Below are 46,774 nucleotides of genomic sequence, written 5' to 3' on the forward strand. Positions count from 1 at the left end.
CACGTTGTAGCGATGGGTTTCGGGCTCTCCCTCGTGCCCCATCACGCTGATGTGGTGGTAGGCACCGTAGACGGCAGGTCGCATGAGGTTGGAGGCGCAGGCGTCAACGCCCAGGTAGTCGCGGTAGGTGACCTTCTCGTGCATCACGCGGGCCACAAGCCCTCCCGCAGGAGCCAGCATCCAGCGGCCAAGCTCGGCCGCAAGCGACACGTCACCCAGGCCCGCGGGGGCAAGGACCCCCTCGTACACGTCGCGCACGCCAGCACCAACCGCAGCGATATCCACGGGGACGTCTTCCGGCCGGTAGTCCACGCCGATGCCTCCGGAGAGGTCCACGAGCCCCACGCGCACCCCAACCTCGCGCGAGAGTCGCACGGCAAGCTTGAAAAGCACGCGCGCAAGGCGTGGGTAGTAGTCCTCCACCTGCGTGTTCGAGGCGAGAAACGCGTGAAGCCCAAACTCGGTCACGCCCATGGCAGAAAGCCTGCGCGCGGCCTCCATGACCTGCTCGACCGTCATCCCAAACTTCGAGTCCTCGGGCTCGCCAATGATGCCGTTGGAGGCCTCGAAGCTCCCGCCTGGGTTCACGCGCAGGCAGACCATGGAGGGAAGCTTGCCGTCCAGCGCCCGCACCAGGCAACCCACCATGTCAAGCGAGTCGAGGTTGATGATGGCACCCAGCTCGTGGGCTCGGCGGTAGTCCACGTCGGGCGTGTCGTTCGAGGAGAGCATGATGCGCTCGCCTCGCACGCCGCAGGCATCGGCGAGCGCAAGCTCTGTGCCGGTCGCGCAGTCGCAGCCACAGCCCTCTTCGGCGAGAATCGAGATGACCGTGGGATTTGGGGTGGCCTTTACGGCAAAGTACTCACAGAAGCCCGGATTCCACGAGAAGGCAGCCTTGAGGGCCCGTGCTCGCTCGCGGATGACCTTCTCGCTGTAGACGTAGAAGGGCGTGGGCCATTGCGCAGCGGCACGCTCGAGCTGGTCCTTTGTGGCAAACGGTTGCTTCTCCCCCATGGCTCCCCCAGACGCGTCTGCAGGGGCGCCGCCGGGACCCACGCAGTCGCATGGCCGGGGATAGCGCTCCCGCAGATCTTCTCTACGGACAGTCCCAGCAGTATTCCCGCCGAGCCCACCGCCACGCCACGCCTGGCGCGGAAGTTCGGCGGGCATCGCCTCTCCTGGAATCCTTGCCCGCCGGCTCCACCAGGACCATCGTGCCCGCTCCTCTATCGTGGGGATAACGCTAGCATCCATGGCATGCCGGCGCAAGATGCGGCAACACAATGGTCACGCTTTGAGTATGCTTAGGGTCACGCGCTTGCTACGCGGCCACATGCCACGCTCGGGAGGTCCACATGGACGTGAGGGAGACCTGCACAGCACTGGAGTTTGCGCGAGGGGTGCGCGAGGAGGCGCTCGACCTTCTGCGTGCGATCGGCCGCATCGGGGCACCCACGGGCGACGAGGGACGCCGCGCGGCGTTCGTGGCCGCATGGCTACGAGAGCAGGGCGCAGCCGACGTCGCCATCGACGAGGCGAGAAACGTCGTGTGTGTCCTGGGTGACCGTTCGGCACCCGGACGCGCGGTCTTCTCGGCCCACACCGACATAGTGTTTCCCGACACGGGCGAGCTGCCGCTCACTGAGGACGAGGAGAACATGTACGCCCCGGGCATCGGAGACGACACCGCCTGCCTGGTGACGCTCCTCATGGCCACCAAGTGGTTCCTCATGAACCGCCCACAGCTCGACACCTGCGTCGTGGTGGTTGCCAACTCTGGCGAAGAGGGCCTGGGCAACCTCAAGGGCACCAAGCAGCTTATGCGAGAGGCCACGGCGCCCGTAACAGAGCTCACGGCGCTCGACGCCCACTTTCCCGAGGTGGTCACCGAGGCCGTAGGGTCGCTTCGCTACCGCATCAGCGTCCACACGCAGGGCGGGCACAGCTGGAAGGACTGGGGCGTCCCCAACGCCATCGAGCGCCTCTCGCGCATTGTGTGCGCCCTCTACGACCTGCCGCGTCCCACGGACGCCCGCACCACCTGCAACATTGGCCTCATCGAGGGCGGTACCACAGTCAACAGCATCGCAAGCGAGGCCTCGTGCCTGTGCGAGTTTCGCTCCACGAGCGAGGCGTGCCTCCAAGAGATGGACGAGAAGCTACGCGGCCTCGTGGCCCAGGCGGACGCCCGCGACGACATGGAGGTCCACCTTGGCGTCATTGGGCGTCGCCCTGCCGCAGGCGATGTGAGCGAGAGCGCCGAGCGCCGGCTCACGCGCCGCTGCGACCAGGCGATCCAGGCGGTCCTTGGCATGCGCGCCCGCCACGTGAGCTCGTCGACCGACGCAAACGTGCCGCTTTCGCTGGGCGTCCCTGCCGTATGCGTGGGGACCATTGACGGCGGACTTCCCCACACGCGCGAGGAGTGGATCCGCAAGGCTTCGCTCGAGCAGGGCGTGGCCGTCGCGCTCCTGCTCATGATGGCGCACGTGGTGAAGGACGCCTAGCCTCTGAGGGCCCCACAAACCCGGCGAGACGCTCGAGCCCCTCGACGCTGGGAAACGCGTAGAACGCTCCCTGGGGCGTGACAATGGGCAGCCCCATGCGCTCGAGCGCTGCTACCGTGATGTCACGCCTTACCTGATAGGACGCGCGCATCGGCACCGTGTTGGTTGCCAGCGCCTCGACGGTAGCATGCTGCAGAAAAGCAGACACCGACGAGACGACGTGCTGGTGCACTTTGGCCATGGCGGCTGCGGCCTTCTCGCCAGCACCCACCCAGCCAAGCCGCAGCCAGTCATGGCCCAGGGCTTCGAGAAGCTGTTGGCCACGATCGTCCTGTCTGCCAGCTCGGGATAGAGTGCCTCCGTCGCGCCATCGGTCACAATCACGTTGCCAGGCGAGAGAACCACACCTCGCTCGGCTTCCCACGCGCATATCGCCTCGCGGAGCCAAGCGAAGCCATTGTTGGGCGGGTAGTGCGTGAGACCGTGGTCAAGATCTATCCCCACCTGCGCGCACGGCTGCGGGGGGCCTCCCCGGGCTCGCCCAGTGTGAGCGAGACGCAACCAGGGGTTTGCGCGGTCAGCGCCGAGAAGCGCCTGATGCCCAAGAGCCTGAGGTCATCAGATGCGGAGTTGAGCGAGAGGGGCATGGGTGTCTCCTTGGGATTCCACGCTGTCCCATATGTGGCTCTAGGGCGGCGCGCGGGCACAGCTTCTCGAAGCCTAACAAAAAAGACCCCGCAGGGTCCCACTTGCCGAAAATGTGATGATTGCCGCCTCGTGATGGCACCGAGGGTGCCGGGGCGCATGGCCCCTAACCGACCCTGGTGCACTTGACGAGCAGGTGAGAATCCCCGTGGTTTGCAGCATGGCTCTCGTACCAGCGTTCTATGTCGCGGTAGAGCCACAGGGGGCTGTCAGCCTCGAAGCTGCGACGATGGTCGTCAAACATTGCGGTGTACTCGCCGCTCATGAACCAGCCGTTCATGCAGGCGTCGAGAACCTTCTTCTGAAGCCTGCTCAGGTCCCTGATCTTCATAGTGCCTCCTCTCCTGGTAATGGCAGCATTGCCGGTGATTATGATACCCATCACATGGGGGTGACATGTTGCGGCCCAGCAAATGCACAGAATGCCTACAACTTGTTTGAACAAGTAGTAAGCCCAGCGTAAGTGGTTCGTTTGGAAACCATGGGGTCCCGCTAGCGGAATTTCTCCAGGCGCGCGAGAGCATCTTGTACGGTGTCGCGCACATGGTCGACACGATTGCGCGCGTCCTCGATCTTGCTCTGGACCACGATGTCGGAGATGGCCCCGTCAAAGAAGAAGTCCGCAAACGTCCAGCCCCGGCTGATGTCCACCTTGAGTCCAGAGATCTCGTGCACGTCCGAGAGTTCGCGCGAGAAGGCCTCGAGAGACGACTGCGCATCACGTAGCGCGTCCTGCGCCTCGTCGATACGGTGGTGCTTCACCAGCCCAGAGATGAGGCCCCCACCAAAGATGTCGAGCATGCCCCATCCGGAAGCGCTGTCCAGGCACTTGGCCGCCCGGTCAAGGCATGAGAGAGCCTCCTTGCCTGCGGCGATTGCCTCCTCAATCTCTCGCTTTGGGTTGAAGTCCTCTCCGGGAACCTCGTAGATTGGGCTGCTGTCGCTGTTGCGGGCCATGTGATCCTCGCCCCTCGTGTGTGTTGACATGTGCTTCCGACGGTCCTCTTGCCCACATTCTACCCGGGAGCGTCTGCCGTGGTCACAGGCATCCATCTTGTGCATGCATGGGACGGAGAGTCGCCATACAATTCTCGTATGAATTGACCATGCAGGTCGCCATGCCAACCGGCAGGCCGACGCGCAGGCATCGCAGGGGAGGCACGTGTGAACCTCAAGCAGCTGGAGTACTTCGTCGCCATCGCCGAGGAGCACCAGATCACGGCGGCAGCACGGCGCCTGCACATCTCGCAGCCGCCGCTCTCCTACGAGCTCGCCCAGCTCGAGCGCGAGTTGGGGACCACGTTCGTACGCAGGGGCCCGCGCTCGGCCACGCTCACGGATGCCGGCAAGCTCCTCTACGAGCGAGCCCTACGCATCCTTGCGCTTGCGCAGGCTACCAAGCGCGACGTCGAGGGCGTGGGCAAGGGCATGGCGGGGGTGCTCACGCTTGGGGTCGACGCCTCGTGCGTGGGCTCGGTCCCCGGGTCGAGGCTCGCCGAGCTCGCGACGGTGCCAGATGTCTCGGTGGAGCTTCGTGAGGGCGACACGCCGCAGGTGCTCGAGATGCTCGAGGGAGGCGTGGTGGACATTGGGGTCGTGCGCACGCCCTTCCCAAGCGACGGCCTGCGCTGTCGCTATGCTAAGGCGGAACGCATGCTTGCCATCATGCCACCCGCGCTCGAGGTGGGGACGGAGATGGACGTCACCTGCGCGCAGCTCTCGGATGTGCCCGTAATACTCACGCGACGCCTCGAGGCACAGGTACGAGACGCCTTTGCCGATGCCAAGGCCAACCTTCTCGCAAGCTGCACGGTCGATGACCCCCGCACGGCCTGCACGTGGGCGCGCAATGGGATGGGGGTCGCCCTCGTTCCCGAGACGCTCCTGCCCGTGACGGACACGGGCGAGTGCTTCATAAAGGTGATTGCCGAGAAGGGCTTGTCCACGCGGCAAGCGGTGGTCTGGAAGGCAGACCGGTACATGTCACCGCTTGCGCAGAGGTGCTTGGCTCTTCTCGGCGACCTGGGATAGGGACCAGCCGGACTAAGGAAGGGGCGCCCGGCCGGGGAACCAACTGGCAGCGCTACTTGTCGCTTGTGGCACCCTCGACATCAGCGTCATCGGGATCGGCGACGACCTCCTCGACGTTCCCGGATTCGCCGGGCTTCTCGGCCTTGGAGACGGCCCTGCCGCCATCGCCCTCCTCCATGCCCTCGCGCACGTTCTTGACGGTCTTGCCGATGGCAGAGCCGAGCTTGGGAAGGTTCTTGGGCCCAAAGATGACAAGGGCAATCACGAGGATGACGAGAAGTTCGGGGACTCCCAGTCCGAGAATCATTGCGTGCCTCCTTGGACGACATACGTTTGGACGGCAACGCCTTGTTGCGGCCCCTTGCAGCACGTCATGGGACGTGCCGCCTTTCAGTCCTGATGGTAGGGCGACAGTATGGATAGGTAAAATACATTTTGATGGGCTGTGACATACAGAGTTTATATCGATTGCCCAGTACGGGCGCTCGGACTGCTGACAGGGAGGCACGTGACGCGGCGGCACGGCCACCTTACAATGATCGAGGGCACATGAACCCCATTCGAAAGGAGCCACACATGGCAGAGCTTCCGCAGGCAGAGATTGGCATCTTTGGCGGGTCCGGTTTCTACAGCCTCTTCGAGGGCGACCGCGAGGAGGTCTCCCTCGACACGCGCTGGGGTCAGCCCTCCGATGTCTACACCGTGGGAACCATCGGCGGACGCAAGGTTGCGTTTCTCCCCCGCCATGGTCACAAGCACACCTTTGCACCCGGCGAGGTCAACTACCGAGCCAACCTCTGGGGCATGCGCGAGCTTGGCGTGAAGCAGGTCATTGGACCCTGCTCGGTAGGGTCCCTCTCGCTTGACATCCACCCCGGCGACTTTGTGATCTGCGACCAGTTCGTCGACAGGACCAGGTGCCGTGCCGACACCTTCTTCACACATGAGCTTGGCCTTGGCGTGCAGCACCTCTCCGCCGCTCGCCCCTACTGCGAGACCATGCGCAAGATTGCCGTCGAGAAGTGTCGCGAGCTTGGCATTCCCGTGCACGACGGAGGCGCTGTGGTCACCATCCAGGGCCCGCGCTTCTCGACCACGGCAGAGAGCGAGTGGTTCCAGAAGATGGGCTGGTCTGTGGTGAACATGACACAGTACCCCGAGGCGTGGCTCGCGCGCGAGCTTGGCATGCACTACGTGAACATTAGCCTGGTTACCGACTACGATTCGGGCCTGGGCAAGTACGCGGCCGTCACCAACGACGACGTGCTGCGCGTCTTTAGCGAGAACCTCCACCTGCTGCGCAAGCTCATCGAGGCCATGGTCCCCGCTCTTCCCGAGAATATCGACGACGACTGCACCGGAAGCGCAGCGCTCTTCGAGCGACTCTAGGGTGACAGTTGGGGTGCGCCGCCCGGTGGCGACGCCGCGCGGCGCACCCAGCAAGTCTCGAAACCGACCCTCCGACGCCGCGCGGCAACCCAGCCTAGTCCAGCTCGCCCTCCTCCAGAATCTGGAAGCCAGCCCGCTCGATGGCAAAGACGGCCTCGGCGGCCTGCGCGGGATCGGTCACCTTTAGGGCAAAGATGGCATTGCCGTCCTGGTGAGAGAAGCAATACCCATATTCCACCGAGATGTCCGCCTCGTCGAGCGTCTCAAGAAGCTCCGCCAGCCCACCAGGCCGGTTGGGCACAGCCACGGCCGTGACCTTGGTCAAGCGGGCACGGTATCCCGCTGCGTCAAGCGCTGCCTTGGCCTTGTCGGCCTCATTGCACACAATGCGCACCAAGCCGTACTCGGGGGTATCGGCAATCGAGAGGGCACTCATGTTGACGCCCGCGTCCGCGAGAGAGCGGCAGAGTGCCGCCAGACGCCCCTTGTCGTTCTCGAGAAAGACTGAGATTTGCTTGATCATCACTTAATCCCCTTCCTCATGTCGATGACGCGCTTGGCCTTGCCTGTGCTGCGCGAGATGGACTTGGGTTCGACGATGCGAACCTTGACGCCAACGGAGAGGTCGGTTTTGAGGCGAGCAGAGATTTGACGCTGCAGGGCCTCAATGGCGCCGGTCTGGTCAAAGTCGAAGTCGGGATTGGCTTCCGCCTTGAGCGTGACCACGTCCAGCGATCGCTCGTCGGTGCCAACCTCAATCTGGTACCAGCTCGAGACATGGTCGAAGGTCTTCATGACGTCCTCGATCTGCGATGGGAAGACGTTCACACCACGGATGATGAGCATGTCGTCGGTGCGGCCGTGCAGGCGGTCGATGCGCTTGTGCGTGCAGCCGCAGGGGCACTCACCAGGCAGGATGCGCGTGATGTCGCGTGTGCGGTAGCGCACGACGGGCGATGCCTCGCGGTCGAGCGTGGTGAGGACAAGCTCGCCCCACTCGCCATCGGGCAGGCGCCTGCCCGTAGCAGGATCGATGATCTCGGCGAAGAAGTGGTCCTCGGCAAGGTGCAGGCCGTCCTGCTCGAGGCACTCGCAGGCCACACCCGGACCCATGGTCTCGGTGAGGCCATAGATGTCGAGAGCCCTGTAGTTGAGCTTGCGCTCCAGCTCGATGCGGAAGTTGTCCGAGAAGGGCTCGGCGCCGTGGATGCCTGCCTTGAGGTGGAAGTCGCGAGTGGGATCGAGCCCCATCTCGAGCGCCGTGTCAGCGATGTGCATCGCGTAGCTGGGCGTGCAGCAGAGGATTGTGGTGCCCATCTCGCGCAAGATGCGAATCTGACGCTCGGTGTTGCCGGCCGAGGCGGGGATGACCGTGGCGCCCGAGGCAAGCGCGCCGTAGTGGGCGCCCAAGCCACCCGTGAAGAGGCCATAGCCATAGGCAACCTGTACCACGTCTGTGGCACCGCCGTCCGCAAAGCGGATGCTGCGGGCGAAGCAGTCTGACCAGAAGTCAAGGTCATGCTGGGTATAGGCACCAAGCGTCGCCACACCGGTGGTGCCCGAGGACATGTGGATCTCTCGCACGTCCGAGAGGGGCACGGCAAGCATGCCATAGGGTGCGGCGTCGCGAAGGTCCTGTTTGGTCACAAAGGGCGCATGTGCGAGGTCATCGAGAGAGACAAGGCGATAGGGGTCGAAGCCTGCCTCGTCGAAGGAGCGCTTGTAGAACGGGATGTGCTCGTAGCAGTTGACCAGCGTGCGTCGAACGGCCTCGAGCTGCATCTCCTCGAGCTTCTCGTGCGAAAGCCGCGTAGGGTCTGCCGCCTCCGCATCTCCAGCCACCGTCGTGCCATCGTGCTCGCTTGCCATGCCAAGCCGCCTTTCGAGCCAACCGCGCGTCGAAATCCGGGACGTCCGACGCGTGCACCCATTGTCATCCAGGAGCCGCTTCCACAGGAATCTGAATCCGTGAGCGCACTTTATCATAGGAGAGCGTCGACGAGGGTCGGCCAGTAGCATGAGATTTGGGTTCGGGGCCAACGGTGCGCGTCGCAGCGGCATGTGGCGCGTACGGCTATAGTTGGCTCCGGTAACAACGGGGAGGACTCATGAGCGAGCTGCGCATCACGGCGGCTAGCCGCACAGACGCAGAAGACCTGGCAGCCATCTACGCACCCTACGTGCAAGACACCGCAATCACCTTTGAATACGATGCCCCCGATGCGCAGGAGATGGCAGTGCGCATCGGGGGCATCACCCTTACCCACCCCTGGTTGGTGGCTCGTGACGGGGCGGGCGGCGTGCTGGGCTACGCCTACGCAAGTCCCTACTATGGGCGCGCGGCATACGGCTGGTGCGTGGAGACCTCCGTCTACGTGGCACGCGAGGAGCGCGGGCACGGCGTTGGCTCGGCCCTCTACCGGGCACTCGAGCGGGCGCTTTCGGCACAGGGCATCCTCAACCTCTACGCCTGCATCGCCACGACCGACGAGCCGGATGCCCACCTCGGCAACGCAAGCGTGGCGTTTCACGAGCGACTTGGCTACCGCGAGATAGGCCACTTCCCCAAGTGCGGCTACAAGTTTGGTCGTTGGTACGACACCGTATGGATGGAGCGCGACCTCGGAGAGCACGTCGCCGCCCAGCCCATCTGGCGGACGTTTCCCCAGGTGAAAGCCGAGCTGGGACTGTAGGTGAAGCCTCCTCGGGACCCTCTCCAAAGCTCGGCTTACCTGCACGAGGCCAGAGAGACCTGGAGTGGCGTGCAGGCCGACTGGCAAGCAGCCGTCCCAATGGCAGAAGTCCGGCATCGTGCGTACGCACGACCGAGACTTGCTGCCAATTTCGCCCTCCAAGAGCCCCATGCTGGCAGAAATCCGCCATCATGCGTACGCACAACCCCGGCCCGTTGCCATGGCTCTCTCGTCCAACTGGGCAAACGTCGCCGCCCTGGCAGCTCTCCCTGGTCGTGCGTACGCACGATGCGGCTTTCTAGCCAGCCCGCCCAACTACGGCCTGGTTGCATGCACGGAGAAGGGCGCAATTGGGTCGCAGGCCTTTGGCTTGGGAACGGCCGCCTCTCCAAGCGTCCCTACAGCACAGGCCCAAGCGCATTGGCCGCAGCCTGCGCATCCTCCACGGAGAGGCCATCGTACTGCACCACGAACCGCGCCCATCCGTCTCTCCCCTTCGCATGCTCGGGGACCCGCGCGAACGAAGAGAGCGGCGCCAACGAGACCCCCACTCCGCGAGCGGCCGACACAATGCCGCGCTCCCCGCGACCGTCGTCTTCCACGGCAAGCACGAAGTGGATGCCAGAGTCCGCCTCCTCGATGCGCAGGCGGCTGCCCGCCGGTCCACCGAGAAGCCCCTCCACCAGCGCATCTCTCGTCTCGCGCATCTCACGGCGATAGCGAGCCACATGCCTCCCGTACGCACCGGACTCAAGCGCGTGTGCCAGCGCCACCTGGTCGATTGCGGGCACGGTTGTCGAGAGGAACCCCAGGCGGTCGTCAAAGGCGGCATCGAGTGCGGACGGCAGCACCAGATAGGCGATGCGCAGCGCCGACGAGAGGCTCTTCGAGAACGTGTTGAGGTAGATGACGCCGCCTGTGGCATCGATGCTTGCAAGCGACGGAATGGGCCGACCGGCAAGTCGCAGCTCGCAGTCGTAGTCGTCCTCGACAACGTATCGCCCGGCCTTCTCGGCAGCCCATCCCAAAAGCTCGTAGCGGCGAGCAATGCTCGTCACACACCCCGTGGGGAACTGGTGCGAGGGCATCACATGTGCCACGGCAACCCCAGACGCCCGCAGCGCACGCGACGAGAGTCCCTCCGCATCAAGCGGCAGGTAGGATACGTCAAGACCGTGGGCTCTATAGGACTCGCTCGCCCGCGCGTAGCCCGGATCCTCCACGCCAACGGTATGCGACTCACGCAGGAGCTGTGCGACAAGCCCGTAGAGCGTCTGTGCGCCAGCCCCCACAACGACCAGCTTGGGATCCACCGACATACCGCGCGAGCGCGCCAGGTGGGCGGCGATCGCCTCCCGAAGACGCATCACGCCGCGAGCGGGCGGCGTGCGATACAAGACGTCATCCGGCTCGTGAGCCAACGCGTCGCGAAGGGCTCGCTCCCACAGGCGCGCAGCCCCAGGCGCAGCAACTCCGGCGCCGTGAGCGAGGTCATATGCCGGTCTGCCTGTGGTTTGCTGGTCTTTGCATGAGCACGTCGGCACCTGACGCATGGGGATGGGCGCCGACGCGGGAGCAGCCAAGTCCGGCAACGTAGGCAGGCTCGCGGCATAGTAGCCCCGCCGGGGGCGAGAAACCACGTATCCCTCGGCAACAAGCTGCGCATAGGCACCTTCCACCGTGACCACGCTCACTCCCAGCCCCTCCGCAAGCGCGCGCCGCGACGGCAGGCGCTCGCCCGCGGCAATTCCTCCGGTTACCACCTGGTCTCGGATACACCGGTAGAGATGCTCGTAGAGGGGAAGCCCTCCTCGCCCCGTAAGGTCGATGCCCTGCATGCAGCGTTCCTCTCATCCGTGGCCTTATCAATACGGTAACACTGGTCTTAATCTGGTCCTATCAATTTATCTCATTCTGGACATTCAAATATGACCATGATGCGTCTAGTCTTCAGAGCCACACGAATACGCCAACGACAAGGGGGCCATCGCATGGCACAGGACGAGAATGCGACGCAGAAGGCAGCACCAACGCCGGGACCAGAGCGATCAAAGCTCAACCGCGAGCTCGCACAGATGCTCAAGGGCGGTGTCATCATGGACGTCACAACCCCTGAGCAGGCGCGCGTTGCCGAGGAGGCGGGCGCCTGCGCCGTCATGGCGCTCGAGCGTATCCCGGCCGACATTCGCGCCGCAGGTGGCGTGAGCCGCATGAGCGACCCGCACATGATCAAGGGCATCCAGGCGGCAGTCTCCATCCCCGTTATGGCCAAGTGCCGCATTGGCCACTTTGTGGAGGCGCAGGTACTCCAGGCCATCAACATCGACTACATCGACGAGTCGGAGGTCCTCTCCCCCGCCGACGATGCCTACCACATCGACAAGACGCGGTTCGCGGTGCCCTTCGTCTGCGGGGCGCGCGACCTGGGCGAGGCCCTGCGTCGCATTGCCGAGGGCGCGTCGATGATCCGCACCAAGGGCGAACCCGGCACCGGCGACGTGGTGCAGGCGGTGAGCCACATGCGCCTCATCAACGCGCAGATGCGCCACGTGGCGAGCCTGCGCGAGGACGAGCTCTTCGAGGAGGCCAAGCGCCTGGCGGTGCCCCTTGAGCTTGTGCGCTTTGTGCATGAGAGCGGCCGCCTGCCAGTGGTCAACTTTGCTGCAGGCGGCGTGGCCACACCGGCGGACGCAGCGCTCATGATACAGCTGGGCGCCGAGGGAGTGTTCGTGGGGTCGGGCATCTTCAAGAGCGGCGACCCCGCCGAGCGTGCCCGCGCCATCGTGGGTGCAGTCACCAGCTTCGACGACCCCGAGAAGATTGCGGCGCTCTCCGAGGGCCTTGGAGAAGCCATGGTTGGCATCAACAAGGATGAGATAGACCTGCTCATGGCCGAGAGGGGCAAGTGATGGCAACGGCGGTCCTCGCCCTGCAAGGGGCCTTCGTCGAACACGAGGCCCACCTTGCGGAGCTGGGCGAGAGGTCCTTCGAGCTACGCGACGCAGATGACCTCTCACGCCCGTTTGACCGTCTGGTCCTTCCCGGCGGCGAGTCCACGGTCCAGGGACGCCTTCTCGAGGAGCGGGACATGCTCGAACCCCTGCGCAAGCGGATCGCAGACGGCATGCCGGTGCTTGCCACCTGCGCCGGGCTCATCCTGTTGGCACAACGGCTTGCCGCGCACGACGACAAGGGCACGCCGCGCCTGTCCACGATGGACGTGACCGTCGAGCGCAATGCGTATGGCCGCCAGCTAGGAAGCTTCCGCACGGCGGCAAGGGTCGCCGGAGTTGGGCAAAACGTGCCGATGACCTTCATCCGAGCTCCACGCGTGGTAGAGGTGGGCGCAGGCGTCCAGGTGCTTGCTCGGATTGACGGAAGTGTGGTGGCGGTTCGCCAGGGGTCACAGCTGGGGCTTTCCTTTCATCCCGAGCTCGACCGCGACCTCAGGCTGCACCAGCTGTTCCTCTCGCTGTAGGGTCACCACCCCACCCCTGACATCCGCCGGCTGCCGTGAAGGGAGGAAAGGGACGCCGAGGAGAGAGGGCCACGGTCGCACCGGACCTGCGCCCGTTGGCGGATGGCCCCGCCTGCCGTTCCAACTTGTGCGAAACTTTCCTCAGGCGTCCGTCAGGGACGACGAACCACAGGAGAGGATGAATCATGCTGAGGATCGGCCTTCTCACCAGCGGCGGCGACTGCCAGGCGCTCAACGCAACCATGCGAGCCATCGTCAAGACAATCATGCACAACGCCAAGCAGGACGTCGAGATCTATGGCTTCCTCGATGGCTACCAGGGTCTCATCCGCAATCGCTACATCCAGATGACCCCAGGCGACTTCTCCGGTCTCCTCTCGCTGGGCGGCACGGTGCTGGGCACCAGCCGCACGCCGTTCAAGCTCCTGGACGTCCCCGAGGCAGACGGAACCGTGAAGGTTCCCGCCATGAAGCGCACCTACAAGAACCTCAAGCTCGACTGTCTCTTTGTGCTGGGCGGCAACGGCTCCACCAAGACGGCCAACCGCCTCTACCAGGAGGGGCTACACGTAATCGCACTGCCCAAGACCATCGACAACGACACCTGGGGGACCGACCTCACCTTTGGCTTCACCTCGGCCACCGACGTCGCCACCCGTTGCATTGACGACATCCACACAACGGCAAGCTCCCACGGTCGCGTCTTCGTTATCGAGATCATGGGCCACAAGGTGGGCTGGATTCCCCTCTACGCGGGTGTCGCCGGCGGTGCCGACGTCATTCTCATCCCCGAAATCCCCTACGACATGGATAACGTAGTCGAGGCCATCGACCGTCGAGAGGAGAACGGCGGCCGCTTTGCGATCATCGTCTGCGCTGAGGGTGCCATCTCAAAGGAACAGGCGGCGATGAAGAAGAAGGACTACAAGAGGCTTGTGGCCGAGCGCGTCAAGCCCTCCGTTGCCTATGACATCGCCGAGGAGATTGCCCGCAGGACCGACCGCGAGGTCCGCGTGGCCGTACCGGGCCACACGCAGCGCGGCGGCCAGCCGGACTCCCAAGACAGGATCTTTGCCACCCAGTGCGGCGTGGAGGCGGCGCGCGGCTGCCTCGAGGGCAAGTACGGCTACATGATCGCCAAGGTAGGTGGCAGGATGCGCCGTGTGCCGCTCGAGGACGTGGCAGGCAAGCTCAAGTACGTCGACCCCAACTGCGACCTGGTGCGCGAGGCAAGGCTTCTCGGCATCAGCTTTGGCGACGAGTAGACGCGAGGGCGAATGATTGGTGGGGCCTGGCAGAGCCTTGTGACGGAGACGGCGGCATGGGGGGCCCGTGCCGTCTTCCTTCGTCTGCTTCTCGCCACCCTCGTGGGCACGGCAATCGGCATCGACCGCGAGTTCCACAACAAGGGTGCGGGCGTCAAGACCCACGTCCTTGTGTGCATCGGCGCGGCCATGGCGATGATCGTAAGCGAGTATGTGCTCCACCAGTTCCCCGACGCCAGGGGCGACATCAACCGCATTGGCGCGCAGGTCATCTCGGGCGTGGGGTTTCTCGGCGTGGGCACCATCCTCGTGACCGGAAGAAACGAGGTCCGCGGCCTCACGACAGCCGCTGGACTTTGGGCCTGCGCGTGCATCGGCCTGGCGGCGGGCATTGGCTTTGCGGAGGGCGCGCTTATCGGTCTCTTCTTCGTGCTTCTCGCCTTCGAGGGCCTGAACCGCCTCGACCACGTGATTCGCCAGGCCTCCAAGACCTTCGACGTCTACGTGGAGTTCGATGAGCCCTCGGGTGTGCGCGAGCTTCTCCGCAAGCTTCACTCCTGGGACTGCACATACGAGAACTTTGAGGTCATCCGTGGTCAGGACGGCAGGAAGGGCACGGCGGCGACCTTCTCGGTCGAGCTCTCGACGATGGGACGCAAGAGCCTCTTTATCGAGTCCATCGGAAACCTTGACTTCGTCACCTTTGCCGACGAAATCTAGGCCGGAAGGCTAGCGCCGTGTCAACGTTTCTCAACAAGAGCCCCGTCTTTGGTCCCGTCACAAGCAGGCGCTTTGGGGTCTCGCTCGGGGTGAACCTCATGCCTGCCACGGGCAAGATCTGCACTTTCGACTGCCTGTACTGCGAGAACGGCCTTGATGCGCAGCGCCGCACGCACGACGGCTACACTGGCCTTGGCCAGGTCACAGACGCCCTCGAGAGGACCCTCGCAGACATGGCCGAGAGGGGCGAGCACCTCGACGACATCTGCTTTGCCGGGAACGGCGAGCCCACCGCGAGCCCCACCTTTCCCCAGGCCGTCGACGTGGCGCTGGCCCTGCGCGACCGCTACGCCCCAGACGCACACGTGACCGTGCTCTCAAGCGGCACACAGGCTGGGCGGCCGGCCGTCCACGCCGCGCTCATGCGCGTGGACAGAAACGTCCTCAAGCTGGACACCGTAGACCCCGCCTATGTCGCGGCGCTCGACCGCCCCAAGGTGCCGTATGACGTGGAGCGCCAGATCGAGACGCTTGCGTCCTTCTCGGGCCACGTGATTGTCCAGACGATCTTCCTGCGGGGCAGCTACGAGGGTCGCTCGTTTGACAACACGGACGAGGGGCACGTGGGTGCGTGGCTCTCGGCGCTCGTGCGCATCCAGCCTAGGGGCGTGACCATCTACACCGTGGACCGAGATACGCCAGCGGCAGGTCTCACAAAAGCGCCAAGAGACGCCCTCGACACCATTGCGCGGCGCGTGCGCGAGCTTGGGTTCCCTTGCGCCGTTGGGTACTGAGACGCAACGCCACTCCCGCGGCGCACAGACACGCACACGTCTCCCCTCTACGCGCTATCATCGTCCGCGTACCCGAAAAGTCACGAAAGATCGGACGCCCAGCATGTGCGAGCTCTTCGCGATCAACTCGAGCAGGCCGGTCTTGGCCAATGCCTACCTGAGAGAGTTCTACACCCACAGCCATGACCATCCCCACGGCTGGGGTCTCTCGTGGCGAGATGACAACGGCAGGCCCGGAGACCCTGAGGCAGACGTGGTGCTCTGGCGCGAGCCCATCCCCGCCTACAGGTCCACGCTCCTGCCTAAGATTCTGGCGCACCCTGTCGAGGCCTGCCGCCTGGAAGCGCACATCCGCTTCTCCACCTGCGGCGAGCAATGCGTCGAGAACTGCCATCCCTTCCTTGGCTCGGACATATCCGGACACGAGTGGACCCTCATCCACAACGGCATCCTCTTCAACGAGGAGCTGCTCGCAGGCTATGACCGTCGTGAGCGGGGCGAGACGGACAGCGAGCGCACGATGCTCTTCCTGCTCGACGTCCTCGACGAGGCTGCCCTGCGTGCGGGTGGCGCGCTTGACTTCGAGGGCACCTTCAATGCACTTGCGGGCGCCTTGTCGCAGATCTCGAACCTCAACCGCCTGAACCTCATCATGGACGATGGCACCTACACCTACGTGCACACCAACACGTCCGAGGACACGCTCAACTTTCGCCAGCTGTCGGATGATGCCATCGTCTTCTCGACCAAGCCGCTTGGGGGAGAGGCCGAGAGAGACCTCTGGAAGCCGGTTCCCAGAAACCGCCTTATCGCCTACCGCGACGGACGCCTGGTGCGCACCTCTGCGCCGCACGGCTACACGTTCTGCGAGGCGATACTGGACCTGCGTAGGAAGTTTGGCGACGCGTGGCCCGAAGTCATCACGTCGTAGGCAGAGGCAGCGCACGCGGAGCCTGCGACAAGGGTGACGAGGGTTCGCGCTCCCCCCCTGCTCCCCTGGGACATCCTTCGGGCAGAAAAGTGTAGCCGTGTGTACGCACGACCCGGAGGTTCTGACATGGCCCCAACGTTTGCCCAGTTGGGCAAGGAGACCCTGGCAGCGGACGGGGCTTGTGCGTACGCACGAGAAGGACTTCTCGCCACCGCTTCCTAGCCCTGCTGGGGAAATGCGGCCCTCGTGGCAGAAAGGCCCGATGGTGCGTACGCACGAGAGAACTTTCTCGCCCGCGACCAGGGACAATGGCCTGGTCCCCCACACCATCAGCCTCGCGTTGGGCGGAGAAATGCCCTTGCGCCACATTCGTGACACGCGCCTCTGCTAGGCTAGGTTGTTCTCAACCATCAGGCAGACGGCGCGGGGGCCACCCCGCCAAGAGCGAAAGCGACAAGCATGGATCTCTCCCAGGCAATCGAACAGGCAAACGCCTTCGTCTTCCCTGGCTTTCTCACCGACGACGACTCTCTCACCCAGGAGCGCTCCAAAAACGAGGAGGCCATCAAGGTTCTTACCGACGCCTGGAAGGCGGCACCCGATGGTCGCGAGCCATTCTCGTTTGACCTGGTAAGGGGCCTTGCCGGCAGAAACCGTGACATCTGTGACCGCTACGGCATCGAGCGCCTGCGCAACACGCAGGGCCTCAACCTCGCGCGGCGTCTCTCGGACGCAGACCTCATCCATGGCGTGGCTGCGCTCCAGCACCGCTCGGACGAGGAGATTGCACGCGTCGCGGGCCCAAGCGTCACGGACTTGGGCATTGCCTACATCGACGCACCGGTATGGGGCGCCGTGGTGGGCATCGACATCGAGACCTCAGACCGCGAGCCAGACCGCGGCTATGTAATCAACGTTGGTCTCGAGTTCATGAATCTCACGCCCACGGCAAAGCCCACCAATCCCTACTCTGCCTACTGCGGCATGCCCGAGATGTATGCCGAGAGGGGCGTGCCTCTTACGGAGATCCACCACATCACGTGGAAGGACCTTGAGGGAAAGCCGTCCCTGCGACAGAACCCCAAGATGCAGAAGGCGATTCTCGCAGCGCTCACGACGTTCCCGTACATGGCCCACAATGCCGCCTTCGAGGACTCCTGGTTCATGCTCAACGTCGACGGCTACGCCGAGGCGCGCAAGGCCGGAAGGATTGTGCCCATCGACACGCGCGACATCTGCCGTCGCGTGGACCCGGAGGTGCGCCTACTCCCCCGCGAGTCCCATCCCGCTACGCTCGAGAACTGGGCGCGTCGGCGCGGCACCCTAGGCAAGAACGAGAAGGAGCGCCACCTCGGCCTTGAGGACGTGGACCTCATGCTTGCGACCGTGCAGGCCGAGTTCTCGGAGCGCAAGATGTTCCCCGGCCAGCGCGAGGAGGACTAGCATGCGCCTGCAGCAGCTCCGCTACCTCATTGCCGTCGCAGAGAGCGGTTCGATCAACTCGGTGGCGCACAGCCACTACATCTCGCAGTCGGCGCTCTCGACCTCCATCCGCGAGCTCGAGGAGGAGATGGGCGTCAAGGTCTTCAACCGCACGAACAAGGGCATTACGCTCACCTCGGAGGGCGTCGAGCTTCTCGCCTACGCACGCCAGGTGGTCGAGCAGGCCGACCTCATGATCCGCCACTACGCGAGCGACCGCGAGGATTCCTACCACAAGCTCTCCGTTTCTTCTCAGCACTATGCCTTTGTGGTCAATGCGTTCACCGAGTTTGTGACCAAGCGCAATGACGAGTCCTGCGACTTCACGCTGCGCGAGACCCGCACGGCCGATGTGATTGATGACGTACGCACCTTTAGAAGCGACATTGGGGTGCTCTACCTCTCCACCTACAACGAGCGGGTCTTGAGACGCCGTCTCGACGAGGCCAACCTGCGCTTTGTCTCGCTCTTCCGTGCACGACCCCATGTCTTTGTCCGTGAGGGCCACCCTTTGGCCAGACTCTCTCGTGTGGGCATGCAGGACCTTGAGGGCTACCCGCGCTATACCTTTGAGCAGGGCCCCGAGGGCTCGCTCTACTATTCCGAGGAGCCCCTCTCGTCGCTTCCCCATAGGCAGCGCATCACCGTGAGCGACCGCGCGACCATGACGAGCCTCTTGCGCTGCTACGACGGCTTTCTTGTCTCGACGGGCGTCCGCTCGGACGAGATGCTCGACGGCATCGTGGCAATCCCGCTCGACGTGGACGAGGTCATGAACGTGGGCTACGTGGTGCACCGCGAGCGCAAGCTCTCGAGTCTTGCGCAGGCATACATCACCGAGCTCAATCAGCTCATCCTTGACTGCGTTGACAAGAACGCCCTCGTTCCCTCCAAGGAGGTCACGAGGGCGATTGCCGATGCTTCTGCAAGAGATGCGATGGACACGCCGGGGTGCACGGCTCCCACCGAGTAGAGCCGCTGCAGCCACACAGCTACATGAGCTCGGCCACGTTCTTGGCAAACTCCACCGGGTCGTCAATGGGAAGGCCCTCGACGAGCAGCGCCTGGTCGTAGAGGATGGATCCCATGAGCTTGAGGCGGTCCTTCTCGCCTGCCTCCTGGGCGGCCACAAGCTTCCCAAAGACGGGGTGTGCGGCGTTGAGCTTGAGCACGCGCTGGGCCTTGGGCGCCGACGCTGCCTCGGGTCCCTGGCTGATCACGCGTTCCATCTCGAGCGACACCGGACCCTCGGAGGCAATCGTCGCGGGGGCATCGCCCAGACCCGCGGCCACGCGTACGTCGGTGATCTTGTCGCCAAGGTCGCCCTTGAGTTCGTCGATGAGGTCTTTGTGCTCGGTGGTTGCCTCGTCGGCCGCCTTCTTTTCGTCCTCGGTCGCAAGGTTGAGATCTGCGGAGGAGACGTTGGCAAACTCGAGGTCGCGAGCCTCGGTTCCCGTATGCTCGGAGTCACCGGCCACGGCGTCAACATGGTAGGTCCGCATGAACTGGAACATGAACTCGTCAACGTCCTGGGTACAGAGAAGCACGTCAAAACCGTGGCTCACAGCCGCGCTCACCACGGGCATCTTCTCCAGGCGCTCACGGGAGTCGCCGGCCGCATAGTAGATCTTGTCCTGCTCGGCGGGCATGGCAGCCACATACTCCTTGAGTGTGACCTGTTTGCCTTCCTTGGCAGACCAGAACAGCAGGAGATCGGCGAGGTCCGCTGCCTTGGAGCCATAGGAGTTGTAGATGCCAAACTTGAGGCCACGGCCAAAGTTCTCAAAGAACTTCTCGTAGGTCTCGCGGTCGTTGTCACGCATGCCCTCGAGTTCGGAGCGAATCTTCTTCTCGATGCGGCGTGCAATGGCCCTGAGCTGCGAGTTCTGCTGCAGGGTCTCACGGGAGATGTTGAGCGTCACGTCGGGCGAGTCCACAATGCCGCGCACGAAGTTGTAATAGTCGGGCAGGAGGTCGGCGCACTTCTCCTGGATGAGGACGTTTGACGAGTAGAGTGCCAGTCCCTTCTCGTAGTCCTTGCTGTAGAGGTCAAAGGGCCGCTCGGAGGGGATGAAGAGCAGCGCGTCATATGAGAGCGCACCCTCGGCGTGGAAGCTTATCGTGCGCTGCGGCTTCTCCCAGTCGTGGAAGGTCGACTTGTAGAACTCGTCGTAGTCCTCCTGCTTGACCTCGCTTGCACGCTTCTTCCAGATGGGCGTCATGGAGTTCAAGGTCTCCAGCTCCCGGTAGTCCTCGTACTCGGGCTTGTAGTCGTCGCCGGCATCCTCGGGCTTTGGCTTCTCGCGGCTCTTGGTGACCATCATCTGGATGGGGTGGCGCACGTAGTTCGAGTAGCGCGTCACAAGGTCGCGCAGGCCCCACTCAGAGAGGAAGCGGTCGGTGTTCTCCTCCTCGGTGGAGGGGCGAAGGAAGAGCGTCACGTCAGTACCGTGGTCGTTCTCGCCCGAGCGCTCACCCTCGGCGGCGGGCTCAATCGTGTAGCCGCTCCTGCCGTCAGACTGCCAGGCAAAGGCCTCGTCTGCACCATAGGCTCGGCTCACGACGCGGACCTTGTCAGCAACCATGAAGGTCGAGTAGAAGCCCACGCCAAACTGGCCGATGATGTCCACGTCCTGGCCCTGGTGCTCGGCGTTCGCCTCCTTGAAGGCCTCGGAACCCGAGTGGGCGATGGTGCCAAGGTTCTTGTCCAGCTCGTCTTTGGTCATGCCGATACCGTTATCGCTTACCGTGATAGTGTGGGCGTCCTTATCGAACGAGAGGCGAATGGCAAGCGAGTCCTGATCGACGTGGACGTCCGGGTTGGTGAGACCCTCGAAGCTGATCTTGTCGATGGCATCCGAGGCGTTGGAGATGAGCTCGCGGAGGAAGATCTCCTTGTTGGTGTAAATCGAGTTGATCATGAGGTCCAAGAGCTTCTTGGACTCTGTCTTGAACTGCTTCATGCGCGCTTCCTTCGTTTGGGACATGGCTAACGTCTATCTAGTTACCCAGCCAGGGAAGTGATAAACCCATGGGCGAGAAGAATCTGCTTTATACGCGCTGAGATTTTCTCCCTCATTGCACTGGGGATACAGAGCCGTGGTGGTGACGGTGGTGCGCCACCACGGCCTCATCACGCCACTCGGCGGGAGCAAATGCCTCGATGATGGGCCAGCATGCCTCTGGCACGGCTCGCGTGGCCAAACACGCCGTCCTTGAAGTTGGATCTCGGCAAGGGAGTGATGCTGTGCGTACGCATAACGCGCGCGTTCTGCCCGAACGCCCTTCTTGGCGAGGCCTAGTGGCAGCAACCCGCCATCGTGCGTACGCACAAGAGTGACTTTCTGACATGGTGCCTCACGCTACCTGCAGAAACGCCACGGCAGTGGCAAGGGGATGTCTTCGTGCGTACGCATGACCCTACTTTTCTGCCCAGAGAGCCCCCCGAGTGGCGCAACTGGCAACAACCCGCAATCGTGCGTACGCAGGACCCCTGAAATTTGCCAAATCGCCTCCGCGCCCCCCGGCCATACACTTTGGCAGCCTTGTTTCGCATCACCACACGCACCAACTACGTGCAACCCCACCGCGTACCATGGATGAGAACACCAACCTAAGGAGATGCAGCATGAAGCTCTTTGCTTATGCCCTGCGCAAGTACGACGAGCTGGGCTATCTTGACGCGTGTGCACGCGAAATGGGATTCGAGTACGGCTGGACATCCGAGTACCCCAGTCTCGATAACGCTAAGCTGGCCAGGGGCTACGACGCGCTCTGCATCATCACCAACCCCATGCCAGCGGAGCTTCTCGATGCATTCCATGAGGAGGGCGTGAAAAACCTCGCCACCAGGACCATCGGCTACGAGCACATCGATGTCACCCACGCCTACGAACTGGGCATGCGGGTGGCAAACGCGCCCTACCCTCCCGAGGGCGTTGCCAACTACGCCATCATGCTGCTGCTCATGGCACAGCGAAAGGTCAAGCTTCTCTCGCGCCAGTCCCTGGCACAGGATTTTAGCCTTCGCGGCAAGCTGGGGAAGGACGTCTCGACTTCCACGGTGGGCATCGTGGGGACAGGTCGGATTGGCGCCACCGTCGTCAAGCACCTTGCGGGCTTTGGCTGCAAGCTCCTCGCCTACGACCCCCACCCAAACCCCGAGGTCGCGAAGCTCGCGACCTACGTCGACCTTGACACCCTCTACGCCGAGTCGGACGCAATCACACTCCATGCGCCGGGACTGCCCGAGAACCACCATATGGTCGATGCGGCCTCGTTTGCCAAGATGAAGCGCGGCGTGACCATCGTGAACGCGGCGCGCGGCATGCTCGTCGACACCCAGGCGCTCATCGAGGCCATAGAGTCCGGGCAGGTTGGCGCGGCCGCACTCGACACCATTGAGCGCGAGGAAGACCTCTGCTACCTCGATCGCAGCAGGGACGTGCTTCCCAACCGCGACCGTGCGGTCCTCATGGCGTTCCCCAACGTGATTGTCTCGCCGCACATGGCCTTCTACACTGCAGAGGACGTGGAGGCCATGATTTGCAATGCAGCCAGCGCACTTCTCGCCTTTGAGCGCGGAGAGAAGACCCCCTTCGAGGTACGACGCTAGCCGAGCACGAAAGGCGCAGAGGCACAAGGCAGGGAGGCGATGCCGTCTTGGACCGCCCCCGTGCTACAAAAATTGATACAGCTCACATTCAAAAGCTGATGGTTGAGACGTACGCCATGGACCCGTTGGGCGCCATTGGTACGGCATCCGGAGCATCCGCCTTTGGGCCGTCAGACGACCGCGTGCCATGCACGCCATGCCGTGCGAGACCTGCCTCGAGATGGAGCATGGCAATCCCCGTGTCGACGAGCTGGACGTCTCCGATGGCACGTGGCGGCAGCGTACGATGCTCGTAGAGGCCGATGTGCCCTTCCGGGTAGACCAGCCTCCATGGCTGGAGGTTCTGCGCCGAGGGTGCCAGGCGCACGCAGCCGAGCGCAGACGCCCTGACAGGGTCGCACTCGGCGGACGACGCAATAGGATGCGCAAGGCCACCCTGCGAGAGGACCAGGCGTTCGACCACATAACAAGGCGCAGGTCCACGGGAATGTGTAGCCTTTCTCAGGCTAGCGCACTCACGAGGCGTGGAAGGCCGTCAACCCGCCAATCTGGCGGGCGGTCTACACACACCCGCGCCGAACTGCTGTTTGTTTGGAGAATTCATCGCTTGCCGACGAGAACGGGACATTCTCCAAACGCGGGACTAACTCTCCTCAAACCAGGATATAGTCAAAGCATGTAGGTCATGGTCGTTCGGCGAAAGGACATGCCATGGGAAAGAAAGCGGCAGAGGCGCTCGACATCAGCTACAACGATTTGGCCGACTACCTTCATCGAAACCATTCGGTGTACATGAAGGTCGGGTCGGCCGTCTACTACCTCACAGATGTTAACTATGAGGCATGGCGCGCGCAGGACACATCACGGCGCAACTCGAAGAACCACTTCGTGGACTGCAGCGAGCTTGTTAGCACCGTTGACGAGTTCCTCATGCTCCCCTTCGTCCATGGCAAGACCATTAAGGACGTGTTTGACCAGGCAACCTTCTATGCCTCGGTCAAGGACGAGAAGACTGTGTAGCCTGCATGAGACAAGAGACAAGGGGACAGTCCCCTTGTCTCACTCAGGGAGGCCCCGCCGAAGTATGTAGCTCCGGCGGGGCCGTTTCTGTGGGGGGCGGAATGCGGCAAGGCCCGTGGGCCCAGAGACGCAAACGTGCGTACGCACGACCGTCATGAGACAAAGGGGCTGTCCCTTTGTCTCACACTTGTCTCACTTCTCGACGGGACGCTGGGCCTCAAAGGTCTCCTCGACCTCGGTGTCAACGCCCCCCTCTTCGGCAAGCGCGGGGATGAGCACGCGGTATGCGTTCTCGGTGGCGTTCTCGTGCGGTGAGCGCTTGGCGTAGCGCTTGACGGCAGCGGCAGACTTGTTGATTGCCTGCAGCGTACCTGCGCCGGCCACGCAACCGCCCGGGCACGCCATGCCCTCGAGCAGGTAGCCGGGGTACTTCCCACGCACGGCGTCCTTCATCATCTTACGGCAGTCCTCAAGACCCTCGGCGTTAGCGACGTTGACCTCGCAATCGGGATAGCGACGGTGGATGGCGTTGACCACAGCCGAAGCGACGCCACCTGCCACGGCAAAACCGCGGCCATCTGCGGAGGCGACGTCAAAGTCACTCTTGTTGTCATCGGCAAGGGAGAGGTAGTCGATCTTTTTGGCCTCCATCATGCCCGCCATCTCCTCGAAGGTAAGCACGAAGTCCACTTCGCTCTTGATGGACTTGCGCATGGCCTCGAGCTTCTTGGCGGCGCAGGGTCCCACGAAGACGATCTTGGCGCTGGGGTGCTGGGTGCGAATCATCCTCGCCGTAAGCGTCATGGGCGTGAGGGCCATGGAGATGCAGTTTGCGTACTTGGGGAACTCCTTCTTTGCCATGACCGACCACGCCGGGCAGCAGGAGGTACCCATGAAGGGAAGTTCCTCAGGGACCTCGTTCATGAAGTCCTCGGCCTCCTGGATGGTGCAGAGGTCAGCACCGAGCGCCACCTCCTCAACGCCCGAGAAACCCAGCTGGTGGAAGGCCTCGCGAAGCTTGCCTACGTTGCCCTTGCCGCCAAACTGACCGACAAAGGCCGGCGCCACGGCAGCAATGACCTCGTCGCCTGCATTGATGGCCTGGATGACCTGGAAGATCTGGCTCTTGTCGGCAATGGCGCCAAAGGGGCAGTTGATGAGGCACTGCCCGCAGGAGACACACTTGTTGTAGTCAATCTGTGCGCGACCATGCTCGTCGGAGCCAATGGCGTGCATGCCGCAGGCAGAGGCGCAGGGGCGCTCCTTGTGAAGGATTGCGTGGTAGGGACAGACCTTGGCGCACATGCCGCAGTGGATGCACTTCTCCTGGTCGATGTGGGCCTTCTTGTCCACAAAGGAAATGGCGCCCTTGGGGCAAATCTCACGGCAGGGGTGGGCGAGGCAGCCCTGGCACATGTTGGTCACGCGATAGACGTTGTCCTCGCAGGCATTGCATGCAAACTTGATGATGTTGATGAGAGGCGGCTGATAGTAGGTCTCGGGCTTGGCCGCCTCGGCAAGGCCGTCGGAGAGCTGCTCGGGACGGTCTACGCCCTGCAGCGGAAGGCCCAGCGTCAGACGGATGCGCTCGCCCACGATGGCACGCTCGAGAAACACGCTCTCGCGATAGGTGGCAACGTCACCGGGGATGATCTTGTACGGCAGCTCGTCGAGCCTCTTTGCCTCTTCGTCACCGCCCTCGTAGGCGATCTTCGCTACCTCGCAGAAGACCTTGCGCCTGATCTCGGTAAGGTTGGTGTATACGCCACGCATGGTGTCGGCCATAAGTGGATCCTCTCGCTTGTCCCTCTCCTTGCGATGCCGCACGCGGCACCGGCGCCGGCAATCTACGCCGACGCCCCTCTTGGATAGTATCGCGCAACCTCGGCGGCATCGCACCCCCAGGCCGAGAAACGCTCGGGAACTGACGAGCTGAGAAGGACGTGATGCCGCGTGATGGGATGCTCGAACTCCTCCTGGAGGGCGTGGAGCATGAGGCCGCACGCGTCCCGCGGGCCTCCGTAGAGCGCATCCCCCACGATGGGAAAGCCCGCGGACGAGAGGTGCACGCGAATCTGGTGGCGACGACCCGTGCCCAGCTCGACGAGAAGAAGCGTGCGGCCGCGGCGCCGCGCGAGCACGCGCACCCGCGTGAGAGCGGGCTGACCATGGCCGGAACGGCACACGCGCATGCGGCGCGCGTCGTGACGGTCACGGCTGATGGGCGTGTCGATGGTGGTCACGTCATCCGGGAAGGAGCCGCTTACCTCGGCGAGGTAGCGCTTGCGCATCGCATGGCCGGCTACGAGGGCGTCGAACGCCGGCTGGAACTCCTCGGTAAGCGAGAAGAGCACGATGCCCGTGGTGTCGACGTCCAGGCGCTGCACCGCCTGGGGGTGGGCCGCGAGGCCCTGCTGCGCAAGCGAGACACTCACGCGGTCTGTGAACGTGGGCGCACCCGTGCCGTCGCCGTGCACCAAAATGCCCGCAGGCTTCTCGGCAGCAAGACAAACGGAGTCCTGGTAGATGATGGTGGCAGGAGACGCGGCCGGCAGCGCGGGCACGGGCGCCGAGCATGCGAGGGCAACGCTTGCCACATCCCCAGCCAAGAGGCGCGACGACGGCTCAAGCACCTCCCCGCCGCACGCAAGCTCGCCACGCTGGAACGCACGCGAGGCGGAGCGGCGCGACATACCCATCGCAAGGGCAAGGTCGAGCGACACGCAGTCCTCAAGCGCGCGAAACTCAAGCCGCGACGCGCCATCCTTCTCGCCGAGAAACTCGTAGCGCACGAACTTCCTCCAACCTCAGCGCACCCGCACACTGCTCACGCAAAGCGGCAGCGCGGGTCGCCCGCACTCCACTCGATATCAAAGACCGTCACAACTCCAAACTCATCATCAAAGAGATAGCAGAGCGTGAACGGTGTGTCGGAGACCTGGAGAAACCTGCATGAAAAGGGAGTGCATGCGGCAGGATACGACGGGTCGTACGCTCTGCCAACCAAGGGATAGGCGCCGAGAAGCTCGACGGTCTCCTCGATCCTTCTCATAACGCGCTCGAGGGTCGCGTTTTCGAGAAGAAAGACCTCGGCGTGCTGCGTGAGTAGAACCCCGCTCGGCATGATGCTACCAGCCGCGCTCGGAACGAATGCGGGCAAAGGCGTCCTGCGCGCGAACCGTCTTTCCATCAAGAACGTCCTGGTATCCCTGCATGAGGCCATCATACACCGCCATCTCGCGAGTGCGAAGCTCTTCCTTGGCAGAGACCATGCAGTCGAAGGCATCCGCGTCCATAACCACCACGGCAGACTTCCCGTTTCTGGTGAGGTACAGGGGCTCCCCCGTCTTCTCAAGCTCGGATATCGTCTCGCCCTGATGCCTACTGAACTCGCTGAGCGACGTCATTGCCGGCATGCCGAGCCTCCTCTCGCTGGGTTCACAGGCATTTTACTGCAAATATCATGTGAGCCGGCAGACAGAGGAGGCTCAAACAGGAATCAACTGGCGCGACCCTACCCGCGAACCATGGCAGCCGCCTCGCGCGAGAGCTCGCAGATGCGGTCGAACTCGCCCGCGCGAATCATCGCCGGCTTGCACATCCAGGTTCCGCCGCAGGCAATGATGGCGGGGTCGGCAAGGAAGTCCTTGAGGTTCTCGGCGTTCACGCCGCCCGTGGGCATGAAGCGGTGCCCCACGAAGACCGATGCCAGCGCGCGGATGGTTGAAAGGCCGCCATACTGCGCCGCCGGGAAGAACTTCGTGACCTCAACGCCCTCGTTGACCAACGCCGTGACCTCGGTGGGCGTGACGCCAGCCGGAATCACGGGCACCTCGTGCGAGAGGCACCAGCGAACGACGCCCAGGTCGTAGCCGGGAGAGACCACAAAGCGAGCGCCAGCATCGACGGCACGCTTGGCCTGGGCCTCGTTGAGGACCGTGCCCGCACCGACCAGAACGTCTGGGCACTCCTTCGAGATGGCGTGAATCGAGTCCGCTGCCGCAGCTGTGCGGAAGGTCACCTCTGCAGCCGAAAGCCCGCCCTCGGCGAGCGCCTTCCCCAGCGGGGCCGCGCTCTCAGCACGGTCGAGCACGACCACGGGCACCACGCCAACCTGCTCGACGCTCTTGTAGAAACCATCCATGTAACCCATGAGATCCCCCTTTGACAACTGTCCTAGCGACTCACGCGCAGGGCGGCACCGCTCTTTGCAACGGACTCGATTTCGCCAACGCTCACCAGGTTGGAGTCCCCACGCACGGTGAGCTTGAGGACGCTCGCGGCAATGGCGTACTCACCCGCACGGTCAAGGTCAAAGCCGTGGAGCAGCGCGTGAATGAGACCCGCGCCATACGCGTCGCCTGCCGCGACGCCCTCGAGCACGTGGACATGGTGGACGGGCGAGAAGTGCGCCTGGCCGTCGGCGTAGATGAGCGACATCCAGTCCGAGTCCTCGACGGAGCGGATGTCTCGGACAATTGAGGCAACCATCTTGCAGCCGTAGCGCTCGCAGACGTCGGCGGCGATCTGCACGTAGGCGTCGCGCTCCTCGATGCCGGTGGCAAGCGAGCCAGAGCCATGGGAGATGCCCAGACAGGCCTCGGCATCCTCGTCGTTCGAGATGCAGATGTCAACAAGGGGCAGGAGACGCCTCATGACCTCGCGCGCACGCTCGGGCGACCACAGGCGACCACGGTAGTTGAGGTCGCAGATCGTGGTGATGCCGCGCTCGCGGCAGGCCGTGAGGGCCTCCTCGCAGGCAGCGGCCATCTCGGGCGAGACCGCAGGAGTCACGCCGGAGACATAGAACACCTCGATGCCGTCGAGAATTGCATCCCAATCAAAGACGGTGCGGGGAGCCAGGTTCATGGCGGAGTACTTGCGGTCATAGATGCAGCCGTTGGACCTGACCGAGGCACCCAGCTCAAAGTAGTAGGTGCCCAGTCGGTCGCCCGTGCGAACGACACGACTCACGTCCACGCCATAGGCCGCAAGGCTACGCAGCGCGCAGTTGCCAATGCGGTTTTCCGGCACGACGGAGACGTATGCTGCGTTGTCACCCTGGTATGCCAGAGAGAGCGCGACGTTCGCCTCGGCGCCGCCGTAGCGCACGTCCATGCTCGTGGCCTGCTCAAGACGCAGGTAATCGGGAGGCGAGAGCCGCATCATGATCTCGCCAAACGTCAGGACCTTTGATGCCGCATCCATATGTGCTCCTCCTTGGAGTTATCTAGCATGCTAGTTATGCCTGAGATGTTCTCGCCTTGCGTAAGCGAAGTCAAGGTGCTGCATGGTGTTTTCGCAAGTGGATGCAAAATATCGACAAACGAGTAGACAGCCACGTGACAGTAGCCTAACGTAACTCACGTTCCAGTTTATGAGTAGCATGTTAGCCGTCATCATCGAGTCCAAGGAGGAACGGATGCCGGACAGCACCGACCAGGACCAACGGGCTGAGCTTGCCTACAGTGCGCTGAGACGTGGCATCATGGAGTTCCGCTTTGCCCCCGGGGAGCGCCTCTCCCCCACGGCGCTTCGCGAGCGTTTGGGCGTTGGTCGCACTCCGGTCCGGGAGGCAATCGTGCGCCTGCGACAGGAGGGCCTAGTCGTAACCCGCCCAAAGAGCGGCTCGTACGTCGCCCTGGTCGACCTCGGGGCCGCCGAGTGCGCGCGCTTCCTTCGGTCGAACACCGAGCGCGTCGTTGTCGTGGAGTGCTGCTCGCGTGCTGGCGAGAAAGACATCGCCTCCCTGCGGGGACTTCTCGACGACCAGGCGCGTGCCATGGACGTTCGTGACCAGCGGTCCTTCTTCGGTGCCGACAACCGCATGCACGAGATGCTCTACCGCATTGCGGGGAGGCAGCGGGCCTGGGCATGGCTCGAGGGGACCAACATCGACCTCGAGCGTTACCGCTGGCTGCACGTACAGGCGCGCGGCATGGGGTGGAACTCGATTCTTGCCGAACACCAGGAGCTGATTGAGGCCATCGCCAGGAGGGACCCCGAGGAGGCGGCCTATGTCACGGTCCACCACCTCCACGTGATGCTCGACGAGCGGGACGAGGTCATCGCTGCCTTCCCAGGCTACTTCGCGCAAGGCACACGCTCATAAACCAGGTTTCTCACGCCATTCTCGATAAAAAGCGATACTTATCCGTGGGCTAGGGGCGTTGCTCTTCCATGTTGACAAAACCGGTTTACTATACTTCAATAGTGTTGAGAGTATCCCTATGCAAACGATAGGAGCACGCATGGACGAGAAGACCGCAGGCGTTCTCTCCAGTTTCTCGCTCGAGGGCAAGGTCGCCCTCGTGACGGGCGCCACCTACGGCATTGGATTCGCGATTGCCACCGCCCTTGCTCAGGCCGGCGCCAAGATCGCGTTCAACGACCGTCGACAGGAGCGCATCGACAGCGCCACCGCTGAGTACGCAAGGCTCGGCATCGAAGCCCACGGCTTTGTGGCCGACGTCACCGTTGAGGAGCAGGTCGCAGGCCTTATCGAGAAGATCCGCGAGGTTTATGGCACCACACCCGATATCCTGGTGAACAACGCCGGCATCATCAAGCGCATCCCCATGCTCGAGATGAGCGCCGCGGACTATCGCCAAGTGGTTGACATCGACCTTGTTGGCCCCTTCATCTGCGCCAAGGCGACAATCCCAGGCATGGTCGAGAAGGGCCATGGCAAGATCATCAACATTTGCTCGATGATGAGCGAGCTTGGGCGCGAGACCGTCGCGGGCTACGCTGCGGCAAAGGGCGGCCTCAAGATGCTCACCAAGAACATCTGCTCCGAGTTTGGCAGCGCGAACATCCAGTGCAACGGCATCGGGCCGGGCTACATTGCCACCCCGCAGACCGCTCCCCTGCGCGAGCGGCAGGCAGATGGCTCTCGCCACCCCTTCGACCAGTTCATCTGCGCAAAGACCCCTGCCGGGCGCTGGGGCACGCCCGAGGACCTCATGGGCCCGGCGGTCTTTCTCGCCTCTGATGCCTCCAACTTTGTGAACGGCCACATCCTCTACGTCGACGGCGGCATCCTCGCCTACATTGGCAAGCAGCCGGAGTAGGCTATGGCCGCATCAGATGACATCGCCGTCAGACTTCAGGACGCCTCGGGGGGCATCGTCTCTGAGGCGTCCTCCCCTTCCCTTGCAATGCTCGACGTTCGCTATGGGCCCCTACCAGCCCGGCGACCTCATCATCGTCGACTGCCCACCAGGCCGTGATATAGGGTTGATGCTCGATGAGGCTCTTGCACCAAGCATCGTTCGTATCCCAGCAGGACACATGGATTTCCGCAACGAACCCCCGGTCTCTTGCGCGAGACGCCATCGATGGCGTCTTCCAGACCTGCCATCACAGTTGCTACCCCTATGAGTCGTGGGGGATAAACGATAGGGACGATGCCTGGCTTCGCGCGGAGTTTGGCCGCCTTGTTTGCGCGGATATGATACTTCTCTTCCTTCACGTCGACTTTCCACACGATACTTGGTGGAAGAGTGCACGCATGTGCCGGCGTAATCAATGTCTACCCTCTCAGCACGTCCAGCCTCACGCCTCTTGTGTCACGCGTGACCACGGCAACCCCGGCATGAAACGACACCCCGTCACACAGAAAGGCCTTGACGCCATTGAAGACCTCGCCAAAGGTGACCGCAAGCGTCTTTGTGACGCCCTCGGGAAAGCCAAGCCGAATGCAACGAGCGAGGGAGGCATCGAGTTCTGTGCCGTCGGCCCGCATGAGTGGCCCCTCCTCCACCACCACATCTTGCATGGCAAGAACTGCAATCTGTACCCCACGGTCCTCAGGGGAAGCATGCGTCACAATAACGTCTTGGTCGGACATCTGGTTATATGACATCGAACAGCCTTCGTGCACAACCTCGGAACCCTCCCCCACATGAAGCATGAGCGAAGTGTCACCGAGGAGCCAGCCTCCTTCTGCAGGCTGAGCACGAAGAGAGGGGTCTAGATGGAAGCGCGCCTGCAGGTCATGCGCGCCATCGCACCAAGCTTGATCGACAATGACCCAAGCGCACCCGCTTACGCACACGACACGACGAAGCAGAACCGACGTAGGTTTATGCCCCACAACAGCACCTTCCCAATAATCTAATCCGGCAGTGTGACGCACATACGGCTTGAGCGGATACGAGAAGTCCCTGTATTCCCAGCTGCCAAGCGGTTCGCTGTTTGAGCGTCCATCTATGCTCGGGACATTGTGAGCGGAGACGCCCTTTAGTCTCGGCCTATCCGAAGAATCCTCCCGGTAGGTATATCTACCTGAATCGACTAGAATCGCCCTGTCCTTTGACCATACGGAAAGATGCAACTCGTCGCAGTGGCCATGACCGCTTCCTAAAGGTCCATCGAGAAACACGGTAACGTTCGCATCGTTGTTCCACGAGGACCTCGATACGAACAATCCCGAGTCGTAGGCATCAAGTGTGAGAGAATGCGGCTGCTGGGGAACGAGTGCCTCGTAGGGTTTCTCAATTCCGATCCCGTAGGAGTACACATCAAGGGGGTCGAGCGAAGAGACTTTTGCTACCCACTTAAGCTCCGAGTCCCTGAGAGAGGCAGAAGCCAGAGCAAGCAGCGGCCGCACATCTGACCTGTCGCTATCCCCCAGTGCTTCAGTTGTTCCGTCTGGCATAACCTGCATCGCAAGCGTTTGTGCAAGCCCTCGACAGGCATTGCTGAGCCCCCTCGGAATAGGGAGACCCTTCTTCCCCAGCACCCATTGCGCCTGAAGCGCATAGAGGAAGACCTCCGCCTGGTACATGGTCGAAAGCTCCCAATCGGTGCCGTCGGGATACACCTGTGCGGCAAGCTGAGCTTCCGCTCGGTTGAAAGCCCACTTCCACCAGCGCTCATTCTCGGGGTCCATCGAAAGGCGCCCGTACACTGCAAGAACCGAAAGCGTCTGGATGCTGCCCCAATTGCTCGTCTCGTACTTGGGAAGATAATGGTCATGGATGAAGCTAATTTGCTCAGATATGCTTTCGCGGATGATCTGAGCGTGTTGAGACCTTAGAAAGTCAGTGTTTTCAAGAGTGGACAAGGCGCGAGCCATTGCCGAGATGCGCACCCCTGAATCGAGCGTACGCGTGCTTAAGCCTGGGATGAGTTCGGAATGGGCGGAAACCCAAGACAGCATGAGGGATACCGCCTTCTCGGCGTAGCGCTCCTCGCGTGTCGCCAGCCAAGCCAGGCAAAGATCGTCGAGATAATCCATGCGATTGAGCATGAAGCACCACTCCTGATCTCCATTTGGAGCTGCCTCCCATTCCTCAAGCGTGCACTTTGAAAGATCCACCTCGTAGGGAGTCTCGCAGCGCTCCATGTCCCAAATCTTGGTGAAGTAGAAGCGGCTTTCCAGCACATCATCAGCACGCCTGATGACCTCGCCCATACCCGGAGCGTCCATGTCGAAGCGAATCCCCATATATGCCTCCATATAAAAATGGGAGGGTCCAACCGGACCCTCCCAACTGCTTTTCTATCTAGACCCTAGACCAGGATGCCACACACCGAGAGGACAATCCCCAGCACGACGGTGAGGATAACAAGCTTGTAGGTGTCCCAGCCCTTCTTCTTGATGAGCCAGTACATAAGTGCGGTATACAGCACCGGCAGGAGCGCGGGTGCGATGCCATCAAGCATCGACTGAATGTTGACGGTGGACTGCTTGACGCCTTCCTCCGCAGCTCCAGCTGCAAAGGTAATTCCTACGTTCATCTTCACGTAGGCTGCAACGAGGCCCGAAATAACCGTTACACCAATCATGCTCGCAGTCTCGGAGATGGTGCTCAGCTCGGAACTGAGTTTGTCGATAATTGTGGTACCGAGCTTCCTGCCCTGAGCCGCTACGGCAAACTTAATTGAGATGAGCACGCCGTTCATAGCCACAAGAAAGAGGAGGGGCGCAGCAGCGACGCCGCTCATGGCAAGCGACGCGAAGATCGTCGAGAAGAGCGGCGCGATGCAGAACTGAGAAAGCGAGTCGCCAATGCCTGCGAGAGGCCCCATGAGCGCCATCTTTATGCCGCGAATGTCCTCGTAATCCGCTCCCTCGTCTGCCATGGCGAGATGCAGCGAAGTAACAAACGGAAGGAAGTTGGGGTTGGTGTTGTAGAACTCGGAGTTCTGCTCGAGTTCCTTCGCAAGCCTGCCGGTGTTCTCCCCATAGATCTTCTTGAAGGCAGGGTAAAGCACCAGGCCGTAGCCGAGGCCCTGGTAGTTGCTGTAGTTAAAGCCGTTCTGGAGGAAATAGGAGCGCAGGGTGGTAACGTTGTAGTCGTGAGTAGTGAGCTTGTGCTCAGCGGTGCCCTTGTCCTTCTCTGAAGAGGCCGTGGTGATGTCTTCGGTCATCGTAGTTCTCCTTGTCAGTCAGTTCCCTAGGGCCTAGATCCAGTCCTCGCGGCCGGCCTGCTCGTCATCGTTTGCGGCAAGCTCAACGCCACCATGGGAAGCGGCGTTCTCCTTCACGTCGTTGTAGTGCTTGAGTGCAAAGACACAGCCAACGAGCGCCACACCGATGACCGGCATCTTGAGATAGGCCGCGGCAATGTAGCCGAGCAGGGCAAAAGGAACGAACTCCTTCTCGAGCATGACGCTCATGATCATTGCGAAGCCAATTCCGGGAAGCATGCCACCAGCAACGCTCAGACCTTTAAGGAGCCACTGGGGGACAAGGGCGACGAGCTGGCTCAGAAGCGACATGCTGCTCGCTCCAAGGAAGCCGAGGATGAAGCCAACGATTGCGAAAAGAATAACGGTGAAGTTGGAGAAGAGACGCCACTTTCTGAACTTGTGCTCCTTAAGGGCATTGGTCGCAATCTCCTGGTTACCCGAAGTAAGCGTGTACACGAAGGTTTGCAGGAACTGGATGGCAACGGCAAAGGGGATGGAGAGCGAGAGCGCCGTCTCGGGGGTCACATCAGCCATGGTAATTGCCATGAGCGTACCGATGATGCCGGGACCAATGGGGTTGGGAGGCACCGTACCGCCCGCGCCAACGCCAAAGCCCATGAACGCAAGCTCCGCGATAGCGCCGCAAGACAGGGCAGTTGGGACATCACCAAGAATAAGGCCAACGCCAAAGGATAGGACGAGAGCACGATTAGTGTAGATACCAAAGAGCATGCCACTGTAGCAGAAGGCAGTCCATAGGCCAATCAGGAGTGCCTGAACGAGTGAGATTTCCATTGACGAGCTTCCCTTCTCTGCACCAGTTGACTACAGATACTTGGTGATGTCTACTTCCGCTGCGCCATCAGTGCCGCTCGGAGTTGTCCTTGTGTTGAATACAACACCGCGGCGAGACATCTCGCGGAAGGCCTCTTTGTCATCTTCACCCAGGAATATCGAACGCGTGACCTTCTCCTTCCCTGGAGCGTTGTGAACGTTGCCAACATTGATCTCGTGTATGGGAACGCCGCCCTCAACGAGGTGCAGCGCATCCTGCGGCGTCTTGACGATGAGGAAGATAACCTGAGCCGGAGCAGCTTTCCCGATGATGTCAATAGTCTTCTGAACGGCGAAGAACCTCAGCGCCACCGACTTAGGAACAACGGTCTTCATGATGGTTTGCTGCATGTGGTCACCTGCGACCTCGTCGTTCACAACGATGACCGTGTTTGCCCCGAGAGACCTAATCCAGAGCTGACCCTGTCCGTGGATGAGCCTCTCGTCGATACGGGTCATAATAATATTGGGAACTGCCATTTCTTCGTCCTCCTACCAGTATGGGTTCCACGTAATGAGCTTCCTCGCGATAGCCTCGAGGAAGAAGTAGTCACCCCAGAGGTTTCCCTCGTCAACTCCCTTTCGGGAATGCCAGCTGTAGACACCGTGACGCAGGATGGGCGCACCGGGCTCAGGTCCATCATTCGTATAGTTATTGATGAGCGAACGGAGCGTGATAGCCAGAGCACCTTCGTCAATCGTGCGCTCCTCCTCGCCTGTCTCCTGGGATGCCATCTCGGCGAATCCGCATGCCGCAATAGCAGCGGCACTACTATCGCGCGGCTGACCAGATCCGTCACCAAACACAAGATCCCAGTAGCAGACCGAGTCCTCGGGCAGCCTATTGAGATAGTAGTTCCTCATGGAGCGAGCATAGTCTCGGTAGCCACTCATACCGGTATGGCGGATGTTGATGGGAATGCCATCGATACCCCAGGCCTGTCCACGAGCCCATGCGGAATCATCGGAGTACCCCTGTCGGGTTGCTCCGTGATCTGGGCCACCGGTTGTCGGGTCCATATAGAAGGTATGGAAGGCGCTGCCATCGGCCCTGATGATGTGCGCGCAGGTTGTCATAAAGTGGTCGCGGGCACATGCTGCATACGTTGGATCACCCGTGACATCACTTGCCCAATGAAGCAGCGGCACATTGAGCAGGCAATCGATGATAATGCGATAGTGATTGGGGCTGTCCATGGGACCCCATGCCTGGAAGAACCTCCCACGTCCCTGCCAACGCGTCATCAGCTGGTCTGCGGCGAGAATTGCTGCCCTACGCCCCTTCTCGCTACCACACACCTTGAATGCAGCAACGCACGAGGGGGTGTAGAGAAAGCCTAGATCGTGATGATCAAGCTCATGCCTGCGCTCGACCCTCTCAAGGAAGCTCTCGACGTTTGTCTCCGCAAGGGTTCTGTAGCGGAACTCACCGGTAAGCTCGTAAGCGAGCCAAAGCTGACCGGTCCAAAAGCCGTTTGTCCACTCATCGTTTCCCATCACCCCATACAGACCGTTCGTCGTTGCTGGGGTCGGGAACTGCCCATTGCCAAAAACCGACATGTTCGCATCTATCTGCGCCAGACATCGAATGAGCCCAAGCTCGAGCTCATCCTTGCTAAGGTGCTTTGCAGAGTTCCAGCGTTTGATGTCTGCAAGCGATTCAATGAATGGGACGCCCATGCCCCCCTCCTCTCAGTCGAAGTGAATAAATGCAAACCGGTTTATCTTTCCTCGATACGAAATCATGGGATCGTTTCCTTCGTATTACAAAGAATGGCCGGTGAACGGTTCAAATTGAGGGGTTGAACGGCAGTTCAGTTGAAGTCGTTACAAAACTAGTTTACTTTGTCACCCGTTGAGTGCGTCTCTACGAACTACATCTCGCCCTATGTTTTGTTCTAGTAAGGAAGGAAACACAATGAAAATCGCCCTCATCAACGAGAACAGCCAGGCGGCTAAGAACACCATGATTGAGAAGGCCCTGCGCAAGGTTGTGGAGCCCATGGGCCACACGGTGTTTAACTACGGCATGTACGCAGCAGACGACGAGGCGCAGCTCACCTACGTACAGAACGGCATTCTCGCTGCCACGCTTCTTAATGGTGGCGCGGCAGACTATGTTGTGACCGGCTGCGGCACCGGCGAAGGAGCCATGCTCGCACTCAACTCCTTCCCCGGCGTCATCTGCGGGCACGTTGAGGACCCCCTCGACGCCTACACCTTTGCGCAGATCAACGACGGCAACGCGGTGGCCATGCCCTTCGCCCTCAAGAACGGCTGGGGCCAGGAGCTCAACCTTGAGTACACCTTCGAGAAGCTCTTTGGCTTTGGGTCTGGCAACGGCTACCCGGCAGAGCGTGTCGTTCCCGAGCAGCGCAATAAGAAGGTCCTCGACCGTGTGCGTGAGGTGAACTTCCGTTCGTTCACCGAGCTTCTCCCCGAGCTTGACCGCGAGCTCGTGCGCGGCGCCTTTGCGGGCGAGCGCTTCCAGGAGTACTTCTTCGCCAACGCGACGGACGAGAAGGTCGTCGCACTTGTTCGTAGGATTCTTGCCTAAACAAGCAGAGCACAGCAGCAAGAGAACCACCGCACAACCTTAAGCAAAAATGTAGATTCGCTGGCAACGGGGACGCAGGGAAATACCTGTGCCCCCGTGATACCATCTGTTTAGTAAACCGCTTACCAATCGTCTCGAGCGAGGCTCCATGGCCACATCTACGAAGAAGCGCGTCACGATAAACGAGATTGCCCAGTTGGCCGGTACATCGAAGACAACGGTCTCGTTCTACCTCAACGGACATACCGACCGCATGTCACGAGAGACGCTCAAGCGCATTAAGCAGGCAATCAGCGAGACGGGCTATGAGCCCAGTCCGCTCGCCCGAAGCATGAACGCAAAGCAAACCTATCTGATCGGCATCGTGGTTGGTGACATTGCGAATCACTTTTCAAACCAAATTGTGAAGGGGATCGACTCCGTCGCAAGCGAGGCCGGCTACCGCCTTCTCATCAGCAGCTCCAACTTCGACCGCGATGATGAGCGGGCCTATATCGAACGTCTTCTCGCCGTGGGTGTCGACGGTTTTATCGTTCAGCCAACCGCACGTTTCCGTGAGGTGGCAAAGGTAATCTCTGAGGCCGGAAAGCACCTGGTATTCTTTGACAGCAAGTACTACGACTACACCTCCAGTTGGGTGAAGACGGACAACTATGAGGCGACCTACGAGGCAATAGAAGCATGCCTTGCAAAGGGGTACGAGCGAGTGCTGGTAGTTGCCGCCCAGCCGCAGCTCTTAAGCTCTCGTGTGGAACGCTTTGGCGGATGCGTGGATGCCCTTGAGGCACACGAGGTGCCTCATGAGGAATATGTGATACCCGACAGCGGCGTTGCCGTAGAGGACTTGGCAACATGGCTGCATGACCGGCTTGACAGGAACGCTACGCCTACGCTTGTATTCGCACCAAACTGCTGGGCCCTCCCCGATGTCTACATTGCCATGCGCGACTTTTATACGAATATGCCAGACCAAGTTGGTCTTCTTGGGTTTGACAACACGGACTGGGCGAGTATTGCCTCCCCAAGCGTGTCGACCATAGTCCAGCCCGCATATCGCGAAGGCCAGCAGGCGGCGCGCATTCTCATCGACCTCATCAAAGGTGCTGGCAAGGTCGATTTGCACCAGGTTCTGCCCTGTGACATGCACTGGGGTTCGAGCACTCGCTAGACAGCCTGTCAATAGTCTGCCACTTCGTGGGACCCTTTGGGCCCCACTTGTGTGAGGGGTTGAAGCGACCTCCCCCGCTCTCGCCTTTTCCGAACGCCAGTTGTCGGAAAATGTTGCAACGGCAACTCTTGTGCGTCGCGTCCGATTGGGGCACCATACTAATATCCTACTGGCTCACTAGAGATTGAGGAGCTCATCATGGCCATCATCTGTCACCGAATGTGTAACGAAACCAGCGCAGCGGAGCAACTCGGCCGCATCCCCCACTTGGAACGCATACGACACGTAGGAAGGTAACATCCCATGCAGGTAGACATCACGGCACTCTGGGCACTTGTCGCCACGATTGTGGCATTCGCCCTTCTCGCCACGCTCAAGCGCAAGTTCGAGGTGGGCTTTGGCATCCGCACCCTCATTGCGACAGGACTCGGCATAGTCATTGGCGTCGCGTTTGGCCAGGCCTTCTCGTACTACGCAATCTTTGGCACCATCTACGCCAACGTTATATCTGCGCTTGTGGTGCCGCTCCTCCTCTTCAGCATCATCTCAAGTGTCACCAACCTCGCCGACCTCGTACACCTCAAGGGCATTGGGGTGAAGTCGGTGGTCCTTCTCATGCTTTACACGCTTACGGCAACCCTCCTCACGCTTGCCATCGCACTTCCTCTGGGTGTGGGGACGGGCTTCTCGCTTGACGGTGTCACATACGAGGCCAAGGAAGTCCCCACGGTCACTGATACCATCGTGGGCCTCTTCCCGCAGAACCTTGCGGCGGAATGGACAAGCGACGCGGTGGTTCCCATCATCGTGTTTGCAATCATTGTGGCCCTCGCGTACAATCGCCTGGCCTCACAGCACCAGGATGACGAGAAGGTAGACGTGCGTCCGTTCAAGGCTTTCGTCAACGCCGGCAACAAGGTTCTGGGCGAGACCGTGAGCTGGGTCGTTGGATTCACGCCATATGCCGTGGTAGCCCTCATCGGCCGTGCCGTGGGCCGCGCCAACGTCACGCAGCTCATACCGCTGCTCGGCGTGCTCGTTGTTGCATACGTGGTCCTGGCCATCCAGTTCTTTGGCGTCGAATCCGCCTTCGTGGGCTGGGCGGGACATCTCAGCCCCGTACGCTTCCTTAAGGGTGTGGCACCCGCTGCCGTCACTGCCTTCACCACGCAGAGCAGCATCGGCACGCTGCCGGTGACCATTCGCTCGCTCACGCAGAACCTCGGCGTCGATGAGGACGTGGCCAGCTTCACGGCGGGCCTTGGCGCAAACCTTGGTATGCCCGGATGCGCTGGCATGTGGCCCACGCTTGTTGCGGTATTTGCAATCAACGCCCTAGGCATCCCCTTCACGCCGGTTCAGTACGCATTCCTCGTCCTGCTCACGCTGGCGGTTTCCGTTGGCACCGTTGGCGTGCCGGGAACGGCAACCATCACCGCCACGGCGCTTTTGGCTGCGCTTGGCCTTCCCGTCGAGGTCATCGCCCTTGTGGCACCCATCTCCTCCATCGTCGACATGGGTCGCACGGCAACCAACGTGCTCGGTGCTGCAGAGGCCTCGGTGCTCGTTGCTGCCAGCGAGGGCCTGATCGACCGCAGCATCTATGACGGCGACAACTCCTTCGAGCTCATGCCGAAACGCAAGGTAAGCGCGGCATAGCGCCTCCTCGCCGCAACTTGGCTGGAAGCAGGCCTCCGGTGCCACAAATGGTGCCGGAGGCCCTTTTGCGTGACGCGGCGGGCGGTCGGCATACACGAAATGACGGTTGGTGGCAGTTTTGGACTTATTTTTTATATATCACTTGTAAAGTCGCAATTCCCTGACCTGCGTATCAACAAACATCGAATCATTTTGTACTTGGGGCAGCCTCGAAAAACTGCCACCAACCGTAAATATGTGCCATTCCGTCATTCCCTTTGCGCGAAATAGCCCCGTACCGCCCACGGATGCATCCGCCGCTTACAGAACTGTAAGCTCTGCGAAGGTTGGCTGAATGAAAGGCAACGGTATCATATCCTCAACGTTTGGATGAGCACCCCCGAGGGCCAGCCGCACGACCGAGTACGAGGAGCACGCCATGTCCCAGGAGACAAACATCAACGATGACGCAGAAGACGTCACCAACGGCAAGGATAAGGAAGGGCATCCCCTCGACAACCTGCCTGTGATTTCCACCGACAAGACTGTGTTCATTCCATCCGCGACAGGCGCAGGCGAGACAGACGAGGGAACCAAGAATGCCATGGAAAGCCTGCTTGCCCACCGCAAGCAGCGCCGTCGCAAGCGCATCGTCATTGGTGTTGTTGCGGTATGCGTCGTCGCTGGTCTCATCGCATGGAACGTCATCTCTGCGCAGCAGGCAGCGAACATGGCATCTGAGCCAACGCTTCAGACTTCCAGCGTCCAGCACGGTGAATTCGTCGACAAGGTCAAGGCATCCGGTAGCGTCGAGCCCGTGAACTCCGTGGTGGTCACACCCGAGGTGGATGGCATCATCTCCGAGGTGAACGTCCACGAGGGCGACACCGTCGAGAAAGGGCAGACACTCCTCGTTCTGCGCAACGACTCGCTCGACAAGGCCGTGCGCGAGGCCGACATCCAACTGCGCACCGCGAAGACCCAACTCGCATCTGCCAAGGACACCTACAACACCGCATGCAAGGCATACTATGCGGGCGAGGCGGACCTCGCTACCGCGAACTCCGCGGCAGATGCCGTTGATACCGCACAGCTGGCGCTCGAGAGCGCCCAGGATGCCTACGACGACGCCGTTGCCACAGCGGACAAGCGCACCGTGACCGCACCCACCTCGGGCTCCGTCGTGGTTATGAACGCGGTCGAGGGGGCGGCGTTTGGTTCGGGCACCGGCGCCGGCGCATCTGCCACCGCAGCCTCTTCAAGTTCGGGCTCCCTCATCACCATCGGTGACCTCTCCCAGATGACGGTGACCGTACAGGTGAACGAGATGGACATCGCAAAGGTGGCTGTGGGGCAGGCGGCACGCGTCACCTTCTCCGCTCTTCCCGGCGTCGAGCTCGATGCCACCGTCACCCGTATCGCTACCGTCGCGTCGAGCAACGGCTCCTCTGCAGACGCACACGGAAGCGGGTCTGTGGTCACCTACGCCGTCGATCTGCTCATCCCCAACCCTGACCCCTCGCTCAAGCCAGGCATGACAGCAAGCGTGGCAATCGCCGCAACGGACATTCCGGACACTCTCATGGTGCCTGCGAGCGCCATCTCCGGCGAGGGCGACTCCGCAACCGTGACTGTCGTCACCGGCTATGACGAGAGAGGCATGCCCCAGACGGAGGACCGCTCCGTCAAGGTCCTCGCCACAGACGGCAGCACCGCCGCAGTCGAGGGCAACATCTCCGAGGGTGAAGAGGTGGCGATCGGCATGGCACAGTCTGCCGACACCCACGCCACGGATGGTTCATATGCGCAGTCCGGAATGGCGGTGTGACATGACGGCCAACGTCATCCACACCGAGAACGTCTACCGCATCTACTCGTCTGCCGCAGGCCTTACGCCGGCGCTGTGCGGCGTGAGCCTGGATGTGGGACGGGGCGAGTTTCTTGCCATCATGGGTCCCTCTGGCTCGGGAAAGTCCACGCTCATGAACATCCTCGGATGCCTGGACAGACCAACCTCGGGCACCTATCTTCTCGAGGGGCTTGACGTCTCAAAGCTGACAGACGACGATCTTGCCCATGTGCGCTCAACACGTCTGGGCTTTGTGTTCCAGTCCTTCAACCTGCTGCCACGCGCCACGGTACTGCGCAACGTGATGCTGCCCCTTGTCTACACGCGCGCGGGCGTGCGCAACCGGGAGCTTCGCGCGTGGAAGGCCCTCCTGGAGGTAGGCCTTCCCGAGGAACTCTACGACCACCGCTCAAACGAGCTCTCGGGCGGACAGATGCAGCGCGTGGCCATCGCGCGTGCCCTCGTGAACGACCCGGCGCTCATCCTGGCAGACGAGCCCACTGGAAACCTTGACTCGGCAACAGGTGAGCTGGTCATGCGAACGTTTCGCCGCATGCAGGGGCAGGGCAAGACCATCGTGCTCATCACGCACGACGCAAGCGTCGCGGGCTGGGCAGACCGCGTGATGCACATCCGTGACGGCAGGCTTCTCACCGAGGAGCAGGAGCATGCCTACGTCACCGCCCTCGAGGCGCGCGAGCGCACGGGGAACGGCGGCGAGGAAGCGCCGCAGGAGGCGATCGCATGAGAATCCGGGACCTCGTCTTTGAGACCTTCTCCGCGATTCGCGCAAACCGGGGCAGGAGCCTTCTCACGGTTCTGGGAATCGTGATTGGCATCGGTGCCGTCATTGCCATGACGGCGCTCATTGATGGCATCAAGGCGTCCCTCGTGGGCGAGCTGGGGCTTTCGCAATCGCGCACGGTAAGCATCGATTGCTGGGTCGGCCGCGAGGTTACAGCGGATGATCTCGGTGCCCTGGAGAGGGGCATGTCTGACGACTATGAGTCCCTCACGGGTGTCGCGTTCACCGGAGGCGAAGTCTCGAACGGCGAAACGGAGCGGCAGGTGACCATCCTAGGTGTTGAGCCTCAATACCTGAGCGCCATGGGCGTCTCCACGGTCGCGGGACGCACGTTCACGCAGAACGAGTGCGATACGGGCTCACGTGTGGTGATCCTCGACAAGAGCGTCACAGACTCCATGTGGGGATCGGATACAAACGCCGCAATCGGTCAGACCGTGCGTATTGGAAACGATGACTACACCGTGGTGGGAGTCGTGGGCAGCGGTGGCATCCAGGGTGGCTACTCCTACGTCCCGCTGAAGACCCTGCAGGCACGGATGTCCGGCGAGGCCGGCATCGAGCAGATTGTGGGCATCGCGCGCGAGGGCGTGGACATGGAGGGTCTTGCGTCACGGACGGAGTCCTACCTAAGGAGCTACTTCAACCTGCCTGTCGCAGACGAGTCGGGTGGGGAGAACGGCACAGGCTACTACCTGAGCGTCACCACCATGGACTCCGTAATCAAGCAGCTCGACTCCACGATGGCAGCGTTCCAGGCGCTCATGACCGCTGTGGCAGGCGTCTCCCTGGTGGTCGGCGGCATCGGCATCATGAACATGATGCTCACCAACGTCACCGAGAGGATCCGCGAGATAGGCCTCAGGAAGGCGTTGGGGGCAAGACGTTCTGACATCACGCTGCAGTTCCTGCTCGAGTCCGTGGTGCTGTGTCTTGTGGGCGGGGTCTTTGGCATCCTTCTGGGCTTTGCCGGTGCCAGCGCGCTTGCACAGGCAGCGAGCTCATTCATGCAGATGGGCGGGCTTACGGTCACGCCCGTGATCTCGACTGCCGCCATAGCGCTTGCCAGCGGCATCTGCGTGGGCATTGGCGTGCTCTTTGGCTTCTATCCCGCATGGAGGGCCGCGCGGCTCGACCCTGTTGAGTCGCTGAGGTACCAGTAACGGAGTGGTGGCGTGTCCCGCTCGCGGCAGAGCAGCCATCGAGCCGCGCGCCATCACGCCACGTGCGAGCCATCCGAAAACTGCCAACACGGCAAGCCGGACGAAAGGACCCGCGGATGCCGTTCGACTTCAAGAAGGAGTACCGAGATTTCTGCCAGCCCAAGGCGAAGCCCGCCATCATCGAGGTTCCGCCCATGCGCTTCATCGCCGTCGAAGGCTCGGCCGACCCCAACGAGGAGGGCGGGACCTACAAGCATGCGCTCGATCTGCTCTATGGCATCGCCTATACCCTCAAGATGAGCTACAAGACCGAGCACGCCATCGAGGGCTTCTACCAATACGTGGTTCCGCCCCTGGAGAGCTTCTGGTGGCAACTGGGCGCCACAGGCGTGGACTACGCTGACAAGCCGTCGTTCAACTGGGTTTCCGCCATCCGCGTGCCCGAGTTCGTCGGAGAGGCGAACTTCGCCTGGGCCATCGGGGCGGCCAGCGCCAAGAAGGGGATGGACTTCTCGCCCGTGCTGCTGCTCGAGGCCGACGAGGGCCTGTGCGTGCAGTGCATGCACCTCGACCCCTACGACGACGAGCCAGCAACGGTCGATGCCATGCATTCGTTCGCCGAGGCGCAGGGCTACGCGCCCGACCTCTCCGACGCGCGGCGGCATCACGAGATCTACCTCACCGACCCGAGGAAGGCCGACTCTGCGAAGATGAGGACCGTGGTGAGGCACCCAATCAGGAAGGCGCAGTAGCAAGAGACGGACGCTTGGGACGTAGCGTACCCATGTTGGCGATGGGCGCGGCGAACTGCGTGGTGTCCCTGTGGTTCTTGTGGACCCCGGTCGGTGCAGGCGTGGCTAGTGAGCCAGGCGTTCAGTCACCGCAGCAACCAGGGTAGTGTCGAGAATGTTGGTGTATCGGACATTTCGTTGAGACCTATGGCTACCGTCCAGAATTCGCAACTAGGCCAGAAGCTACTCCTCATCGCCGATGCAATCAAGCATTTTCTGCTCTGCCTCCTCCCAACGGCGCCGGGTCGCATTGGCATCGCAGATCCCGCCTACAAGTCCGTAGTTGCCGGGCAGGCCAACAAAGTCCTCGCATCGCAGGTCCGCCCTCAGCGTGAGCGTGCTTGTGAAGTCATCGGCGTCGGCGCCCGTTACCTCCAGCCAACTGGCGCTCAGCCCCGCGTCCGGCAGCCGGATCTCTATTTTCACCTCGGCATTCGGACCCGCCCCCTCGATAAGCCGCGCAAGCTCCCTGACGTTCATTACGCCGCCTCCCTCTCCATCTCGACCTCAGCTGCGGCGAGGATGCTATCCGCGAACCTGGAGGCGACCGTGAGCTCGACCTCCGTCGGCAGCGAGGTATCCCAGCCATCCTCGCCTCGTTTTTCGACGAGTGCCCATGACTCGCCCACCTTCTCCTGAGAGAAGCAGCGCGACTGCTGCCACGTATCGTCCGCGTCGGCCATGATCGCGCCCGCCAGGCGTATGAGCGACTCAGGGCTCGGGAACACCTGCACCACGCGCGACCTGCGCTTTATCTCGCGGTTCGTGCGCTCCTGCACATTGTTGGCGCGCAGGCGCTTCCAGTGGCTGGGCGGGAAGTCGAGGTAGGCCAGCGCGTCAGCTTCCGCCTCGTCTAAGATTTCGGCCGCGGCTGGGCAGAAGGTGTCCGCCATCTCAGCTGCCTTGTGGTAGGCGGCGCGCACCACCAGCGCATCTTTGGCCTTAAAAACCGGCGAGAGGAGCCTCGCGACACGCTTTCCTTTGCTTTTCGACTTGGCGACCGCACAGCAGTCTCGCATCAGGCGGACAGCGCAGCGCTGCCAGGCCGCACCCCGAGAGACCTCAGCGATCGCCTTGGTCAGTCCGCCATGGGCGTCGGAGACGACAAGCAGCACGCCGGGTACACCGCGGTCGCGCAAACCCCTCAAAAACGGCAGCCACGACTCGTACGACTCGGTGTCTACCACGTCGAAGCCCACTACATAGCGGTTGCCGTTCTCGTCGCAGGCAATTGCGGTAACCACCGCGGTGGAGGCGACGTGGCCCTCGCGGCGGCACTTCGCATACGTGGCGTCCAGCCATGGGTAGGGGAAGTGCACATCGGGGCCGAAAAGGCGCCCGTTCATGTCCTCGACCTCCCTGTCCAGCCGCTCGCATATGCGGCTGGCCTGGTCCTTGCCGAGCTCACCGGCACCGAGCGCCTCAGCGACCCCCGACACCTTGCGCGTACTGACGCCGCTGCGGTACATCTCGACCACTGCAGCCAGCATCGCACGGTCCGTGCGGCTGTGGCGCCCCATCACGTCCCCTGGGAAGAAGCTGCCAGCTCGGAGCTTGGGTATGCGCAGCTCCAACGTGCCGACGCACGTGTTGAGTGTGCGGTCGCGGTAACCGTTACGGCTGGTGCCGGCGTCCTCGGCGGCCGCCGCGGCCACCGTGTCCATCACCTCGTTTACGACCTGCTCGATCAGCAGGCGTGCCAGCTCCTGCATGTTCACGCAGCCGTCGTCGAAACGTGGCATCTCTGCCGCCGCCACAGCGGCGTCAACCGTTACACTTTCCATCGTGGCCATCGTCCTTTCCTCGAATCCGTTACCTTAGGCAGTACGAATTCTAGGACGGTGACCACACCTTTGTTCAGATGCCCATCAACGACCCGTTTTTGGGCTTACACCAACTTTCGCGACACGATCG

47 protein-coding genes and 1 riboswitch (1 of these 48 only partly in view) are annotated in these 46,774 nt (G+C 62.0%); of the genes, 23 read left to right on the top strand and 24 right to left on the bottom strand.

The genetic code is table 11. The features are described 5' to 3' along the window. Positions 1-1,017, bottom strand: the 5' portion of a protein-coding gene (locus E0E00_RS09855) for a diaminopimelate decarboxylase (RefSeq protein ID WP_207302713.1). Its footprint begins 273 nt before the window's first position; 1,017 of the gene's 1,290 nt are visible here — the first part of the coding sequence; it begins with the start codon at positions 1,015-1,017; its stop codon lies beyond the left edge, outside the window. Between the two features lie 53 nt (positions 1,018-1,070). Then, positions 1,071-1,240: riboswitch (Lysine riboswitch) on the bottom strand. A gap of 118 nt (positions 1,241-1,358) precedes the next feature. On the opposite strand from E0E00_RS09855, the gene E0E00_RS09860 reads away from it, so the two are divergent. Beyond that, complete coding sequence (locus tag E0E00_RS09860) at positions 1,359-2,510, top strand: M20 family metallopeptidase (RefSeq protein WP_130812339.1); 1,152 nt, start codon at positions 1,359-1,361, stop codon at positions 2,508-2,510. On the opposite strand, the gene E0E00_RS15200 is transcribed toward E0E00_RS09860, so the two are convergent. The 4 genes from E0E00_RS15200 to E0E00_RS09875 form a co-directional block, all read right to left on the bottom strand. Continuing rightward, a complete protein-coding gene (locus E0E00_RS15200; RefSeq protein WP_130812340.1) occupies positions 2,479-2,940 on the bottom strand; it encodes an aminotransferase class I/II-fold pyridoxal phosphate-dependent enzyme in 462 nt (153 codons plus the stop codon). The genes E0E00_RS09860 and E0E00_RS15200 overlap by 32 nt on opposite strands. Before the next feature lie 64 nt (positions 2,941-3,004). Then, positions 3,005-3,157: a hypothetical protein gene (locus E0E00_RS14425; protein WP_165443655.1), complete on the bottom strand. Its 153-nt coding sequence runs from the start codon at positions 3,155-3,157 to the stop codon at positions 3,005-3,007. 164 nt (positions 3,158-3,321) lie between these two features. Then, positions 3,322-3,546, bottom strand: coding sequence for a hypothetical protein (locus tag E0E00_RS09870; RefSeq protein ID WP_130812341.1), 225 nt, complete (start codon positions 3,544-3,546; stop codon positions 3,322-3,324). A gap of 161 nt (positions 3,547-3,707) precedes the next feature. Continuing rightward, complete coding sequence (locus tag E0E00_RS09875; protein WP_207302714.1) at positions 3,708-4,202, bottom strand: hypothetical protein; 495 nt, start codon at positions 4,200-4,202, stop codon at positions 3,708-3,710. A 177-nt stretch (positions 4,203-4,379) separates the two neighbouring features. On the opposite strand from E0E00_RS09875, the gene E0E00_RS09880 reads away from it, so the two are divergent. Beyond that, entirely contained in the window at positions 4,380-5,246 is an 867-nt protein-coding gene (locus E0E00_RS09880) for a LysR family transcriptional regulator (RefSeq protein ID WP_130812342.1), read from the top strand. Positions 5,247-5,298: 52 nt separating this feature from the next. On the opposite strand, the gene tatA is transcribed toward E0E00_RS09880, so the two are convergent. Beyond that, positions 5,299-5,553, bottom strand: a complete 255-nt coding sequence (gene tatA / locus E0E00_RS09885; protein WP_130812343.1) for a twin-arginine translocase TatA/TatE family subunit — start codon at positions 5,551-5,553, stop codon at positions 5,299-5,301. Positions 5,554-5,822: 269 nt separating this feature from the next. On the opposite strand from tatA, the gene E0E00_RS09890 reads away from it, so the two are divergent. Then, the gene (locus E0E00_RS09890) at positions 5,823-6,635 is read left to right on the top strand and encodes an S-methyl-5'-thioadenosine phosphorylase (protein ID WP_130812344.1); all 813 of its coding nucleotides are present in this window, start codon (positions 5,823-5,825) and stop codon (positions 6,633-6,635) included. A gap of 94 nt (positions 6,636-6,729) precedes the next feature. Here E0E00_RS09890 and E0E00_RS09895 read toward each other — a convergent pair whose 3' ends face one another. Then, on the bottom strand, positions 6,730-7,158 hold the full coding sequence (locus E0E00_RS09895) for an ACT domain-containing protein (RefSeq protein WP_130812668.1): 429 nt from the start codon (positions 7,156-7,158) through the stop codon (positions 6,730-6,732). Beyond that, complete coding sequence (locus E0E00_RS09900; protein ID WP_130812345.1) at positions 7,158-8,504, bottom strand: phenylacetate--CoA ligase family protein; 1,347 nt, start codon at positions 8,502-8,504, stop codon at positions 7,158-7,160. The genes E0E00_RS09895 and E0E00_RS09900 overlap by 1 nt, the downstream gene beginning before the upstream one ends. Positions 8,505-8,743: 239 nt before the next feature. On the opposite strand from E0E00_RS09900, the gene E0E00_RS09905 reads away from it, so the two are divergent. Continuing rightward, complete coding sequence (locus E0E00_RS09905; RefSeq protein ID WP_130812346.1) at positions 8,744-9,328, top strand: GNAT family N-acetyltransferase; 585 nt, start codon at positions 8,744-8,746, stop codon at positions 9,326-9,328. Between the two features lie 398 nt (positions 9,329-9,726). On the opposite strand, the gene E0E00_RS09910 is transcribed toward E0E00_RS09905, so the two are convergent. Further along, the gene (locus tag E0E00_RS09910) at positions 9,727-11,166 is read right to left on the bottom strand and encodes a PLP-dependent aminotransferase family protein (protein WP_130812347.1); all 1,440 of its coding nucleotides are present in this window, start codon (positions 11,164-11,166) and stop codon (positions 9,727-9,729) included. A gap of 153 nt (positions 11,167-11,319) precedes the next feature. On the opposite strand from E0E00_RS09910, the gene pdxS reads away from it, so the two are divergent. The 8 genes from pdxS (at position 11,320) to E0E00_RS09950 (ending at position 18,971) form a co-directional block, all read left to right on the top strand. Then, positions 11,320-12,237: a pyridoxal 5'-phosphate synthase lyase subunit PdxS gene (gene pdxS / locus E0E00_RS09915; RefSeq protein WP_130812348.1), complete on the top strand. Its 918-nt coding sequence runs from the start codon at positions 11,320-11,322 to the stop codon at positions 12,235-12,237. Further along, positions 12,237-12,806, top strand: coding sequence for a pyridoxal 5'-phosphate synthase glutaminase subunit PdxT (gene pdxT / locus E0E00_RS09920; protein WP_130812349.1), 570 nt, complete (start codon positions 12,237-12,239; stop codon positions 12,804-12,806). The genes pdxS and pdxT overlap by 1 nt, the downstream gene beginning before the upstream one ends. Before the next feature lie 185 nt (positions 12,807-12,991). Beyond that, entirely contained in the window at positions 12,992-14,071 is a 1,080-nt protein-coding gene (locus tag E0E00_RS09925; RefSeq protein WP_130812350.1) for a 6-phosphofructokinase, read from the top strand. A 12-nt stretch (positions 14,072-14,083) separates the two neighbouring features. Further along, a complete protein-coding gene (locus tag E0E00_RS09930) occupies positions 14,084-14,791 on the top strand; it encodes an MgtC/SapB family protein (RefSeq protein WP_130812351.1) in 708 nt (235 codons plus the stop codon). 17 nt (positions 14,792-14,808) lie between these two features. Continuing rightward, positions 14,809-15,585, top strand: coding sequence for a radical SAM protein (locus E0E00_RS09935; protein ID WP_130812352.1), 777 nt, complete (start codon positions 14,809-14,811; stop codon positions 15,583-15,585). 103 nt (positions 15,586-15,688) lie between these two features. Then, the gene (locus E0E00_RS09940) at positions 15,689-16,516 is read left to right on the top strand and encodes a class II glutamine amidotransferase (protein ID WP_130812353.1); all 828 of its coding nucleotides are present in this window, start codon (positions 15,689-15,691) and stop codon (positions 16,514-16,516) included. Positions 16,517-16,975: 459 nt separating this feature from the next. After that, a complete protein-coding gene (locus E0E00_RS09945; protein WP_130812354.1) occupies positions 16,976-17,959 on the top strand; it encodes a 3'-5' exonuclease in 984 nt (327 codons plus the stop codon). A 1-nt stretch (position 17,960) separates the two neighbouring features. Continuing rightward, on the top strand, positions 17,961-18,971 hold the full coding sequence (locus tag E0E00_RS09950) for a LysR family transcriptional regulator (protein WP_130812355.1): 1,011 nt from the start codon (positions 17,961-17,963) through the stop codon (positions 18,969-18,971). Positions 18,972-18,990: 19 nt separating this feature from the next. On the opposite strand, the gene htpG is transcribed toward E0E00_RS09950, so the two are convergent. Continuing rightward, positions 18,991-20,961: a molecular chaperone HtpG gene (gene htpG / locus E0E00_RS09955; protein WP_130812356.1), complete on the bottom strand. Its 1,971-nt coding sequence runs from the start codon at positions 20,959-20,961 to the stop codon at positions 18,991-18,993. A 665-nt stretch (positions 20,962-21,626) separates the two neighbouring features. Here htpG and E0E00_RS09960 point away from each other — a divergent pair. After that, on the top strand, positions 21,627-22,613 hold the full coding sequence (locus E0E00_RS09960; protein ID WP_130812357.1) for a D-isomer specific 2-hydroxyacid dehydrogenase family protein: 987 nt from the start codon (positions 21,627-21,629) through the stop codon (positions 22,611-22,613). An 88-nt stretch (positions 22,614-22,701) separates the two neighbouring features. Here the strand turns inward: E0E00_RS09960 and E0E00_RS09965 are convergent, their stop codons facing one another. Beyond that, positions 22,702-23,076 (bottom strand): nitroreductase family protein, encoded by a 375-nt coding sequence (locus E0E00_RS09965; RefSeq protein WP_165443656.1) that lies wholly within the window; start codon positions 23,074-23,076, stop codon positions 22,702-22,704. Positions 23,077-23,324: 248 nt separating this feature from the next. On the opposite strand from E0E00_RS09965, the gene E0E00_RS09970 reads away from it, so the two are divergent. Further along, positions 23,325-23,633 carry a CDP-alcohol phosphatidyltransferase gene (locus tag E0E00_RS09970; RefSeq protein WP_130812359.1) on the top strand — a complete coding sequence of 103 codons (309 nt, stop codon included), beginning with the start codon at positions 23,325-23,327 and terminating at the stop codon, positions 23,631-23,633. 192 nt (positions 23,634-23,825) lie between these two features. Here the strand turns inward: E0E00_RS09970 and E0E00_RS09975 are convergent, their stop codons facing one another. The 6 genes from E0E00_RS09975 to E0E00_RS10000 form a co-directional block, all read right to left on the bottom strand. After that, positions 23,826-25,418 carry a 4Fe-4S dicluster domain-containing protein gene (locus E0E00_RS09975; RefSeq protein ID WP_130812360.1) on the bottom strand — a complete coding sequence of 531 codons (1,593 nt, stop codon included), beginning with the start codon at positions 25,416-25,418 and terminating at the stop codon, positions 23,826-23,828. 62 nt (positions 25,419-25,480) lie between these two features. Then, positions 25,481-26,425, bottom strand: a complete 945-nt coding sequence (locus E0E00_RS09980; RefSeq protein WP_242622232.1) for an RluA family pseudouridine synthase — start codon at positions 26,423-26,425, stop codon at positions 25,481-25,483. Positions 26,426-26,460: 35 nt separating this feature from the next. Then, positions 26,461-26,757, bottom strand: a complete 297-nt coding sequence (locus E0E00_RS09985) for a type II toxin-antitoxin system RelE/ParE family toxin (protein ID WP_130812361.1) — start codon at positions 26,755-26,757, stop codon at positions 26,461-26,463. A gap of 4 nt (positions 26,758-26,761) precedes the next feature. Next, complete coding sequence (locus E0E00_RS09990; protein ID WP_130812362.1) at positions 26,762-27,049, bottom strand: type II toxin-antitoxin system Phd/YefM family antitoxin; 288 nt, start codon at positions 27,047-27,049, stop codon at positions 26,762-26,764. Positions 27,050-27,147: 98 nt separating this feature from the next. Next, on the bottom strand, positions 27,148-27,786 hold the full coding sequence (gene eda, locus E0E00_RS09995) for a bifunctional 4-hydroxy-2-oxoglutarate aldolase/2-dehydro-3-deoxy-phosphogluconate aldolase (protein ID WP_130812363.1): 639 nt from the start codon (positions 27,784-27,786) through the stop codon (positions 27,148-27,150). Positions 27,787-27,809: 23 nt separating this feature from the next. Next, positions 27,810-28,841, bottom strand: a complete 1,032-nt coding sequence (locus tag E0E00_RS10000) for a sugar kinase (protein ID WP_130812364.1) — start codon at positions 28,839-28,841, stop codon at positions 27,810-27,812. A 214-nt stretch (positions 28,842-29,055) separates the two neighbouring features. Here E0E00_RS10000 and E0E00_RS10005 point away from each other — a divergent pair, with 214 nt between their 5' ends. Together E0E00_RS10005 and E0E00_RS10010 are read left to right on the top strand one after the other, a co-directional pair. Next, positions 29,056-29,745 carry a GntR family transcriptional regulator gene (locus E0E00_RS10005; RefSeq protein WP_165443657.1) on the top strand — a complete coding sequence of 230 codons (690 nt, stop codon included), beginning with the start codon at positions 29,056-29,058 and terminating at the stop codon, positions 29,743-29,745. 139 nt (positions 29,746-29,884) lie between these two features. Continuing rightward, positions 29,885-30,706, top strand: a complete 822-nt coding sequence (locus E0E00_RS10010) for a gluconate 5-dehydrogenase (protein ID WP_130812366.1) — start codon at positions 29,885-29,887, stop codon at positions 30,704-30,706. A 461-nt stretch (positions 30,707-31,167) separates the two neighbouring features. Here E0E00_RS10010 and E0E00_RS10015 read toward each other — a convergent pair whose 3' ends face one another. The 5 genes from E0E00_RS10015 to E0E00_RS10035 form a co-directional block, all read right to left on the bottom strand. Continuing rightward, complete coding sequence (locus E0E00_RS10015) at positions 31,168-33,054, bottom strand: heparinase II/III family protein (protein WP_165443658.1); 1,887 nt, start codon at positions 33,052-33,054, stop codon at positions 31,168-31,170. A 98-nt stretch (positions 33,055-33,152) separates the two neighbouring features. Further along, complete coding sequence (locus E0E00_RS10020; RefSeq protein ID WP_130812368.1) at positions 33,153-34,013, bottom strand: PTS system mannose/fructose/sorbose family transporter subunit IID; 861 nt, start codon at positions 34,011-34,013, stop codon at positions 33,153-33,155. A gap of 33 nt (positions 34,014-34,046) precedes the next feature. Further along, positions 34,047-34,850, bottom strand: a complete 804-nt coding sequence (locus E0E00_RS10025) for a PTS mannose/fructose/sorbose/N-acetylgalactosamine transporter subunit IIC (protein WP_130812369.1) — start codon at positions 34,848-34,850, stop codon at positions 34,047-34,049. Between the two features lie 30 nt (positions 34,851-34,880). Continuing rightward, positions 34,881-35,369, bottom strand: a complete 489-nt coding sequence (locus E0E00_RS10030; protein WP_130812370.1) for a PTS system mannose/fructose/N-acetylgalactosamine-transporter subunit IIB — start codon at positions 35,367-35,369, stop codon at positions 34,881-34,883. Positions 35,370-35,381: 12 nt separating this feature from the next. Beyond that, entirely contained in the window at positions 35,382-36,569 is a 1,188-nt protein-coding gene (locus E0E00_RS10035) for a glycoside hydrolase family 88 protein (protein WP_130812371.1), read from the bottom strand. Between the two features lie 238 nt (positions 36,570-36,807). On the opposite strand from E0E00_RS10035, the gene E0E00_RS10040 reads away from it, so the two are divergent. The 7 genes from E0E00_RS10040 (at position 36,808) to E0E00_RS10070 (ending at position 44,821) form a co-directional block, all read left to right on the top strand. Continuing rightward, the gene (locus tag E0E00_RS10040; RefSeq protein WP_130812372.1) at positions 36,808-37,446 is read left to right on the top strand and encodes an RpiB/LacA/LacB family sugar-phosphate isomerase; all 639 of its coding nucleotides are present in this window, start codon (positions 36,808-36,810) and stop codon (positions 37,444-37,446) included. A 148-nt stretch (positions 37,447-37,594) separates the two neighbouring features. Further along, positions 37,595-38,614 (top strand): LacI family DNA-binding transcriptional regulator, encoded by a 1,020-nt coding sequence (locus E0E00_RS10045; protein ID WP_130812373.1) that lies wholly within the window; start codon positions 37,595-37,597, stop codon positions 38,612-38,614. Positions 38,615-38,917: 303 nt separating this feature from the next. Next, complete coding sequence (locus E0E00_RS10050) at positions 38,918-40,273, top strand: dicarboxylate/amino acid:cation symporter (RefSeq protein WP_130812374.1); 1,356 nt, start codon at positions 38,918-38,920, stop codon at positions 40,271-40,273. Positions 40,274-40,691: 418 nt separating this feature from the next. Next, positions 40,692-42,080 (top strand): efflux RND transporter periplasmic adaptor subunit, encoded by a 1,389-nt coding sequence (locus E0E00_RS10055; RefSeq protein ID WP_130812375.1) that lies wholly within the window; start codon positions 40,692-40,694, stop codon positions 42,078-42,080. Position 42,081: 1 nt separating this feature from the next. Beyond that, a complete protein-coding gene (locus tag E0E00_RS10060; protein WP_130812376.1) occupies positions 42,082-42,849 on the top strand; it encodes an ABC transporter ATP-binding protein in 768 nt (255 codons plus the stop codon). Further along, complete coding sequence (locus E0E00_RS10065) at positions 42,846-44,069, top strand: ABC transporter permease (protein WP_130812377.1); 1,224 nt, start codon at positions 42,846-42,848, stop codon at positions 44,067-44,069. The genes E0E00_RS10060 and E0E00_RS10065 overlap by 4 nt, the downstream gene beginning before the upstream one ends. Positions 44,070-44,185: 116 nt before the next feature. Next, positions 44,186-44,821, top strand: coding sequence for a GyrI-like domain-containing protein (locus E0E00_RS10070; protein WP_130812378.1), 636 nt, complete (start codon positions 44,186-44,188; stop codon positions 44,819-44,821). Positions 44,822-45,043: 222 nt separating this feature from the next. Here the strand turns inward: E0E00_RS10070 and E0E00_RS10075 are convergent, their stop codons facing one another. Together E0E00_RS10075 and E0E00_RS10080 are read right to left on the bottom strand one after the other, a co-directional pair. Further along, entirely contained in the window at positions 45,044-45,340 is a 297-nt protein-coding gene (locus tag E0E00_RS10075) for a hypothetical protein (protein ID WP_130810735.1), read from the bottom strand. Then, on the bottom strand, positions 45,340-46,644 hold the full coding sequence (locus E0E00_RS10080; RefSeq protein WP_165443659.1) for an IS256 family transposase: 1,305 nt from the start codon (positions 46,642-46,644) through the stop codon (positions 45,340-45,342). The genes E0E00_RS10075 and E0E00_RS10080 overlap by 1 nt, the downstream gene beginning before the upstream one ends. Positions 46,645-46,774: the final 130 nt, after the last annotated feature.

The organism is Olsenella sp. Marseille-P4559, assembly GCF_900605015.1.
Classification (GTDB): domain Bacteria; phylum Actinomycetota; class Coriobacteriia; order Coriobacteriales; family Atopobiaceae; genus Tractidigestivibacter.

Bases quoted from the DNA above. Each gene is read 5' to 3' on its own strand.
- E0E00_RS09860 (WP_130812339.1), top strand. From the start codon at position 1,359: ATGGACGTGAGGGAGACCTGCACAGCACTGGAGTTTGCGCGAGGGGTG.
- E0E00_RS15200 (WP_130812340.1), bottom strand. From the start codon at position 2,940: ATGCGCGTGGGAAGCCGAGCGAGGTGTGGTTCTCTCGCCTGGCAACGT.
- E0E00_RS14425 (WP_165443655.1), bottom strand. From the start codon at position 3,157: ATGCCCCTCTCGCTCAACTCCGCATCTGATGACCTCAGGCTCTTGGGC.
- E0E00_RS09870 (WP_130812341.1), bottom strand. From the start codon at position 3,546: ATGAAGATCAGGGACCTGAGCAGGCTTCAGAAGAAGGTTCTCGACGCC.
- E0E00_RS09875 (WP_207302714.1), bottom strand. From the start codon at position 4,202: ATGTCAACACACACGAGGGGCGAGGATCACATGGCCCGCAACAGCGAC.
- tatA (WP_130812343.1), bottom strand. From the start codon at position 5,553: ATGATTCTCGGACTGGGAGTCCCCGAACTTCTCGTCATCCTCGTGATT.
- E0E00_RS09890 (WP_130812344.1), top strand. From the start codon at position 5,823: ATGGCAGAGCTTCCGCAGGCAGAGATTGGCATCTTTGGCGGGTCCGGT.
- E0E00_RS09895 (WP_130812668.1), bottom strand. From the start codon at position 7,158: ATGATCAAGCAAATCTCAGTCTTTCTCGAGAACGACAAGGGGCGTCTG.
- E0E00_RS09900 (WP_130812345.1), bottom strand. From the start codon at position 8,504: ATGGCAAGCGAGCACGATGGCACGACGGTGGCTGGAGATGCGGAGGCG.
- E0E00_RS09905 (WP_130812346.1), top strand. From the start codon at position 8,744: ATGAGCGAGCTGCGCATCACGGCGGCTAGCCGCACAGACGCAGAAGAC.
- E0E00_RS09910 (WP_130812347.1), bottom strand. From the start codon at position 11,166: ATGCAGGGCATCGACCTTACGGGGCGAGGAGGGCTTCCCCTCTACGAG.
- pdxS (WP_130812348.1), top strand. From the start codon at position 11,320: ATGGCACAGGACGAGAATGCGACGCAGAAGGCAGCACCAACGCCGGGA.
- pdxT (WP_130812349.1), top strand. From the start codon at position 12,237: ATGGCAACGGCGGTCCTCGCCCTGCAAGGGGCCTTCGTCGAACACGAG.
- E0E00_RS09925 (WP_130812350.1), top strand. From the start codon at position 12,992: ATGCTGAGGATCGGCCTTCTCACCAGCGGCGGCGACTGCCAGGCGCTC.
- E0E00_RS09930 (WP_130812351.1), top strand. From the start codon at position 14,084: ATGATTGGTGGGGCCTGGCAGAGCCTTGTGACGGAGACGGCGGCATGG.
- E0E00_RS09940 (WP_130812353.1), top strand. From the start codon at position 15,689: ATGTGCGAGCTCTTCGCGATCAACTCGAGCAGGCCGGTCTTGGCCAAT.
- E0E00_RS09945 (WP_130812354.1), top strand. From the start codon at position 16,976: ATGGATCTCTCCCAGGCAATCGAACAGGCAAACGCCTTCGTCTTCCCT.
- E0E00_RS09950 (WP_130812355.1), top strand. From the start codon at position 17,961: ATGCGCCTGCAGCAGCTCCGCTACCTCATTGCCGTCGCAGAGAGCGGT.
- htpG (WP_130812356.1), bottom strand. From the start codon at position 20,961: ATGAAGCAGTTCAAGACAGAGTCCAAGAAGCTCTTGGACCTCATGATC.
- E0E00_RS09960 (WP_130812357.1), top strand. From the start codon at position 21,627: ATGAAGCTCTTTGCTTATGCCCTGCGCAAGTACGACGAGCTGGGCTAT.
- E0E00_RS09970 (WP_130812359.1), top strand. From the start codon at position 23,325: ATGGGAAAGAAAGCGGCAGAGGCGCTCGACATCAGCTACAACGATTTG.
- E0E00_RS09975 (WP_130812360.1), bottom strand. From the start codon at position 25,418: ATGGCCGACACCATGCGTGGCGTATACACCAACCTTACCGAGATCAGG.
- E0E00_RS09985 (WP_130812361.1), bottom strand. From the start codon at position 26,757: ATGCCGAGCGGGGTTCTACTCACGCAGCACGCCGAGGTCTTTCTTCTC.
- E0E00_RS09990 (WP_130812362.1), bottom strand. From the start codon at position 27,049: ATGCCGGCAATGACGTCGCTCAGCGAGTTCAGTAGGCATCAGGGCGAG.
- eda (WP_130812363.1), bottom strand. From the start codon at position 27,786: ATGGGTTACATGGATGGTTTCTACAAGAGCGTCGAGCAGGTTGGCGTG.
- E0E00_RS10000 (WP_130812364.1), bottom strand. From the start codon at position 28,841: ATGGATGCGGCATCAAAGGTCCTGACGTTTGGCGAGATCATGATGCGG.
- E0E00_RS10005 (WP_165443657.1), top strand. From the start codon at position 29,056: ATGCCGGACAGCACCGACCAGGACCAACGGGCTGAGCTTGCCTACAGT.
- E0E00_RS10010 (WP_130812366.1), top strand. From the start codon at position 29,885: ATGGACGAGAAGACCGCAGGCGTTCTCTCCAGTTTCTCGCTCGAGGGC.
- E0E00_RS10015 (WP_165443658.1), bottom strand. From the start codon at position 33,054: ATGGGCGAGGTCATCAGGCGTGCTGATGATGTGCTGGAAAGCCGCTTC.
- E0E00_RS10020 (WP_130812368.1), bottom strand. From the start codon at position 34,013: ATGACCGAAGACATCACCACGGCCTCTTCAGAGAAGGACAAGGGCACC.
- E0E00_RS10025 (WP_130812369.1), bottom strand. From the start codon at position 34,850: ATGGAAATCTCACTCGTTCAGGCACTCCTGATTGGCCTATGGACTGCC.
- E0E00_RS10030 (WP_130812370.1), bottom strand. From the start codon at position 35,369: ATGGCAGTTCCCAATATTATTATGACCCGTATCGACGAGAGGCTCATC.
- E0E00_RS10035 (WP_130812371.1), bottom strand. From the start codon at position 36,569: ATGGGCGTCCCATTCATTGAATCGCTTGCAGACATCAAACGCTGGAAC.
- E0E00_RS10040 (WP_130812372.1), top strand. From the start codon at position 36,808: ATGAAAATCGCCCTCATCAACGAGAACAGCCAGGCGGCTAAGAACACC.
- E0E00_RS10045 (WP_130812373.1), top strand. From the start codon at position 37,595: ATGGCCACATCTACGAAGAAGCGCGTCACGATAAACGAGATTGCCCAG.
- E0E00_RS10050 (WP_130812374.1), top strand. From the start codon at position 38,918: ATGCAGGTAGACATCACGGCACTCTGGGCACTTGTCGCCACGATTGTG.
- E0E00_RS10055 (WP_130812375.1), top strand. From the start codon at position 40,692: ATGTCCCAGGAGACAAACATCAACGATGACGCAGAAGACGTCACCAAC.
- E0E00_RS10060 (WP_130812376.1), top strand. From the start codon at position 42,082: ATGACGGCCAACGTCATCCACACCGAGAACGTCTACCGCATCTACTCG.
- E0E00_RS10065 (WP_130812377.1), top strand. From the start codon at position 42,846: ATGAGAATCCGGGACCTCGTCTTTGAGACCTTCTCCGCGATTCGCGCA.
- E0E00_RS10070 (WP_130812378.1), top strand. From the start codon at position 44,186: ATGCCGTTCGACTTCAAGAAGGAGTACCGAGATTTCTGCCAGCCCAAG.
- E0E00_RS10075 (WP_130810735.1), bottom strand. From the start codon at position 45,340: ATGAACGTCAGGGAGCTTGCGCGGCTTATCGAGGGGGCGGGTCCGAAT.
- E0E00_RS10080 (WP_165443659.1), bottom strand. From the start codon at position 46,644: ATGGAAAGTGTAACGGTTGACGCCGCTGTGGCGGCGGCAGAGATGCCA.